At 64.2% G+C, this 55720-nt stretch carries 54 protein-coding genes and 2 pseudogenes (1 of these 56 cut by a window edge); 18 read left to right on the forward strand and 38 right to left on the reverse strand.

Annotated features, from left to right (window positions below):
* Positions 1–369: hypothetical protein (locus BEK68_RS25940; RefSeq protein ID WP_212634774.1), on the forward strand; the 369-nt coding region annotated here is incomplete at its 5' end.
* A gap of 196 nt (positions 370–565) precedes the next feature.
* Here the strand turns inward: BEK68_RS25940 and BEK68_RS26170 are convergent.
* Together BEK68_RS26170 and BEK68_RS13015 are read right to left on the reverse strand one after the other, a co-directional pair.
* Positions 566–1268: pseudogene (locus tag BEK68_RS26170) on the reverse strand (hypothetical protein).
* A 126-nt stretch (positions 1269–1394) separates the two neighbouring features.
* A complete protein-coding gene (locus BEK68_RS13015; RefSeq protein WP_009239743.1) occupies positions 1395–1967 on the reverse strand; it encodes a DUF4337 domain-containing protein in 573 nt (190 codons plus the stop codon).
* Positions 1968–2272: 305 nt separating this feature from the next.
* Here BEK68_RS13015 and BEK68_RS13020 point away from each other — a divergent pair, with 305 nt between their 5' ends.
* Both BEK68_RS13020 and BEK68_RS13025 read left to right on the forward strand, forming a co-directional pair.
* Positions 2273–3478, forward strand: coding sequence for a sterol desaturase family protein (locus BEK68_RS13020; protein ID WP_012430463.1), 1206 nt, complete (start codon positions 2273–2275; stop codon positions 3476–3478).
* A 17-nt stretch (positions 3479–3495) separates the two neighbouring features.
* Positions 3496–4014 carry a cupin domain-containing protein gene (locus tag BEK68_RS13025; protein ID WP_012430464.1) on the forward strand — a complete coding sequence of 173 codons (519 nt, stop codon included), beginning with the start codon at positions 3496–3498 and terminating at the stop codon, positions 4012–4014.
* Here BEK68_RS13025 and BEK68_RS26385 read toward each other — a convergent pair whose 3' ends face one another.
* Complete coding sequence (locus tag BEK68_RS26385) at positions 4015–4137, reverse strand: hypothetical protein (protein ID WP_004634792.1); 123 nt, start codon at positions 4135–4137, stop codon at positions 4015–4017.
* Between the two features lie 302 nt (positions 4138–4439).
* On the opposite strand from BEK68_RS26385, the gene BEK68_RS13030 reads away from it, so the two are divergent.
* Entirely contained in the window at positions 4440–5318 is an 879-nt protein-coding gene (locus tag BEK68_RS13030) for a 2-hydroxy-3-oxopropionate reductase (RefSeq protein WP_012430465.1), read from the forward strand.
* Between the two features lie 68 nt (positions 5319–5386).
* Here the strand turns inward: BEK68_RS13030 and BEK68_RS13035 are convergent, their stop codons facing one another.
* The 16 genes from BEK68_RS13035 to BEK68_RS13110 all read right to left on the reverse strand — a co-directional run bounded on the left by BEK68_RS13035 (position 5387) and on the right by BEK68_RS13110 (position 21009).
* A complete protein-coding gene (locus tag BEK68_RS13035) occupies positions 5387–6790 on the reverse strand; it encodes an MFS transporter (protein WP_012430466.1) in 1404 nt (467 codons plus the stop codon).
* A gap of 71 nt (positions 6791–6861) precedes the next feature.
* A complete protein-coding gene (locus BEK68_RS13040; RefSeq protein WP_012430467.1) occupies positions 6862–7962 on the reverse strand; it encodes a porin in 1101 nt (366 codons plus the stop codon).
* Between the two features lie 176 nt (positions 7963–8138).
* Positions 8139–9089: a PDR/VanB family oxidoreductase gene (locus BEK68_RS13045; RefSeq protein ID WP_012430468.1), complete on the reverse strand. Its 951-nt coding sequence runs from the start codon at positions 9087–9089 to the stop codon at positions 8139–8141.
* A 21-nt stretch (positions 9090–9110) separates the two neighbouring features.
* Positions 9111–10073, reverse strand: coding sequence for a VOC family protein (locus tag BEK68_RS13050; protein WP_012430469.1), 963 nt, complete (start codon positions 10071–10073; stop codon positions 9111–9113).
* A gap of 36 nt (positions 10074–10109) precedes the next feature.
* On the reverse strand, positions 10110–11612 hold the full coding sequence (locus BEK68_RS13055) for an aldehyde dehydrogenase (protein WP_012430470.1): 1503 nt from the start codon (positions 11610–11612) through the stop codon (positions 10110–10112).
* A 16-nt stretch (positions 11613–11628) separates the two neighbouring features.
* Positions 11629–12432: an aspartate dehydrogenase gene (locus tag BEK68_RS13060; protein ID WP_012430471.1), complete on the reverse strand. Its 804-nt coding sequence runs from the start codon at positions 12430–12432 to the stop codon at positions 11629–11631.
* Between the two features lie 32 nt (positions 12433–12464).
* Complete coding sequence (locus tag BEK68_RS13065) at positions 12465–14204, reverse strand: thiamine pyrophosphate-binding protein (protein WP_012430472.1); 1740 nt, start codon at positions 14202–14204, stop codon at positions 12465–12467.
* Positions 14197–15000: an SDR family oxidoreductase gene (locus tag BEK68_RS13070; RefSeq protein ID WP_024542540.1), complete on the reverse strand. Its 804-nt coding sequence runs from the start codon at positions 14998–15000 to the stop codon at positions 14197–14199. Before BEK68_RS13070 ends, BEK68_RS13065 begins: the two co-directional genes overlap by 8 nt.
* A gap of 2 nt (positions 15001–15002) precedes the next feature.
* On the reverse strand, positions 15003–15830 hold the full coding sequence (locus BEK68_RS13075; protein WP_004634814.1) for an IclR family transcriptional regulator: 828 nt from the start codon (positions 15828–15830) through the stop codon (positions 15003–15005).
* A 12-nt stretch (positions 15831–15842) separates the two neighbouring features.
* Positions 15843–16745: an alpha/beta fold hydrolase gene (locus BEK68_RS13080; protein WP_012430474.1), complete on the reverse strand. Its 903-nt coding sequence runs from the start codon at positions 16743–16745 to the stop codon at positions 15843–15845.
* Positions 16746–16749: 4 nt separating this feature from the next.
* Positions 16750–17286 (reverse strand): cupin domain-containing protein, encoded by a 537-nt coding sequence (locus BEK68_RS13085; protein WP_004634817.1) that lies wholly within the window; start codon positions 17284–17286, stop codon positions 16750–16752.
* Positions 17287–17318: 32 nt separating this feature from the next.
* The gene (locus BEK68_RS13090) at positions 17319–18092 is read right to left on the reverse strand and encodes an SDR family oxidoreductase (protein WP_009239758.1); all 774 of its coding nucleotides are present in this window, start codon (positions 18090–18092) and stop codon (positions 17319–17321) included.
* Positions 18085–19152 carry an aromatic ring-hydroxylating oxygenase subunit alpha gene (locus BEK68_RS13095; protein WP_012430475.1) on the reverse strand — a complete coding sequence of 356 codons (1068 nt, stop codon included), beginning with the start codon at positions 19150–19152 and terminating at the stop codon, positions 18085–18087. The genes BEK68_RS13090 and BEK68_RS13095 overlap by 8 nt, the downstream gene beginning before the upstream one ends.
* An 80-nt stretch (positions 19153–19232) precedes the next feature.
* Positions 19233–19538, reverse strand: a complete 306-nt coding sequence (locus BEK68_RS13100; RefSeq protein ID WP_004634823.1) for a recombinase-like helix-turn-helix domain-containing protein — start codon at positions 19536–19538, stop codon at positions 19233–19235.
* A gap of 271 nt (positions 19539–19809) precedes the next feature.
* Positions 19810–20277, reverse strand: a complete 468-nt coding sequence (locus BEK68_RS13105; RefSeq protein WP_004634826.1) for a GNAT family N-acetyltransferase — start codon at positions 20275–20277, stop codon at positions 19810–19812.
* A 480-nt stretch (positions 20278–20757) separates the two neighbouring features.
* Entirely contained in the window at positions 20758–21009 is a 252-nt protein-coding gene (locus tag BEK68_RS13110) for a DUF2798 domain-containing protein (protein ID WP_024542542.1), read from the reverse strand.
* 106 nt (positions 21010–21115) lie between these two features.
* Here BEK68_RS13110 and BEK68_RS13115 point away from each other — a divergent pair, with 106 nt between their 5' ends.
* From BEK68_RS13115 to BEK68_RS13125, 3 genes are all read left to right on the forward strand, one after another.
* Entirely contained in the window at positions 21116–22036 is a 921-nt protein-coding gene (locus tag BEK68_RS13115; RefSeq protein ID WP_024542543.1) for a LysR family transcriptional regulator, read from the forward strand.
* 88 nt (positions 22037–22124) lie between these two features.
* Complete coding sequence (locus tag BEK68_RS13120; RefSeq protein WP_024542544.1) at positions 22125–23075, forward strand: alpha/beta fold hydrolase; 951 nt, start codon at positions 22125–22127, stop codon at positions 23073–23075.
* Positions 23076–23246: 171 nt separating this feature from the next.
* Positions 23247–23471 carry a hypothetical protein gene (locus tag BEK68_RS13125; protein ID WP_024542545.1) on the forward strand — a complete coding sequence of 75 codons (225 nt, stop codon included), beginning with the start codon at positions 23247–23249 and terminating at the stop codon, positions 23469–23471.
* Between the two features lie 48 nt (positions 23472–23519).
* On the opposite strand, the gene BEK68_RS13130 is transcribed toward BEK68_RS13125, so the two are convergent.
* Both BEK68_RS13130 and BEK68_RS13135 read right to left on the reverse strand, forming a co-directional pair.
* Positions 23520–24074: a surface-adhesin E family protein gene (locus BEK68_RS13130; protein ID WP_004634835.1), complete on the reverse strand. Its 555-nt coding sequence runs from the start codon at positions 24072–24074 to the stop codon at positions 23520–23522.
* A gap of 66 nt (positions 24075–24140) precedes the next feature.
* Positions 24141–25013 carry a D-amino-acid transaminase gene (locus BEK68_RS13135; RefSeq protein WP_004634837.1) on the reverse strand — a complete coding sequence of 291 codons (873 nt, stop codon included), beginning with the start codon at positions 25011–25013 and terminating at the stop codon, positions 24141–24143.
* A gap of 162 nt (positions 25014–25175) precedes the next feature.
* Between BEK68_RS13135 and BEK68_RS13140 the strand changes: the two genes are divergently transcribed.
* Entirely contained in the window at positions 25176–25685 is a 510-nt protein-coding gene (locus BEK68_RS13140) for a GNAT family N-acetyltransferase (protein ID WP_004634839.1), read from the forward strand.
* Positions 25686–25789: 104 nt separating this feature from the next.
* Entirely contained in the window at positions 25790–26113 is a 324-nt protein-coding gene (locus BEK68_RS13145; protein WP_024542548.1) for a hypothetical protein, read from the forward strand.
* Positions 26114–26131: 18 nt separating this feature from the next.
* Here BEK68_RS13145 and BEK68_RS13150 read toward each other — a convergent pair whose 3' ends face one another.
* The 4 genes from BEK68_RS13150 to BEK68_RS13165 form a co-directional block, all read right to left on the reverse strand.
* Positions 26132–26875, reverse strand: a complete 744-nt coding sequence (locus BEK68_RS13150; protein WP_024542549.1) for an ABC transporter ATP-binding protein — start codon at positions 26873–26875, stop codon at positions 26132–26134.
* 11 nt (positions 26876–26886) lie between these two features.
* The gene (locus BEK68_RS13155; protein ID WP_024542550.1) at positions 26887–28713 is read right to left on the reverse strand and encodes a branched-chain amino acid ABC transporter ATP-binding protein/permease; all 1827 of its coding nucleotides are present in this window, start codon (positions 28711–28713) and stop codon (positions 26887–26889) included.
* Between the two features lie 4 nt (positions 28714–28717).
* Positions 28718–29770, reverse strand: coding sequence for a branched-chain amino acid ABC transporter permease (locus BEK68_RS13160; RefSeq protein ID WP_024542551.1), 1053 nt, complete (start codon positions 29768–29770; stop codon positions 28718–28720).
* 114 nt (positions 29771–29884) lie between these two features.
* Positions 29885–30769, reverse strand: coding sequence for an IclR family transcriptional regulator (locus BEK68_RS13165; RefSeq protein WP_024542552.1), 885 nt, complete (start codon positions 30767–30769; stop codon positions 29885–29887).
* Between the two features lie 275 nt (positions 30770–31044).
* Here BEK68_RS13165 and BEK68_RS13170 point away from each other — a divergent pair, with 275 nt between their 5' ends.
* The 4 genes from BEK68_RS13170 (at position 31045) to BEK68_RS24940 (ending at position 34201) form a co-directional block, all read left to right on the forward strand.
* Positions 31045–32004, forward strand: coding sequence for an MBL fold metallo-hydrolase (locus tag BEK68_RS13170; protein WP_004634853.1), 960 nt, complete (start codon positions 31045–31047; stop codon positions 32002–32004).
* 2 nt (positions 32005–32006) lie between these two features.
* Entirely contained in the window at positions 32007–33686 is a 1680-nt protein-coding gene (locus BEK68_RS13175; RefSeq protein WP_024542553.1) for an FAD-dependent oxidoreductase, read from the forward strand.
* A gap of 17 nt (positions 33687–33703) precedes the next feature.
* The gene (locus BEK68_RS13180) at positions 33704–33913 is read left to right on the forward strand and encodes a DUF2783 domain-containing protein (protein ID WP_024542554.1); all 210 of its coding nucleotides are present in this window, start codon (positions 33704–33706) and stop codon (positions 33911–33913) included.
* Positions 33914–34054: 141 nt separating this feature from the next.
* Positions 34055–34201, forward strand: coding sequence for a hypothetical protein (locus BEK68_RS24940; RefSeq protein ID WP_249262921.1), 147 nt, complete (start codon positions 34055–34057; stop codon positions 34199–34201).
* Here the strand turns inward: BEK68_RS24940 and BEK68_RS13185 are convergent.
* The 3 genes and pseudogenes from BEK68_RS13185 to BEK68_RS13190 form a co-directional block, all read right to left on the reverse strand.
* On the reverse strand, positions 34198–35250 hold the full coding sequence (locus BEK68_RS13185; RefSeq protein ID WP_024542556.1) for an aldo/keto reductase: 1053 nt from the start codon (positions 35248–35250) through the stop codon (positions 34198–34200). The two genes, BEK68_RS24940 and BEK68_RS13185, sit on opposite strands and share 4 nt — an antisense overlap.
* A gap of 102 nt (positions 35251–35352) precedes the next feature.
* Positions 35353–35556 (reverse strand): annotated as a pseudogene (locus BEK68_RS26175) (IclR family transcriptional regulator domain-containing protein); the annotation flags it as partial.
* A 47-nt stretch (positions 35557–35603) separates the two neighbouring features.
* Complete coding sequence (locus BEK68_RS13190; protein ID WP_024542557.1) at positions 35604–36521, reverse strand: LysR family transcriptional regulator; 918 nt, start codon at positions 36519–36521, stop codon at positions 35604–35606.
* 133 nt (positions 36522–36654) lie between these two features.
* On the opposite strand from BEK68_RS13190, the gene BEK68_RS13195 reads away from it, so the two are divergent.
* The 3 genes from BEK68_RS13195 (at position 36655) to fahA (ending at position 41052) form a co-directional block, all read left to right on the forward strand.
* Positions 36655–38064, forward strand: coding sequence for an MFS transporter (locus BEK68_RS13195; RefSeq protein ID WP_024542558.1), 1410 nt, complete (start codon positions 36655–36657; stop codon positions 38062–38064).
* A gap of 63 nt (positions 38065–38127) precedes the next feature.
* On the forward strand, positions 38128–39474 hold the full coding sequence (hmgA, locus tag BEK68_RS13200) for a homogentisate 1,2-dioxygenase (RefSeq protein WP_024542559.1): 1347 nt from the start codon (positions 38128–38130) through the stop codon (positions 39472–39474).
* Positions 39475–39780: 306 nt separating this feature from the next.
* Positions 39781–41052: a fumarylacetoacetase gene (fahA, locus tag BEK68_RS13205; RefSeq protein WP_024541898.1), complete on the forward strand. Its 1272-nt coding sequence runs from the start codon at positions 39781–39783 to the stop codon at positions 41050–41052.
* 42 nt (positions 41053–41094) lie between these two features.
* Here the strand turns inward: fahA and BEK68_RS13210 are convergent, their stop codons facing one another.
* Both BEK68_RS13210 and BEK68_RS13215 read right to left on the reverse strand, forming a co-directional pair.
* Positions 41095–41733: an FMN-binding negative transcriptional regulator gene (locus BEK68_RS13210; RefSeq protein ID WP_024541897.1), complete on the reverse strand. Its 639-nt coding sequence runs from the start codon at positions 41731–41733 to the stop codon at positions 41095–41097.
* A gap of 103 nt (positions 41734–41836) precedes the next feature.
* Positions 41837–42994, reverse strand: coding sequence for an acyl-CoA dehydrogenase family protein (locus BEK68_RS13215; protein WP_024541896.1), 1158 nt, complete (start codon positions 42992–42994; stop codon positions 41837–41839).
* 113 nt (positions 42995–43107) lie between these two features.
* Here BEK68_RS13215 and BEK68_RS13220 point away from each other — a divergent pair, with 113 nt between their 5' ends.
* Complete coding sequence (locus tag BEK68_RS13220) at positions 43108–44028, forward strand: LysR family transcriptional regulator (protein WP_024541895.1); 921 nt, start codon at positions 43108–43110, stop codon at positions 44026–44028.
* Here BEK68_RS13220 and BEK68_RS13225 read toward each other — a convergent pair whose 3' ends face one another.
* Positions 44029–44946, reverse strand: coding sequence for a LysR family transcriptional regulator (locus BEK68_RS13225; protein WP_004634874.1), 918 nt, complete (start codon positions 44944–44946; stop codon positions 44029–44031).
* A gap of 124 nt (positions 44947–45070) precedes the next feature.
* Between BEK68_RS13225 and metE the strand changes: the two genes are divergently transcribed.
* Entirely contained in the window at positions 45071–47401 is a 2331-nt protein-coding gene (metE, locus tag BEK68_RS13230) for a 5-methyltetrahydropteroyltriglutamate--homocysteine S-methyltransferase (RefSeq protein ID WP_024541894.1), read from the forward strand.
* A 73-nt stretch (positions 47402–47474) separates the two neighbouring features.
* Here the strand turns inward: metE and BEK68_RS13235 are convergent, their stop codons facing one another.
* The 7 genes from BEK68_RS13235 to BEK68_RS13265 form a co-directional block, all read right to left on the reverse strand.
* On the reverse strand, positions 47475–48137 hold the full coding sequence (locus BEK68_RS13235; protein WP_024541893.1) for a DUF799 domain-containing protein: 663 nt from the start codon (positions 48135–48137) through the stop codon (positions 47475–47477).
* A complete protein-coding gene (locus BEK68_RS13240; protein ID WP_004634880.1) occupies positions 48137–48502 on the reverse strand; it encodes a DUF4810 domain-containing protein in 366 nt (121 codons plus the stop codon). The genes BEK68_RS13235 and BEK68_RS13240 overlap by 1 nt, the downstream gene beginning before the upstream one ends.
* Positions 48503–48551: 49 nt before the next feature.
* Positions 48552–49235, reverse strand: coding sequence for a CsgG/HfaB family protein (locus tag BEK68_RS13245; RefSeq protein WP_004634882.1), 684 nt, complete (start codon positions 49233–49235; stop codon positions 48552–48554).
* 385 nt (positions 49236–49620) lie between these two features.
* Positions 49621–50391 (reverse strand): crotonase/enoyl-CoA hydratase family protein, encoded by a 771-nt coding sequence (locus BEK68_RS13250; RefSeq protein ID WP_024541892.1) that lies wholly within the window; start codon positions 50389–50391, stop codon positions 49621–49623.
* A gap of 48 nt (positions 50392–50439) precedes the next feature.
* Positions 50440–53535 carry an efflux RND transporter permease subunit gene (locus tag BEK68_RS13255; RefSeq protein ID WP_065851745.1) on the reverse strand — a complete coding sequence of 1032 codons (3096 nt, stop codon included), beginning with the start codon at positions 53533–53535 and terminating at the stop codon, positions 50440–50442.
* Entirely contained in the window at positions 53532–54683 is a 1152-nt protein-coding gene (locus BEK68_RS13260) for an efflux RND transporter periplasmic adaptor subunit (protein WP_024541890.1), read from the reverse strand. Before BEK68_RS13260 ends, BEK68_RS13255 begins: the two co-directional genes overlap by 4 nt.
* A protein-coding gene (locus tag BEK68_RS13265) for an efflux transporter outer membrane subunit (protein ID WP_024541889.1) crosses the window boundary here: on the reverse strand, positions 54680–55720 show its 3' portion. 516 nt of this gene lie beyond the right edge of the window; the window shows 1041 of its 1557 coding nt (coding positions 517–1557); its start codon lies off the right edge, out of view; the stop codon is at positions 54680–54682. Before BEK68_RS13265 ends, BEK68_RS13260 begins: the two co-directional genes overlap by 4 nt.

Consider the following 55720-nt stretch of genomic DNA (forward strand, 5'->3'; position numbering starts at 1 on the left):
AACCTTACTTCTGTGCGAGCACTTTATTACTTGTTAGCTAGCGGATCGAAATCCGCCGCACCCAGTATTAAGCGCCCACACTTATCGGCTGTTTGCTTGTTAAAGAACTTCGCGATCAACTTTGTTTATCGCGTCGCTGCGTTTTCTGCAGCAGAGAAACGAGATTATGCAGAGCTTTTTTGTCGCTGTCAACAATTCGTCGAAGATTTTTTATCCACCAACGCGCCGCCAACCACCACCGAATCTCCAGCCAACCGTCAACCACCCAATCGACCGCAAACCCGCTCTACACCTGCTTCTCCACCACTCAACACCACCACCGCCACTTGCGTTTCGGCGCTGTGTTTTGCAGCGAGGGGCGAATACTAATGTGCGGAAGCGCGGCTGGCAAGCACTTTTGTGAGTCACTCGCAAAAATCTTGTTGATCGCCTGCTCGCTTCGCCGTGGGCCGCTTGCGTTATGGCAGGTTGAGAGGCCACCGAACGCCGCGCCCGACCAACCTGCGACACGGATTGGGCCTGGCCATCGCCCGCCGCTTCGTTACTCATAGAGATGCAGTTGGCATCAATGCTTGCCCGGCGCTTGGCGCAGCATCTGGTTGTAGAGAATCGCCTTGCTGGTCGACACGTAATTGTCGGCGTCGCACGGCGGCAGGATCAGCGATGCGTCCCTCTGCGCTGTGATCGCAGTCGTCTCGAACAGCACAGCGAGGCACTGGGCGTTGTCGCCACGATGGTATTCAGTCACGGCCAAGTCGCTGCGAGCCTTGTCGCGCTCGATCCAGTCCATGAAGGGATCGCAATCGGCGAGCAGCGAACGCAGCGTTGTACGTGCTGCGTCGTAATCCTTGGCGGCATATTCCTTGTGGGCGTGGCCGATGCGGGCTTGCCGCTGGCGGTCAGTGCAGGCGGCGGGTGCGCGGCGGTAGTCGCCATCAAACATAGCGCGCATGCCACAGAATTCTCGGCAGGCTTCGGCGGTCGCAGATGAATCCAGCTTGAGCCCATCCTTATTACCTGACACGGCGATGTGGCACTCGCCCTCATCCTTGTCGACGCCAACGCGCCCCCCCAAACGTGCCTTCGATCGCGCACGTGTGGCAGTTGCCGCCAATTGTCGTGATGTTGAAGCTACCGCCCTTGACCGTCATCGTGCCGCTTGCGCTGCCACCCAGAATGTAGACATACTCGCCCGGCTCGACGGCAGGGCCGGGCGCCATGACGCACGCGCTAGCCAACAAGCCGGCCATCATCCATGTGCGCAACATCCCCATTCGAAGTGTCATAGTGTTCATTCCGGATTCCTGGAGGACGGTGCCTCCTGCGCGAGCGCCATTCTGGCTATCCGGCATGTCGGCACGCAACTTATCGGACGAAGAGCGCGCCCGAGGCTGTCAGATGTGAAGCAGCGCCAGCACAGCCACGACACCACCGACAGCGGCCACGCCGTACGACAGCACCTGCATCCAGCGCCGGCGGGAAAGCAACGTGATAGCCGCCAGCGCGATCGACACCTGAATGGCGACCACCGCTTGCGCCCACCGATGATGATGGTGCACGGCGAGCTCGCTGGCGTCGTCGGCCTCTTTGGCCAAGCGCTCCTGGTCTTCAGCCTGGCGACGGATGTCTTCCTTTTCGGCGGCGTAGCGCTGGGCTTCGCGCCTGGCGGCGGCCTGATCGGTGCCGGGCAGTTGGGCGGTCAGCTCGGCAATCGCCTGCTTCTGACCTTTGGCCTGGTAGTAGGCCCAGCGGTTTGCGGCCTCGGTCTTGTGGATGGCGGCTTCATTCTTGGCCAGTAGCGCGGCGTTTTGCGTGGCACCGCCCTGGTAACCGAAGATAGCGCCGGCCGTCGAGAGAATCGCCGTCATGACGGCAATCCGCCCGGCAAAGCTGTCGGCGTGGCCGCTTTCTGCTGCGTGCTCAAGCGCGTGATCGTGCGCGCCGTGCACGTGAAATTCCTCTGACATGGTTGCTCCCCTTTTTATCTGGTCTTGTACCGTCGTGCGCCCGTCAGGCACGGGCCTCACAATGCATGGCCTTGCACGGAAAGGCAACGCCCTGCGGTGCGCCGCCAACGCTGCAGACGCGATTTCCCGACATTGACGCACACGGGAAAAAAGTGCAGCAATCGCAAATCATTTGTACGCAGAAGAATAGCGCCGTTGAATACGCAAAACTGGTCCGTATAATCGCGCAGCAGTGCGAATGAGGGCCAATATTCGATTGGCAATCTCATTGTTAATAAAACAAAACAATACTGCGAGTCAGATCCATGGATGCGTCCCAAAAGCCTTTGGCGCCATTGCCCGAAGAGCATCACCACCCTGCCATCGTTCGCGTGGCCGACGCGACGATCCGCGATGCCAATGCGCTGCTCCATGCCAACGGCGGCCTGAAGTTTGGCCGGGGCATGATCGGAACCATCCTGGCGCTGGTGCTGGGCTTTCTGTGCTTGCTGGGCGTGCTGGCGTTTCACTTCCCGCAGTATCTGACGACGCCGGAATTACGTCGCGCTTATTCGGTGGATGTGATTCGGCAAATCCTGTTTGTCTCGCTGTTGATTTCCGGCGGGTTATCGCTGGCGAATATCGTGCTGGATAACCGCCGTCGCCTGAATGGCATGGCGTTCCTGTTTGTGGTGATTGCCGTGGCACTGGGCGGCTCGCGCGTGCCGGTAGGCGATTTTCCGGATCACACACCGTACATCGGCATGGATTGGTTCATTCTCGACCTGCTCGGTTCGACGGCGATTTTCGTGCTGCTTGAGAAGCTGTTCCCGCTCTACAAGAAGCAGCCGGTGTTCCGCGCCGAATGGCAGACCGACATGGTGCACTTCGCGGTGAACCACTTCATCGTGGGGCTGGTGCTGCTGGTGGTGAATTTCCTGATTCACCGGGTGTTCGGATGGATGGTGCATGCGGATTTCCAGCAGATGGTGCAGCACATCTGGTTCATTCCGCAGTTGCTGCTGTGCATGTTGGTGGCCGACCTGATGGAGTACGTCACGCACCGCGCGTATCACGAGGTGCCGTTCCTCTGGCGCTTCCACGCCGTTCATCACAGCGTGAAGACGATGGACTGGCTGGCAGGTTCGCGTCAGCACATTCTTGAACTGATTGTCACGCGGGTAGCCGTGCTGGGCCCGCTGTTCGTGCTGGGATTCGACAAGGCCGTTGTCGATGTCTACATCATCATCGTGGGCTTCCAGGCGGTGTTCAATCACGCCAACGTGCATTTGCCGTGGGGGCCATTGAAGTACATCTTTGTGACGCCGGATTTTCACCACTGGCACCACTCGTCGGAAGACGAAGCGATCGACAAAAACTACGCCGCGCATTTCGCCTTCATCGATTACCTGTTCGGTACCGCGGTGAAATCGAAAAAGGCCTTCCCCGAGAAGTACGGCGTCGTGGGCGACTACATGCCCGACGGCTTCGTCAACCAGCAACGCTTTCCGTTCCGCCGTCAGCAGAACTGAGTCGAAGGTTTCCCATCATGCCGCTCGCCCTCGCCGCCCAGAACCTCATCGCCCGCCTCGGTCTCGAACCGCACCCGGAAGGCGGCTTCTATCGCGAAACCTATCGCAGTGAGGAACGCATCCAGCGAGGCATCCCGCCCATCGGGCGTGCGGCTGCCACCGCTATCTATTACCTGTTGGCGGATGATGCATATTCCGCCTGGCATCGGATCCAGTCGGACGAGTTGTGGCACTTCCATGCGGGGGACTCACTCAATGTGCATGTGTTGGAGGAAGACGGTACGGTGAGCACGCATCGCCTGGGCCACGCGGCCGACGATGCGATGGCGGTGTACCAGGCGGTGGTCCCGGCTGGCCGCTGGTTTGCAGCCGAGCGCGTGCCGGGTGAACATGGGTATGCGCTGGTCGGCTGCACCGTCGCTCCGGGGTTCGAGTTCAGCGAGTTCGAACTGGCTGACGGCGATGCGCTGCTGGCGAAGTATTCGGCACATGGCGATCTCGTCCGCAGGTTGCTGCCCAAGCCCCACGGCGCTTGATCAGCACCACACCACGCTTTCATAGCCCACCGTGCGGCGGTAGACGCTCATGCCCCGCCATGTGCTGTACTCCATGTAGGCACATGTCAGGACGACGATCCAGTTGGCTGCTGTGGTGGACATATTCCCTCCCATCTCGGCGTGCCCGATCACTTCTTATCGGCACGTTTTCAGTCTATGAGAGGGGGCTTCAAAGTCATTGCACGAGCAATGACGCTTCTTGCCCGCTATTTCGAGACCTCGCTTTCTCAAGGGCATCGCGCGTCGCAAACGCCCGCCGGGCGCCGCTCTCATGCATCCCGAAGCGCACAAGATGGCGAGCCGCCTAGCTTTCATTGATGTTGCTGATCTACGCTTGTGACAAGCGCTGCGGCGTGACGCACCCTCCTCATTCACATCCACCTAGACGCTTGCGGAAGAACATCATGGCAACCATCGGATTCATCGGCCTGGGCATCATGGGCGCCCACATGGCTCGCAACCTGCTCAAGGGCGACCACACCCTGATCGTCAGCGGCAAACATTCCGTGCCGGAAGATCTGCGTTCCCGCGCTACCGTTGTCGCGAATTCGGCGGCGGTTGCGCAAGCAGCAGACATCGTCATCGCCATGGTGCCGGACACGCCGGACGTGGCCAATGTGCTGTTTGGCGAAGACGGTGTCGCGCAGGGCCTGGCTGCAGACAAGCTCTTCATCGACATGAGCTCGATCTCGCCGATTGAAACGCAGGCCTTTGCCAAGCGCGTCGAAGCGCTGGGGGCGGATTACCTCGATGCGCCCGTTTCAGGCGGTGAAGTCGGCGCGCGCGATGCAACGCTCACGATCATGGTCGGCGGCAAGGAAGCGGCATTCGAGCGTGCCAAGCCGCTGTTTGCGCTGATGGGTAAGAACATCACGCACGTGGGCGACTCCGGTGCCGGGCAGACCTGCAAGGTGGCCAACCAGATCATCGTGGCGCTGACCATCGAGGCCGTGGGCGAGGCGCTGCTGTTCGCATCGAAGGCCGGGGCCGATCCGGCACGTGTGCGCCAAGCGTTGATGGGCGGTTTTGCTTCGTCGCGGATTCTCGAAGTGCATGGCGAACGCATGATCAAGCGGACGTTTGACCCGGGCTTCCGCATCGAGCTGCACCAGAAAGATCTGAACCTGGCGTTGGAGGGCGCCCGCAAGCTCGGCATCGCCCTGCCGAACACGGCCGCTGCACAGCAGCTCTTCAATGTGTGTGCGGCCAATGGCGGCAAGGCGTGGGACCACTCCGCCATGGTGCGCGCGCTGGAACTGATGGCGGATCACACGATTGCTTGAAGCAAAACGGGACGGCGCACGCAACTGAGCGCCGCCCCTCCGTTTTACGACCTTCAACCGCCTCCGGCTTACAGCTCAAGCTGCTCCAGCACTTTCCCCTTGGTTTCGATGCCGAGGAAGTGGATAGTGACTGCCGCCAGGATGGGCACCAAAGCCAACAGCAAGAACGCATTGCTGATGTTGCCCGAGCCGATGGTCGATCCGATCAGCATGGGTGAAAAGATGGCCGCAATCTTCAGCCACGCGCCGCCCATGCCGCAGCCGATCGCCCGGATATTGGTCGGGTACAGCTCCGGCGTATAGACATAGGCAGTGATGAAGCCGCACGCCATCAACCCCAGCGCCAACGAGCACAACCCCGCCACCACATAGAGCGACTGCTCGTGCAGCAGCCCAGCCAGCGCCAGCGAGACGCCGCAGAGTACGAACGACACGACCATCACGGGTTTGCGGCCTACCTTGTCGACGATCATCGCGCAGACCAACGAGCCGACCACACCCAGCACCGACGCCAGCGCGGCCAAATTCAGCGCCAGTTGCAGCGGCGCGTGATAGATCGTCTTGTAGACCGTCGGCAGCCACGTCGACAGACCGTACTGGATAAAACCGCACGTCGCCCACAGCATGGCCACGACCACCGTGCGCTTGATGTACACGGGGCCGAACAGATCGCGCATGCCGCGCTTCGGGTGGCGGTGCGACATCTGCTCGAAGGCCGAGGTATCGCCCAGCGGAGGCAGCGGCCCCTTCGCCTTGGCTTCAAAGCGTGCCTGCGCGGCATCGGCCTCGGCCATGCGTCCATTGGTCGCCAGCCAGCGCGGGGACTCCGGCACGGCCTTGGGCAGCGTGAAGAACAGCACGAGCGGAATGCCACCGAGAAAGTACATCACCTCCCAGCCGAAATGCGGTACAAGCCAGGCCCCAAGCGCGTTGGACACCAGCAAACCAATCGGGAACACCACCTCGTAGAGCAGCACGAAGCGCCCGCGGCCATGGGCACGCGTGACTTCGTTGATGTATGTGGCCGCTACGGGCAGCTCGCCACCCAAGCCGATGCCCTGCACGATACGCAGCGCTGCAAACACGGCAAAACTGGGCGCCACGCCGCACAGCAGGCTCATCAAACCGATGATGCCCGCGCTATAGCCGATCATGCGCACGCGGCCGAATCGCTCCGCAAACATCGGGAACACCAGCGCACCGATCAACTGACCGATGCCGGGGGCACCGATCACAAAAGCAATCTGCGCCGGGGTCAGATGCCATTGCGCGATCAGCAGCGGCAGCGTAGCGGCAATGACGATCACGTCAAAGCCGTCGAAGAACGTCGCCAGCCCGATCAGCAGACGCGCACGCACGTGCATGCCGTTGCTCTTGAGCCGCTCGATGCGGGCAACGATCTTGCCCAGGCTCATCGCGCCCAGCGACGCATCGTGGTCAATTCCGCTATCAATCAAAACACCTGGCTTCATGTGAAGCTCCTTCCGGAGGAAGTTGATGCGCCACTGGGTCGCTGCCCAGCGGCGCGCGTTGGGTCAGGACGTCAGAACGAGTGGTGCACCCCGGTGCTGACAACCATCTGGTTGCGCTGCGCCGCCACACCTACGCCGTTGATGGCAGCAGACTGCGCATCGCCGGACGCACGCTGATACGTACCTTGCACGTACACCTGCGTGCGCTTGGAAAACGCGTACACGTTGCCGAGGCTGAACTGGTTCCAGCGGGCGCCCTCGTACTTGCTGAAGGTATAGCCCACGTTGAGCGTATTGGCGGCGCTGTAATGCCACGCGGTGCCGAGGTCGACGTTTTGCGCGCGGGCGTTGGCGCCACTCAGCGTGATGCGGGTCTGCGTATAGACCGCGTTGATCTGGACCGGCAGGTTGCTGAACTGATACAGCGTGCCGGCACCGAACGACTTGACCGAACTCATCGGCGTCATCACGCCGGGCACGAGCGTCGTGCCGAGCGTGTTCGTGATACCCAGGCGACCGGCGATGTCCAGCGCGCGGTCATTGGACGCGGTATAAGCCGCGGCTGCACGGAACCCGCCGTTGGTGTAGTACGCACCGAGGCTGTAACTGCGGCTTTTCGACGGCGAACCGGGTACCTCGCCAAAGCCGTACATGCCGCCCAGTTGCAGGCCGCCGAAGATGGGCGAGACGTAGCGCACGGCGTTGTCGATCTGGAACTGGTTGGCCAGGTTGTCGAAGTTGCCGGGGTGGAACAGGTAGAAATTGGTGAGCTGGAACCCGTTGCTCAGGCGGCCGAGGTAGTCGAACATGAAGTCCGCTTGGTGGCCAAGCTGGATATTGCCCAAGCGATCGTTCGTCAGGCCCACCCACGCCGTGCGGTTGAACAGCTTGCCGGCGACCACGCTGCTGCCGGTGTCGCCCAGAAACCCCGATTCCAACTGGAAGATGGCCTGCGTACCGCCGCCGAGATCTTCCGAGCCGCGCAGGCCGAAACGGTCCGGCTGCATGGTGCCGGGGTCCATGCGCAGCGCCGAGCCGCTAGACGCGCTGCTCTTGAGGCTGTTGATGTAGGCCACGCCTTCATCAATGCTGCCGTACAGCGTCACGTTGCTCTGGGCCGCAGCGGTGCCAGCCAGGCTCATCGCCGCAATGGCGAACAAGGTTGTCTTCATTTGCAGTTTCCTCCACTGGACAAGGTGTCCGCCCCGCCAGTTGTTATCGCCGTCTTGGTGGACGAGCTGGTTGTGGTTCTTGCTTTGTTTCGTATGCGAAACGTCGTTTAAAAGAAAAACAGGGCGCAAAAAAAGACGGCGCGGCTGGTCAGGCCGGCGCCTAAACCATCCTGCGCTTACAGATCGATCACCAGGCGCTTGCCCTTACAGCCGGATACGCAAACCATCATCGTCTGGTTGGATGCACGCTCGCTCTTGGAAAGCACGCTGTCACGGTGGTCGGGCTCGCCTTCGAGCACGCGCGTTTCGCACGAGCCGCACACGCCTTCCTTGCAGCTGTGTTCCACCTCGACGCCAATCTCCAACAGCGCGTCGAGCAGCGACTTGCCCGCCGGTACACACAACTCGGCACCGTTGCGCGCGAGCTTGACCTGGTATTCGCCCTCCTGCACCGATTCCACACCGGGGTCGGCCGCAAAGCGTTCAATATGGACGTTGGTGTAGCCCAGCGCCTCACAGGCCGCCTCGAATGCCCGCAGCATCGGGCCGGGGCCGCAGCAATAGAAATGCGTATCGGCCGGATGCCCTGCAAGCAGCGCTTTCAGATCGGGGGCGCCACCGGCTTCTGCGTCCAGGTGAAAACGCACCGCTTCGCCATGGGCGGCAAGCTCATCGGCAAAGGCCGCTTCGGCACGCGAGCGGGCGCAATACAGCATCGAGAACGCCTTGCCTTGCTCGGCCAGGCGACGCGCCATGCAGACGATGGGCGTCACGCCGATGCCACCTGCAACCAGCACGGTACGCGGCGCGGTTTCGTCCAGCTCGAAGTGATTGCGCGGGCCGCCGATCTTGAGCGTCGAACCGACGCGCAATTGCTCGTGCACATAGCGCGATCCGCCGCGGCTGTTGCGGTCGAGCAGCACGCCGACCACATAACGGTCACGCACCTCTGGCGCGCCGCACAGCGAATAGCTGCGCACCAGCCCGTTGCCGAGATGCAGTTCGATATGCGCGCCGGGTGCGTACTCGGGCAGCGTTTTGCCGTCGACATCGCGCAGCTCCACGCTCACGATGCCTTGGGCTTCGTAGCGCATGGCGTGCACGCGCAGGTTGAGGGGGGAATTCATAGCACGTCTCTCTGCAACGTTTCAGCGCTTTTCCGTGAGGAACTTGCCTTCCGGGCCGGCGACGTTTTTCTGCCGGCGTGTGTTGCCGTCAATGCCGCCGTCGATGGCCCATTCGGCGAACACGGTCGGGCCGGGCTCGAAATCGCGCGGCTGCCAGTCGGCGTCAAGCTGGTCTTCATCGGCGTAGTACTCGATCAAGCCACCGGCAGGGTTCTTGAAGTACCAGAAGTACGCCGACGAAATCGGGTGACGACCCGGGCCTAGTTGCGTTTCCCAGCCGCAGCGCGACACATGCATGCCACCGCCGAACACTTCGTGGATGTCGCGCACGGTGAAGGCGACGTGGTTGAGCCCGCTCTTCGCCTGCGGCGTTTGCAGCAGGAACAGATCGTGATGGCCGCCTTCCGGCTCACAGCGCAGGAACGCCCCGCGGCCCGGGTAGTGGTCGGACGGCACAAAGCCGAGCTTGTCGATGTAAAAGCGCTCCGTGGCCGCCACGTCCTTCACGAAGAAGACCACGTGGCCCACTTCGATGGGCGTGGCACGCGCGTAGATCGGGCTCGGTTGATTGCGGCGCGGTTTGTCCGTCCATGTGTTCATGGCTGCGCATTGCACGTCGACATCGCGCTTGGTGGTCAGTTGCACGCGCACTGCCAGGCCGTTCGGGTCGGTGCAGCCGACGCGGCCGTCGGCGTGCACATAACCGGGCTGGTCAGCCAGTTTGTCGACCAGGCGATCGAGCACAGCCTGCGAATCGGTGCCCCAGATCACCTCGCACAGCGTCGGGCCGGCTTCCATGGCGGCCGGCAGCGTGGCATCGTCCCTGCGCTTGACGCGCACGCGGCAGCCGTTGAGCGTTTCGAACAGCAGGCCGCTGGCGTCTTCCGATTGCAGGGCAAGGCCCCAATCCAGGAAGAACTGCTTGCAGGCGGCGAGGTCGTCGGCACCGTAGACGATTTCGTCGATGCCTCGAATCGTGTTCATCTTGATCTCCTGTGGTCTGGGTGTTTTGTTTCAGCTTCAGTTGGCGTTGGCCCAGGCCAGCGGCTGTTCATTCAAGCCCCAGTAAAGGCTCTTCTGCTCCATGTATTGCAGGATGCCGAGTCGGCCCTTCTCGCGGCCGAGGCCGCTGTCGCGCCAGCCGCCAAACGGCGTCGAGATCGAGAACTGCTTGTATGTGTTGATCCACACGTTGCCGGCCTGCACCGCGCGGCCGATGCGCCATGCGCGCTTGTAGTCGCGCGTCCAGATCCCGGCGGCCAATGCGTAGACGCTGTCGTTGGCCTGTTCGATCAATTCGTCTTCATCGTCGAACGGCATGGCGACGAGCACCGGGCCAAAGATTTCTTCCTGGCAAATGCGCGCGCTGTTGGTGAGCCCTTCGATGATGGTCGGCGTGTAGAAGTAACCCGACTCACAGCCCACGATTGCTGGGCGCAAGCCGCCCGTGCGCAGGTGGCCGCCCTCTCCCACGCCCATCGCAACGTACGACTCGATGGTCTCGCGGTGACGATCGGTGATCAGCGGGCCCATCTGCGTCGATTCATCGGCCGGATTGCCGACACGCAGGCGTGCCGCGGCAGCGGCCAGACGATCCATGAACGGCTCGTAGAGCGAGCGCGCCACAAACAGGCGCGAACCTGCGATGCACGATTCGCCCGATGAACTGAAGATGCCGTACAGCACGCCATTCACGGCGTGGTCGAGGTCGGCATCTTCAAACACCATCGTCGGCGATTTACCGCCGAGTTCGAGCGACACCGGCATCATCTTGTCGGCCGCAATGTGCGCGATATGGCGGCCCGTGTTCGTGCCTCCCGTGAACGACACGCGACGCACCAGCGGATGCTTGGTGATCGCATCGCCAATCACGGAGCCCTTGCCGGGCAGCACGCTGATCATGCCCTTCGGCACGCCCGCCTCTTCACAGATGGCGGCAAGTTCCAGTGCCATCAGCGGTGTGACTTCAGCCGGTTTGACGACGACGGCGTTGCCCGCGGCCAGCGCAGGCGCCATCTTTTGCGCTTCGCTGGCAATCGGCGAATTCCATGGCGTGATGGCCGCCACCACGCCCATGGGCTCATGCACGCTCATCGTCAGGCAATCGCCGCGCATGGGCGTGAGCGACTCTTCCAGTGTCTCGCATGCGGCGCCGAAGAACTGGAACGTGGCCGCAGCGCTTGCCACCAGGGCGCGCGTTTCGTTGATCGGCTTGCCGTTATCCAGCCGCTGGCGTTGCGCAAGTGCTTCGCTGCGCGAGCGGATCAGCTCGGCGATGCGGTACAGGACGGCGGCGCGTTCGTGCGGCTTGCGCTGCGCCCAGCCGCTGGAGAGGAAGGCGCGATAGGCACCGGCCACAGCTTCTTCCACGTCGGCGACGCTGGCAGCGTTGAGTTCCGCCACCACTTCGCCCGTGGCGGGGTAGCGCGTGACATAGCGCTCGCCGGTGCCGAGGCGCCATTCGCCTGCGATGCAGATCGGCAGCAACGAGGTCGCAGTTGCGTTCAGGGTAGAGACAGTCATGGCGCAATGGCCTCGCTTAAATCGAAACGGCGTGTGCGCGGTTGCCCAGCGCACGCACCACGCTGAACACCGTCAGCGCAGAAGTCTTGGGATTGGCCGCCAGCGGCTTGCCGCGCATCGTCAGTTCGAAACCGCCAAAGGCCCCGCGTGCCTCGACGTGATGGATGTTCTCGTCCACCGTCGGATCGGCCAGCAGCTTGACGTGCGTGTGCTCAAGCCCCAGGCCCGCCAATGACAGCGTGGCGGCCACATTGGCGTTCTTCGGGAATAGACGCGCAGCTTCGCGGGCGTTGCCTTCGAAGATCACGGTCGGCTCGCGCAGCGCATCGAGGTCGAACTGCTGTTCGGCCGGCGTGTCCTTCCAGGCGCGCGGTGGCTTGCGGCCCGTGTAGATCACAGCGTCGAGCCCGCCGACGCGCGCAGCGGCCAGTGCGTCGATGGCGCCGATGGCGCCCGACAGCAGCTGCACCTGCGCGTTGCCACGGCGGGCCGCTGCCTCCAGCCGCTCGGCCACGCCGGGTTGAGACAGCGCACCGACCGATACCACGAGGCAATCAATGCCCTGCTCCAACGCCGGCAACACATGTTCTTCAAGCGCGTCATGGCCAGCGCACTCGACCAGCAGATCCGTATGCGCGTCGGCCGACAGATGCGTCGTGACACGCGCATTTGGTGCGAACGGGGCGATGGCCTCGCGCGCCTTGTCCATCGCGTGCTCGGGCACGATTACGGCATCAAAGCACACATCCGGATCGCTCTTGAGCAGTTCCAGTACGCCCTGCCCGATCGCTCCGCACCCGACCATCGATACATGCAGCATGTCCGGCTCCTTCAGTTGGCTCGGTTGCAGGTTCACGCCACCACCGTCGTGCCGTCCGTGGCGCATGCAGCAGCGCGCTCGCCCTGACCGTCCTTGGCCTGCTGGTTGACCGGCGGGCCTGCAAAGATCGTCTTGAAGCTGCCGATGGAGAGCATGTCGATCTCCATCAGGAACGGGCCTTCGCCGCTGGTGGCTTCCTTCAACACGCTGCCCACATCGGCCAGATCCGACACGCGGCGATGGCGCAACTGCAGCGACTGCGCAAGCGCCGCGTAGTCCGGCGTGTGCAGATCCACGTAATGGCGGCGGCCGCCGTACTGCGCGTCCTGAATGTTCTTGATGACGCCGTAGCCCTTGTCGTTCATCAGCACGATGACGAGGTTGGCGCGCTCCTGCACCGCAGTCGCCAATTCGCCGAGGTTCAGGATGAAGCCGCCGTCGCCGGCCAGGCAGAACGTCGTCTTGCCGGATTCGATCGCGGCCGCACCGATGGCCGCACCAATGCCCATCGCCAAACCTTGGCCGATACCGCCACCCAGCGCATGCACGCCGGCGCGCGAATCAAAGATACGGAGCTGGCGATTGCCCCACGTGCTGTTCGACACGGTCACGTCGCGCACCCAGTTGAACTCACGTCCCACGGCGGCTTGCAACGCCTCCACAAGCTTTGCGTACGGGCCGAGGCCATCGATCAGTCCGCGCACGGCCGCATCGTGTGCAGCGCGCAGGTCGGCGGCGAATGTCGCGTCGATCTGCATCTTCTTTTCCAGCCGATCCGCCAAGCCTTCCAGCGCGAGGGCCGAATCGCCGCACACGAAATAGTCGCTGGCGTAGCAACGGCCTTCCGCCGAGGCATCCGCATCGACGCGGTACAGCGGACGCGGCAGTTTCAGTTCGTACTTGAGCGTTTCATTGCCACGCAGGCGCGAGCCGACCACGACCATCGCGTCGCACGTCTGGTAGAACGCCTCGACCGGCTTGTGCAGGTTGAATGCGCCCAGCGAGCGCGGATCATCTTCCGGCACGATGCCGCGGCCCTGCGTGCTGGTGACCACGCCAAAGCCAAGGTCCATCAGGCGCTTGACCTGCTTCGCGGCGTGGCGGGCACCACCGCCCAGCCACAGCATCGGACGGCGCGCGCGCGACAGGCGTTCAGCCAGTTCGTCCAGCGCGTGGGCCGACGGCACATGCTGAGGCACCTGCAGCGGGCGCAGGTCATCCGGCATCGGGATCAGCGCGGCCTGGATGTCGATGGGAATCTCCACGCTCACCGGGCCGGCCGGTGCCGTCAGCGCAGTCTGCACCGCCAGCTTCATCGTGCTGATCGCCGTGTCGGCACTGCGCACGCGGAAGGCAGCCTTGGAGACGGCCTTGAGCATCGTGAGCTGGTCCGGCGCTTCGTGGATGTAGGCAAGGCTCTGGTCCAGGTACGGCGTTTCGATCTGGCCCGTGATGTGCAGCAGCGGCGTGCCGGCGGTCAGGGCTTCGACCATTGCGCCCGCCGCATTCCCGGCAGCGGTGCCGGTGCTGGTCAGGCACACACCGAGGCCGCCCGTGGTCCGGGCATAGGCGTCGGCCATGTTGGCGCCGCCGGCTTCACCGCGCGCCATGACGAAGCGGATCTTGCCGCGCTCGCCCATCGCATCGAGGATGGGCATGTTGTGGATCGAGATGACGCCAAAGGCGGCCTTGACCTCGCAGGCCTCCAGGAAGGCTGCAATCGCGTGGCCCACCGTGACCAGCTGTTGTTCCTGTTGTTGTCTGTTAAGCATGACGGGAGTGTCCTCCGGAGATATCGATGTGGCTGCCCGTGGTGTACGAAGACAACGGCGAGGCAAGGAACAGAATGGCGCGGGCAGCCTCTTCGGGCAGGCCCAGGCGTCCAAGGGGAATATGTTTTTGCGTGGCCAGGCGGCGCGTCCATGCGGCCCAGTCGAGATGGCGGTCTTCTTCAGGTCGTGCCTCGAAGCGGCGGCGCCATTGGCCGGACTCCACCAGGCCGATCAGGATGCCGTTGACGCGCACGCCCTTCGGTGCAAATTCGGTCGCCATCGAACGCACAAGATTGAGCACACCCGCACGCGCAGCCGAGGTGGCGACCATGTGCGGCTCGGGCTGCTGCGCGAGCAGCGAATTCACGCAGACGATCGCGCCGTGCTCCGAGCGCTCGAGTTGCGGCAGGAAAGCGCGCGTGGGATGGATCACGGAGAAGAACTTGAGATGCAGCTCCTGCGTCCACGCGGCATCGTCGGTATCGGCAAACGTCGAGACACGGCCTTGGCCCGCGTTGTTGACCAGCATGTCGACGGGGCCGAGGGCTTGCTCCACGGCGTCGGCAAACGCTGCCATCTGCGCGGCGTCGAGCACGTCGCACGTTGCGGCAAACAGCCGGGCGTTTGGGAAGCGGCTGCGCAGACCTTGTTCGGCTTGCGCGAGGCGTTCGGCATTGCGCCCGCACAGCGCCACGACAGCGCCGGCTTCCAGCAGCAGTTCAACGGTGGCCAGGCCGATGCCGGAGGAGCCACCCGTCACGACAGCCGTCTTGCCAGTCAGGTCGATCATCGGCATGGTCATTCGCGGAACAGGTTGACGACCTTGCCGCCTGCGGGGCGGTAGTCCAGCAGGTAAGACAGCTCGCCGGCAGCGGCGCGCACCTTGTCGATCATCAGATCGAGCTGTGCGGCTTCAATGCGCGGCGACGGAATCGTCGTGCCGAGGGCTGCTACCACCTTGCCGGCGCGGTCGAGCACCGGCGCAGCAATCGTCGAGATGTTGGCTTCGAAGAAACCTTCCTGCAGCACGTAGCCGTGTTCGCGGTCGCGCTGGACCATCTCGAACAGCTCTTCGACCGTGCGCGGGGTATTGGCGGAAAACACTTCCAGCTGCGGCTCCGGATAGAGCTGGCGCAGCTCAGCCAGCGACAGATCGGCCAGCAGCACACGACCCAGCACCGTGGCGTGCGCCGGCAGGCGCGTGCCGACATTCACCGAGCTGGTGAACGGCGTGGGCGCCACGGATTTCGCCACGTAGACGATCGAGCGGCCATCGCGCACGACGAGGTTGCACGGATAGTGAATCTCGTCGCGCAGACGATCGAGCAGCGGGCGGCCCAGCTCGGTCAATTCCAGCGACGCGAGATATTCAAAGCCCAGGCGCAGCACCGCCATGCCGAGGCGAAAATCGCGGCCGCCGTCGACGCGTTCGATAAAACCCATCACTTCAAGTGTGGTCAGCAGGCGGAACACCGTGGAGCGCGGCACCTTCAGGCGGCGCGCCAGTTCCGGCGCCGACAGCACACGGTCTTTGTGGCTGAACTCGCACAGCAGGCGCAGGCCGCGTTCGAGCCCCGGCACGATGTACTTTTCTTGCACGTCTTCTGGGATGAGGTCGTTGCTCATACGTCTTGGCGCTTAGGCGTTTTGGGATTGGGAGAGAACAGCGTGTTCGATCCAGCCTGCAACAGCGTCAGGCGCATCGATATAAGAGGCATGCCCGGCCGACGGCACAAGCGCAAACGGCAGATCAAACATCTTTGCCAGCGCTTCGCAACCTTCCGGTGGTGTAATGCCGTCGACATCGCCGCAAGCGATCTGCGCTAGCGTCGATTCGGGGCGTTTTTTCAGATAGGCGCCGATGTCGTCGCCGCTGAGCATCGCCACAGCCTGGCGATAACCACCGTCGTTGAGGCGCTTCATGTTCCAGCGCACCCAGGCGCGTTCTTCGTCGGTGGCATCTGGGCGCAGCAGGTGTGCGTGGTGCGACTCCGCCATGCCGTCGATGCCAAGCTGGTCGAGCGTTGCAAGCCGCTGGGCCTGCACGCTGCGGGACTTGTCCTCCTGCCCCGCTTGGCCGTAGCCCTGCGCGGGGTTCAGAAGCAGCAGGCACTTCGGCTGCATCGCGGCTGGCGCGGCGGCCACATACGCCGATGCCATCAGCGCGCCCAGCGAATGACCGACGATCGCATCGGGCGTCACATCCAACGCGGCAACCCATGCCTGCAACCGCACCGCGTAATCGGCAGCGCGCGGTGCACCCTCTGCAAGCGGCGTGGAATTGCCGTAGCCCGGCGCATCCCATGCCAGCACGCGCATGTTGTGCGAAAGAACCTGCGCGCAAGGCAGCCATGACGCGGCGCTGGAGCTGATGCCGTGCAACAGCACCACCACCGGCCCGCGCTCGCCCCATTGCCGATAGCCGATGCGATCGCCGTGCGCGTTGATGGCGACGGTGCGTTCGGCAAACCCGGCGCCCAGCGCGGCAAGCGCGTCGGCAACACGGAACGGGTGGGAAGACATGACAGCCTGCACGCTCATGGCATCAACGCTTGATTTTGGCGAGCGGATGCTCGGGCGGATACGTCGGCGTGATCGGTTTTTTGGCGCCGAGCATCACGCACATCAGCGCGTCTTCATCGCCGATGTTGATTTCTTCGCGGTACACGCCGGGCGGCACCGAGACGAGATCGCGATCGGTCAGGATGGTTTCGTAGCGCTCGCCGTCCTTCTCCAGCACCAGCTTGAGCTTGCCGCGAATGATGAAGAACACCTCTTCCACATCGGTGTGCAGATGCGACGGGCCTTCGTGGCCGGCCGGAATGACCATCGTCGAAAACGTGAAGTGCTCCGCCGGCACCGTGTTGGTGTCTGCGGCCACGCCCGTGCCGCCCGTGCCGAGGTAGCGCATTTGCGCACGGCGGTATTTCGGGTCGAAGTCGGCCTGGAACTTGAGGGCGTCCCAGTCGTAGCGGCGGGTGGAGAAACGCGCCACGCGGCTGTTCATCCAGTCTTCAAACGACGCGCCTTCCGGGCGGTCCCACGTGCGTTGCACTTGCTGTTGTTCGGAGAGATCGCTCATTGAATACCTCTTCTGAATGGTGTGTGGATGCATTACTGCATGACAAAACCGCCGTTGACGGCCAGCGTCTGGCCCGTCACGAATCGGGAAAGGTCGGACAGCGCGAACAGCACGGCGCCGCACACGTCGTCCGGCAGTTGATCGCGCGAAATGGCGCGCTGGTCGCGGTACAGCGCATGGCGGTGCGCCGGCACGTATTCGGTGGCTTCCACCAGCGTCAGGCCCGGCGCGATGGCGTTGACGGTGATGCCGTCTGCGCCGCATTCGCGCGCCAGAGACTTCGTCATGCCGATGACAGCGCTCTTGCTGGCCACGTAAGCCAACAGGTTCGGCGCGCCCCACAGCGGTGTGTCCGACGACAAATTGACGATGGCGCCGCGGCCCGATGCCTTGAGTGCCGGCAGGCAAGCCGTCGTCATCAACCATGTGCCGCGCACGTTGACGTTCATCACGCGGTCCCAGGTCTCGATGTCGATCGACGATGCGTCGCGCCCGCCCGAGTTGGTAATGGCCGCGTTGTTGACAAGACCGTCGAGCCCGCCCAATGCCTGCGCCGCTGCCGCAGCGCACGCCTGAATCGAAGCCGGATCGCCAAGATCAAGCGTGAAGCCATGCGCATCGAAACCTGCCGCACGCAGCGCCGCCGCCTCTTCCTGCACGCGCTCGCCAAGAATGTCGGCCAGCGCGACAGCGCCACCGGCTTCGGCGATCGACTTGGCAAAGGCCAGCCCCAGACCGCGCGCGGCGCCCGTCACGAGCACCTTGCGGCCAGCCAGCAGCCCGGCGGTTGAATTGCGCTCAGGCATGTTGGGCTTCCGTGGGAACGGGCTTGATCATGGCAACCGGCGCATCGGCCAACTCAGCGGCGGCGCGGCGTGCAAGCACACGGCGGATACGCGTGATGCCGATGTCGTGCTGATACAGCGTCTCGTGCTCGCGCGCCTCGGGTGCCATCGACTCCAGCACCACACGGTCCTGCTCGAGCACATCCCAGTGCAGGCCTTCCAGGCGGTTGCGATACAGGAATCGCCACACATCGCGCTGCCAGCCTTGCACGTGGCGCGTGCGCCAGAAGTAGACGATGCAGTGCTCTTCATCCACTGGCGTCACGATGCCGATGATCGTGAACGGGCCGCCGGGGCCGACCTTCGGCTGATACGGAATCGAGAGGCGCAGCCACATCGTGCCGGTCTCGCCAAACTCGGTCCAATCGAAGTTCACGCCGCGCTGGCCGGTCTTCTGGAACATGATCCCGTGGTCGGTTTCAACCACTTCCATCACGGCCTTTTTCTCGCCGCTGGCCATCGAGTGCGACACGGCGTGCAGGTAGGCGCCGTGCATGGGGTCCATGACGTTGTCGATGGCATAGCGGTAGTTGACGTTCCAATGCGCGAAGCAGAGGAAGTGGCTGTGCTCGTCACTGGTCAGTTCTTCGGGCAGGCGCAGCGTGCCGACCGCGTCGTCGAACTCTGACGGGGCCTTGTCGCCAAACCACAGGAAGATGGCACCGGCACGCTCCTGCACCGGGTAGCTGCGCACGCAGGTCTTGCCCTCCATGGGGCAAGCGTCGACCGCCGGCACGCTCGTTACCGTACCCTGGCCGTTCACTTCAACGCCGTGGTACCAGCAGGCCACGTGGTCGCCCAGGTTCCAGCCCATCGACAGGCGCGCACCGCGATGCGGGCAGCGGTCTTCCAGCGCATGCACCTGGCCGGCAGTGTCACGCCACAGCACGATGTTCTGGCTCAAACGCGTGATGCCCACCGGCGCGTTTTTCACATTCCACGACGCCGCCACCGGATACCAGTAGTTGCGCAGACCGGTGTTGATGCGCGCTTCCTTCTGCGCTTCCTTGTTGCCTTCCATTGCTTGCCTCTTCTGATGGGGTTGAGCCGTGCGCCTCTGCGGGCGATGCGGCGTCGAATCGTGTTGGATCCAGCCGGCGCTCAGGCGCCCAAGCGGCGCATCTCGGCCAGGAACGTGTCTTCCGTCCAGGTCTCGCCGCCGGCGGCGTTGCGCGGGCCGCGCTCGTTCAGTACGGCCACGATGTCGGCCGGCGTTTGCGCGCCACCCAGGAATGCCGCTTCCAGCGAATCGGCCAATTGATTCTCATAGGCTGTCGGCTCGGTCGCGCGCGTTTGCCACACCAGATTGGCGGCGTAACCCGGGCGCTCGACCCGGCCCTTGCCAGCGACGTTGTTTGGAGAAATCGGCTCCCACGGAGCGAGGTCGGGGTTGTATTGCGGTTGCATATCTGTCGACTCCATCACGTTTCGCTTGTTTTACCTATGAAACGTCTGTTAATATCTGGAACACAGGTGCAACTATAGACCGCGTCTTCGAAATCGCAGATGCGGGATTACCCTATGGTTTGCGGGAAATTGCGTCCACCGTGGGCGACCCGTCCGCCGGATCGCGCAATGGACAAAGGTCTTGGCACCGCGCTAGCGGTACGGAGCCGAAGGCGGTAGCGATTGGAAGCACTTCGACGTGCCGAAACTCGATTGTTGAGGCCAGAACGGCTCAGAACAATTTGCGATACACCACGAAGCCCGACTTGTCCGCCAGCGTGTCATACAACCGCATGGCGGTCGCGTTGGTTTCGTGTGTCTGCCAATAGACGCGCGGCAAGCCGTCGGCCTGCGCGCGACGGTAGACCGCTTCGATCAAGGCCCGCCCCACGCCCTGCCCGCGCGCGGCCTGCGCAGTGAACAGATCCTGCAAATAGCAGCTCATGCCGATTTGCGTGGTGCTGCGGTGGTAGAGGAAATGCACGATGCCGAGCAGCTCGCCTCCACGCTCGGCCACCAGCGCGTGCACCGGCTCCGTTTCGTCGAAGAAGCGCTGCCATGTCGTCTGCGTGACGATGTCGGGCAAGCCCGTCTCGCCCGCACGGCCGTAAAAGGCGTTGTAGTCATCCCAGAGCGGTTTCCACGCAGCGAAGTCGTCTTGGTGAACAGAGCGGATGTGGAGGTCGGCAGGTGCGGACATGGTGGGCTGGACGGGTGGCAACGCTCCGGCATTCTGCCAGCCGGCCGCCCTGCATGCAGCCGGCTTTCCTACCGATGGCTTAGCCCCTTAGCGTTGAGAATCGGACCTGCCCAACAGCACGGCGCGTTGATGTTGACTACGCCTACTCGTGCTGCTTCGCCCCGGCAGCGGCCATGTGCCGCGCACGACATCGGCAACGCCCGTGCCATGCCCGAACCTAGGGATTGTCCGTAGAAGGCCGGCCGACGGAAGAAAGTTTGCTGAAAGCATCGGCGCTCTACAGTGCGCTCCATGGCCCGGTCATGACCCGATATCGGGCCGTGCGATCTCCACGCACATCAGCGTCACTACGATAAGGGTCGGGTGTTGTACCAGCCATATCGCCGGACCCAACGGGATGTCGGTCCGGCGTCCGCTTCAATCGGTCTTTCCTGCTGTCAACCTTGCGGCCCACCGTCCTCCCGGTGGGCTGTTTTCTTTTCAGGGCTGCATCGGACTGGGCACCACGAGGCGCTGTGTCAGCCGCTGCACCAGCGGCGCCGCAATCAGCACGATGGTGAAGGCGGCCGGCCACGCCAGTACGAAGGCATGCGCCCAGCGGGCGAGAAAGTCGGAGCTGATACCGGCGTTGACCCAGCCGATCCAGCCCGTCATCAACAACGACATCAGGCCCGACATCATCCAGGCAAAGATGATGCGAAGACGTGTGGCGGTGGAAACGGGCATCGACATGGCGGTTCTCCTTGCAAGCCATCAAATGTGATTGACGGCATGCTAGACAACCGCGTTTATAGAAACTATAGACGTTTACTGAAACTTAAATTCCGAAAATGGAATCATGCTCGACGATCTGGCTCTCTTTGTTTCCATCGTGGACCACGGCAGCCTGCAGGCAGCGGCCCGTCACGCCAACCTGCCGCCCGCCACGCTGACGCGGCGCCTGCAGAAGCTCGAGACCTCGCTCGGCTGCCAGCTTCTGCTGCGCAGCGCCCGCAGCCTGAAACCGACGCCGGAGGGCCAGCTGTACTACGAGCAATGCCGCCCGCTGTTGACCGCGCTTGCGCAAACCACGGCCACGCTCGACGACGATCTCAATCAGGTGAAGGGCACCCTGCGTGTTCTTGCGCCGTTGAACCTGTCGCGCGGGCTCCTCGCACCCGCGTATGCGAGCTTCATGGCGACGTGGCCGGAGATCCGCCTCGAGCTATCGCTCAGCAACCGCAATGAAGACGTGTGGCGGCATGGCGCCGATCTTGCCATCCGCGTCGGCCAGCAGGACGACCCGAAGCTGCGGCAGCGGCGGCTCGGTGTCATCGGGATGGTGCTGGTGGCGTCGCCTGCGTACGTGGCCGAGCAGGGCGCGCCGACCCATCCACATGAATTGCAAGCGCATCGGCTGTTGGTGTCATCGCCGCTCTCGACATGGCGCTTCACCTCACCCGATGGCGAGGAGACCATCGAACTGCAGCCTCATGGACGCTGCGACCTGAACGACATCGAACTGGGCGTGACGTTGGCGGAAACGGGCCTCGGCCTGCTGTACTGCCCTCGCACGCTCTGCCATCAAGCGCTGGAGGCTGGCCGGCTGGTGCGCCTGCTGCCCGATTGGCGTACGCCGCAGCGACCCATCTACGCGGTGTGGCCGCAACAACAGTTGCCGCGCAAAGTGCGTACGTTGCTGGAGCATCTGGCAGCTTTCACCGCAGCCACGCCGTTGTTGCAGGCAGACCCTCCAGCGAGTGCGTCAGGCACTGCTTGAAACGGGTAAAAACACGCGTTGTCGCATCGCCCCGTTACTTCGTAGGCTGCAGAGATTGCACCGCATCCCTTTTCCAGGAGTCCTCTCGATGCACAGCAGCCACGTGGTGCGCTCCGGCGACATTCGCCTGCATGCCCGCATGACACAGCCCGCCGACCATTCCGCGCGGGAGCGCCCTGCCATCGTTCTCGTGCATGGCTATCCGGACGACAGCTCCGTCTGGGACGGCGTGCGCGACACGCTGGCGCACGAGCGCCGTGTGCTCACCTTCGACGTGCGGGGTGCCGGCCTGTCAGACGCCCCCGCAGATACCACCGGTTACCGCATCCCCCAGTTTGTCGACGACCTTGCCGCCGTGGCCGACGCGTTGCTGCCCGGCGAGCGCTTCCATCTGGTCGGTCACGACTGGGGCTCCATCCATAGCTGGGAATCGGTGACGACCGACCGGTTGCGTGGGCGCATCGCGTCTTACACGTCGATCTCGGGGCCGTGCCTGGACCACGTCGGCCACTGGATGCGCACGCAGCTCGACGCCGGCACATGGGCCGCCAAACGAGCGGTGTGGAAGCAGCGGCTGCAATCGTGGTACGTCGGCTATTTCAACCTGCCGCTGGTGCCCGAATGGTCGTGGCGACTGTGGGTGGCAGGTGCTTGGCCGTGGTGGCTGCGCAAGACGGAGGGCATTCGCATCGAAGCGCAGCGGCCGACGCTTGTGCGCGATGCTTGCAACGGCGTGCGAATGTATCGCGCAAATTTTCGTGAGCGCCTCGCGCGCCCCCAGGCACGCGCACCGCATGCACCCGTGCAACTGGTCGTGCCAACGCGCGACCGCTACGTCAGCCCCGCGGTTACGCGCGCTGTGGAAGCTTGGGTGTCGCACTACTGGCGCCATGAGGTGGACGCGGGTCACTGGCTGCCCCTGCGCCGCCCTGACTGGGTGGCAGACTGCATCCGCTGCTTTGCCGACTACGTCGACTCAGGGAACGAGCCCCCCGAACTGCGGCAGGCGCGCGTAGCAGGCACGCTGGCACCGGCCTGACGCCACTAGAGCATTGCGCCCAACGCAAACGTTGACGCGCGTGTAACTCACTGTAATCATCGTCCGCCACAAAGCTGACGGCGCGCCATGACCTGGCGCCCGGACGGCCCGAGCCGCCGCTGCGCGCAAACCGCGTTGTCGGCCATCGATACAAGAAACAGGGACAAGACGATGAAAAGCAAGGTCGTGGTGTACGGCCCGCTCTACGGGAAGTGGTACGCAATCCTGGTCAACGACGGTGTGGCCGCCGAATCCAACCAGTTCGGCTCGTACGAAGCCGCCATGGGCTTCGCCTCACGCCGTTATCCAGAGCTTGAACAGGAACGGCAGCCTTACGCGCGCGGCCGAGAAGACAGCGAGAGCGGAAGCGACAGCCGGGAAGCCGCGCCCATCTGAACGGGAACGCGCCGGGCGGCATTTATGCCGCCCATGCCGCCCCCAGCGTTAGTGGCCCGCGCCGCAAAAGCGCCCGGCGATCCATTCGAACACGCTGCCTTCGCGCAGCGAGCGGCTTTGCGCCTCGTCGCCGTAATGGATCTGGTAAAGCGGCTTGCCGGTGGCGTTGCGCGCGCGATAGAGCGTTTGCGCAATTACCGTATAGCTATGTCGCGCGCAGTCCAGCACGACCTGCTTGACCGACGAACGGATCGGCTGCCCATCTGCTGTCTTGATCGTGAAGTCGGGCAGCACGTTGCGCAGCAACCTGAAATGCACGGTGTGCGTGTCGGCGCCTGCCTCGGCGCTTGGCTGGGGCTTGACCGATTGCCGGTCGATATACGACACGATGCCGTTGATGCTCTCGAACCGGCGCCAGCGGGAATCGGCGCCGGCTGATTCGAGGGCGGGTGTCGCATCGGCCGAAACGGCTTGCGCGGCCCCCGTCGGCACAGTAGCCGACGCAGAGATGGTTTGTGCGGATACGGGCATCGCTGCGCACTGCGCGGCAACCAGAGCGGTCACCGCGATGGCGCTTTGCCAGCGCCAGCCTCCTGTTTTCATGGGATGTCTCGCCTTGCTGCAAAAAACTCAGCGGGCGATTCTACCGCGCAGGCGCAACCGCTTGCGTCACATCTGGTCGACGGGCTCGGCAACGTCCACGCCGGCAAAACGCAGATACAGCGTGCGAAGTGCCTGGGTGAGCGGACCGGGCTGGCCGTTGCCAATTTGCACGCCGTCGATGGACACCACCGGCATCACGAACGTCGACGCGCTGGTGTAGAACGCCTCGGCGGCTTGCTGGGCTTCGGCCACGGTAAAGGTGCGTTCTTCCAGCGTCAGGCCATGTTCACGCGCCAGCGCCAGGATCGACACACGCGTGATGCCCGGCAGCACAGCGTTCGACAGCGGACGCGTGATCAGGCGCCTATCGGGGGTGATGATGAACGCGGTGGAAGACGCGCCTTCGGTCACACGGTCACCGTCGGTCATCCAGGCTTCATGCGCGCCGGCGCGCGCGGCGATCTGCTTGGCCATCACCTGCGGCAGCAAGCCGACGCTCTTGATGTCGCAACGCTTCCAGCGCAGGTCGGGCACCGTCACCACGGTTGCGCCCTTCTTGGCCAGCGGGCTGTTGACGATGGACTTGACCTGCGTGAACGCCACGGCCGTCGGCGTGATGTCGGCCGGGATGCCGAAATCGCGCTCGGCGACGCCGCGTGTGACCTGCATGTAGACCACGCCTTCTTCCAGCCCGTTGCGCGCCACCAGCTCTTCGCACACACGCGTCCATTCGGCAGCGGTGTACGGGTTGTCGATGCCGATCTCGGACAGCGACCGCGTCAAGCGGGCGAGGTGCGCGTCGTTGTCGACGAGCTTGCCGCGCGCCACGGCGGTCACTTCATAGATGCCATCGGCAAAGGTGAAGCCACGGTCCATGACGGAGACGGTGGCGTCGGCGGCCGGCACGTATTGGCCGTTGAGGAAGATGATTCGCGACATGCTGAGAGAGGGATTCAAGTGCGGGCGGGACTGCCCTGCCAATGAATCTACAGGATACGGGCACCATGCCGCGAATACCGATGCGTGCCCACGTTATGCGAAAACAGCATGATGCAGACAACCCCTCCGGTAGACTCCCCCGTTTTCGGCCAAACGCACCTCATGTCCGAACTCACCATCCGCCCGATCGCTGCAAACGACTTGCCCGGCATCCTGGCCGTGCAACAGGCGTGCTACGGCGACGGCTTTCTGGAACCGGGCGACGCGCTTGCCAGCCGCTGGGCGCGCAGTCCGGCCATGTGCCTGGTTGCCGTGCGCTGCGGCGAGGTGGTCGGCTACCTGCTTTCGCATGCGTGGCATGCATGGACACCGCCCAAATTGCACGTGCCGCTACCCATTGCGGATGCAGCCAATGTGCTCTGGTTCGTGCACGACATGGCCATCGCTCCTGCCGGCCGCGGGCAGCGTTTGGGCGAGCAGCTTTACGCCATGGCATCCGCCAGCGCCCATGCGCAGGGGCTGCGCCAATCCCGGTTGGTAGCGGTGCAAGGCGCGGATGTGTTCTGGCGGCGCCTTGGTTATCAGCCCGCCGACGTGGATGGTGCCGCGTTGGCCGCTCTGCGCGCGGTGTACGGAGAGGACGCAGAACTGATGGAGCGCGCGTTGCCGTGAGCGGCCATGGCGTCACTCCGTTACAATTTGTAACACCCGTATCGCTTCTGTAAGACTGCGCGCGCCCGCTTCTACTACAGTGCAGCGTCTTGAGGAATTCCCACATGCATAAGAACTTCGCGCTGTACGTGCTGGCAGCCGCTGCAGCGCTGTCGTCGCAGGCGGCCCTGGCCCGTGTCAATGTCGATATTGGAATCGGTGTGCCCGTCGCACCGGTTTATGTCGAGCCCGCGCCGGTGTACGCCGCGCCTCCGCCGCCGGCCTACTATGCGCCGGCCCCCGTCTATGTCGCGCCGCAGCCGGTCATCGTTGCCCCCGGCTACTACGACGATGGGCGCGGCCGCGAATGGCAGGAACGCCAATGGCGCGAACAACGCTGGCGTGAGCGTGAATGGCGCCGGCACCATCGTCATGACGACGACGATTGATCCGGCTCCCCGCAGCGCTCAGGCGGCCTTCTTCGCCAAGCCCAGGTAGGTTTCGATCACGCGGGGGTTGACGGCCAATTCCTGCGCCGGGCCTTCGAGCGTCATATCGCCCGTTTCCAATACGTAGCCGTAGTCGGCGACCTGCAGCGCGGCGCGTGCGTTCTGTTCGATCAGCAGCGTTGCCACGCCGGTTTTGCGCAGGTCGCTGATGATGTGGAAGATCTCTTTGACGATGAGCGGCGCAAGGCCGAGGCTCGGCTCATCCAGCATCAGTAACTGGGGCTTGGCCATCAACGCGCGGCCCACGGCGAGCATCTGGCGCTCGCCGCCCGAGAGCGTGCCGGCTTCCTGCACGCGACGCTCTTTCAGTCGCGGAAACAAGTCGTACACCACCTCCATCTGGTCGAGGTAGCTGCGTTCACCCGCCCGCTTGCGGCGGTACGCGCCGAGCACGAGGTTGTCTTCCACGCTCATGGTGGCAAACAGCTCGCGCTTTTCCGGCACGAGGCACATGCCGCGTGCCACGCGCTTTTCCACGGGCAGACCGGTCAGGTTGTGGCCGAGATACGAGACCACGCCGTTGGCCGAACCGGTGGTTGGCAGCGCGCCCATGATGGCGCCAAGCATGGTCGATTTACCGGCGCCGTTCGGGCCGATGACGGTCACGATCTGGCCCGCCCCCACCTTCAGGTTGGCGCCATGCAGCGCTTCCACCTTGCCATAGCGGACGTGCAGGTCCTTCACTTCCAGGATGACTGACATGCGCGTTCTCCTTATTCCACGCCGCCCAGGTAGGCTTCCAGCACCGCCGGGTTCTGCTGCACTTCCTGCGGCAGCCCCTCGGCGATCTTGGTGCCGAATTCCATGACGACCAGCCGATCGGTGAGGTTCATGACGAAGTCCATGTCGTGCTCCACCAGCAGCACGCTCATGCCTTCGGCTTTGAGCTTGGTAAGCAGCGCAGCCAGCGCCTGCTTTTCCTTGTAGCGCAGGCCAGCGGCGGGTTCATCGAGCAGCAGCAGCGCCGGGTCGCAGCACAGCGCGCGGGCGATTTCCAGAATGCGTTGCTGGCCCAGCGCGAGGCTGCCGGCTTCCAGATACATGCAATCGGCCAGGCCTACGCGCTCCAGTTGGCGGCGCGCTTCGAACAGCAGCTTCTGCTCTTCGGCCTGGTTCATGCGCACCACGCTGGCGAGCACGCCGCCCTGCGCCGCAAAATCGCCGCGCAGGTGGGCGCCAAGCGCCACGTTCTCCAAAACGGTCATGCCCGACAGCAATTGCACATGCTGGAAGGTGCGGCCGATGCCGCGCTTGACGATCTCGCGCGAAGGCTTGCCGCTGATGTGCTCGCCACGGTAGAGCACCTCGCCACGCGTGACCGGCAGCACGCCCGTCACTAGGTTGAAGGTGGTGGACTTGCCCGCGCCATTGGGGCCGATCAGGCCGATGATCTCGCCGGCCTTCACCTGGAAGCTGACGTCGTTCACGGCAACCAGGCCGCCAAACTCCTTGCGTGCGGCGCGTACATCTAGGATCAGCTCACCGGCTTGGGGCTTCTCGCGCTGCTTGAGAGCCGGTGCATCGTCGGGCGCGCGAGCCGTCGGTGCCGGTGGAAACAGCTTGCGGATGAACGGCCATACGCCATCGCGCGCGTACTGCAGCAACAGCACGAGCAGCACGCCGAACACGATGATTTCGAAGTTGCCGTTGGAGCCGAGCAGCTTCGGCAGAATGCTTTGCAGGCTGTCTTTCAGGATGGTCAGCAGACCCGCGCCAAGCACCGCGCCCCACACGTGGCCCACGCCACCGACCACCGCCATGAACAGGTATTCGATACCGTAGTTCAGGCCGAACGGCGTCGGGTTCACCGCGCGCTGCAGATGCGCATAGAGAAAGCCCGAAATACACGCCAGCACCGCCGCAAACACGAAGATCACCACCTTCATCCACGCGGTGTTCACCCCCATCGCCTCGGCCATGGTGCCGCCGCCCTTGAGTGCGCGGATGGCGCGGCCTGGGCGCGAGTTCAGCAGGTTCTGCACCGCCAGCACCGCCACCACAACGACAGCCCAGATCAGGTAGAACATCTCGCGGCCGGTCTGCAGCGATTTACCGAGTACGTTCAGCACCGGAATGCCGTTCAGCCCGTCGTACTTGCCCAGGAATTCCAGGTTGCCGAACAGGAAGAACAACGACAGGCCCCACGCAATCGTCGCCAGCGGCAGGTAGTGGCCCGACATGCGCATCGTGATCAGGCCGATCACGTAGGCGCTGATAACCGTGATCACCAGCCCGGCCAGCAGGCCGATCCACGGCGAGACCCCGTACTGCGTTGTCAGATAGGCGGTGCTGTATGCACCGAGGCCAACGAACGCCGCTTGCCCGAACGAGGTCAGTCCGCCCACCCCCGTGAGCAGCACCAGCCCAAGCGCGACGAGGCTATAGAGCCCGATGTAGTTGAGCAGCGTGATCCAGAATTCGGGCGTTGGCACGATGGGGATCAACGCAAGCACAACCACGAACAACGCAATCAGCACGCGGTTGCGCGAAACCCAGCTGCGCTGCGCAGTGCCGGCGGAAGATTTGGTCAGCGTGTTCATCGGCTTACTCCTCTTCCTCGACATGCTTGGTGGTGAGCGATCGCCACAGCAGCACGGGAATGATGAGCGTGAACACGATCACCTCCTTGAACGCCGACGCCCAGAACGATGAATACGACTCCAGCAGCCCCACGAGCAGCGCACCCAGTGCCGCCACCGGATAGCTCACGAGCCCGCCCACGATGGCCCCAACGAACCCCTTCAGGCCGATCAGGAAGCCGGACTCGTAGTAGACCGTGGTGAGCGGCGCAATCAGGACGCCGCACAGCGCGCCAAGCGCCGCTGCCAGCGTAAAAGCCAGCCGCCCCGCCTGCGTGGTGCCGATGCCGACCAGCCGCGCACCCAGCCGGTTCACTGCCGTCGCGCGCAGCGCCTTGCCCGACACCGTGCGGCCAAAATAGAAGTACAGCGCCACGATCATCAGCACCGACACGGCCACCACCCACAGGCTCTGGCCAGACACGCTGAGCGCGCCCAGATCAAAGCGCGCATCGGAAAATGCATCCGTGCGCGAGCCTTCCGCGCCGAACATCACGAGGCCGAGACCCACCAGCGCAAAGTGCACGCCCACCGAGACGATCAGCAGCACCAGCGTGCTGGCTTCGGCCAACGGCTCGTAGGCCAGGCGGTAGATCATTGGCCCCATGGGAATGACGATCAGCAATGTCAACGCGACCTGCGCAAGCATCGGCAGCGTCATCGGAGTGAACATTCGGGCCGCCAGGTAGACGGCCACCGGAAAGAGCAGGTATTTGCCGGCATAGATGGCGCCTGTGCGAAGCGCATGCAGGCGCAGTTCAGGTTGCAGCAGCGTGCGGCCCATCTCAACGAGAAACGTCAGCACGCCCAGCACAACGAGCATGCTGGCAGAGAGCGGCGCCTTGTTGGCCTGGATGGCCGCCAGCGTGAGCGCGCCATACGCCACGAATTCGCCCTGCGGGATGAAGATCACGCGCGTGACGGAGAACACCAGCACGAGCGCCAGTGCCAGCAGCGCGTAGATCGCGCCCGATGTCACGCCGTCTTGCGCCAGGATGGCGGCAATCGACAAGTCCATGAAGCTCCTCGTTCTTGTAGTCGTGGAGTTCGCGCCGGCTGTGGACCGGGCAAGGGGGCGCCACGAGTTACGAGATAGTAAATTTCTTACGACAGGATGAAATTGGCGACAACCCTAACGCGCCGCCCTGCTTCGCCGCGCGCCGGCCTTTGCAGGGCGTTCCGCGGGTGCCTGCAGCATGGCAGACAGGCGCATCACGAACGTGCGCAGCGTGTGCTCCAGCTCGCCGCCGCGCTGCGCGTGAAACAGCGGTTGCACGTTCAGCGCGATCAGCACCAGCACAAGTTGCCCGCGCGCACCGAACACCGGCAGCGACAACGCATTCACGCCCGGCAGCAAGCTACCCGTGACCCACGACGCGCCTTCGGTGCGGACGTCTTCGCACAGACGGTAATAGTCGGTCAGCGAACGCGGCAGGCCGGGGAGATCGTCGCTGGCACGCTCGTGCAGTTCGCGCTCCACCAGAGGCAGCGTCTGTTCCATCGGCTGATAGGCACCGAACAGGCGGCCGGTGGCGGAATTGAGCATTGGCAGGACGTCGCCGATGCGCAGGTTCACGCCGGGCGCGCCACCGGCCTTTTCCCAATGCACGACGGTCGGGCCACGATCGCTCCACACCGCAATGCCGATGGTATGGCCGGTCTGATCTCGCAGCCCTGCAAGCAACGGCCGCGTGCGGACAATGGCATCGGAGCGATTGAGGCTGGCAAGCCCCAGGCGCAGTGCAAAGGGCCCAAGTTCGTAACGGCCGGTCAGCGGGTCTTGTGACACCGCGCCCACGCGCTGCAAGCTCACCAGATAGCGGTGCGCCTTGGACGGATGCATGCGCGCCGCGCGTGCCAGGTCGCCGAGCGCCATCGCCCGCATGGCACGCGTGAGCGCCACGAGTAATTGAGAGCCAACTTCGATGGATTGGATGCCCGAACGGTCGCGGCTGGCGCGCGCGTCTTCTGCATCGCCATCGGGTGGCGGGTCGTCTTCGACTTCCGTGGTCTCCATGTCTCGGGGCGTATTGGCTGGGCGGGGCCGACAAAGTGCTGCGAGCGTAGCACGCGGCTACGCGTAGACGGCCGATTTTGATTTTTATGCATTGTATAAACAATGCTTCTAACCATAATCAACGTATACCCTAGGCGCGTCTCCCGACCGTGCGGTCTATGATTGCCAGCGTTCGGCATGGCTTGCCCTCAGCCCAACCCAACGCAGGTTTCCCGAGCCATGCATGTTGAAAAGAAATTCCCCCAACCGTAATCCACTACACCAGGAGTGACAGAATGGCCAAAGCCTTCGCCTCGCAAGCCGACCTCGAGGCCAAACAAGTCACCTTCACGCAGCTCTCCCCCAACGCTTACGCCTACACCGCCGAGGGCGACCCAAACTCCGGCGTCATCATCGGCGACGACTCGGTGCTGATCGTCGACACCACCGCCACGCCGGCGATGGCGCAAGACCTGATCGCACGCATCCGGGCCATCACCGACAAGCCGATCAAGCACGTGGTGCTGTCGCACTATCACGCGGTGCGCGTGCTGGGTGCATCGGCCTACTTTGCCGAGGGCGCGCAGAACATCATTGCCAGCCGCGGCACGTACGAAATGATCGTCGAGCGCGGCGAGGCCGATATGAAGTCCGAAATCGAGCGCTTCCCGCGCCTGTTTGCCGGCGTGGAAACCGTGCCGGGCCTGACGTGGCCGACGCTGGTGTTCGAGCGCGAGCTGACACTGTTTCTGGGCAAGTTGGAAGTGAAGATCCTGCACCTCGGCCCCGGCCACACGAAGGGCGATACGGTGGTGTGGATTCCGTCGCAGAAGGTGCTCTTCTCCGGTGACCTCGTCGAATACGACGCCGCCTGCTACTGCGGCGACGCCCAACTCGAAGAATGGCCCGCCACGCTCGATGCGTTGCGCGCGCTCGGCGCCGACAAGCTCGTGCCAGGTCGCGGCCCCGCGTTGCTCAATCCGGCCGAGGTCGACAAGGGTCTCGCCTATACGCGGGATTTCGTGTCCACGCTGCTGCAACGTGGCAAGGAAGCCGTCGCGCAGAAGATGGACCTGAAGGCCGCCATGGCGCACACCCGCGCGGCCATGGACCCGAAATTCGGCAGCGTCTTCATCTACGAGCACTGCCTGCCGTTTGACGTGACGCGCGCCTTTGACGAGGCCAGCGGCATCAAGCACCCGCGCATCTGGACCGCCGAGCGCGACAAGGAAATGTGGGCCGCCCTGCAAGGCTGAACATGAACCCCGACTTCCAGAACCGCGTCTTCGCGTATGCGCCGTGCGCCGAGCAGCAGCGCGGCGCCGCACCTGCGGCCCGCCCCGTCGTCATCGTCGGCGCGGGGCCGGTGGGGTTGGCCACGGCCATCGATCTGGCGCAGCAAGGTGTGGCCGTGGTCGTCGTCGACGATGATTGCACGCTGTCGACCGGCTCGCGCGCGATCTGCTTCTCCAAGCGGTCATTGGAGATTTTCGATCGGCTCGGCTGCGGCGACTGCATGGTCGACAAGGGCGTGAGCTGGAACGTCGGCAAGGTCTACCTGAAGAACGAACTGCTCTACAGCTTTGACCTGCTGCCCGAAACCGGCCACCGCCGGCCAGCGTTCATCAACCTGCAGCAGTATTACGTAGAAGGCTTTCTCGTTGAACGCGCGCAAGCCTTGCCGAACATCGAGCTGCGCTGGAAGAACAAGGTGACGGCCCTCATACAGGATGCCGATGGTGTAACGCTCAACATCGAGACGCCCGACGGCACGTACGAGCAGCGCGCGCAATACGTGGTCGCCGCCGACGGCTCGCGCAGCCCGGTCCGCAACATGATGGGCCTCGAAGCCCACGGCCAGACGTTCAAAGACCGCTTCCTGATCGCCGACGTGCGTATGGATGCGCCCTTCCCGAGCGAACGCTGGTTCTGGTTTGATCCGCCGTTCCACCCGAATCAATCGGTGCTGCTGCACCACCAGCCCGACAACGTCTGGCGCATCGATTTCCAGCTTGGCTGGGACGCCGACCCCGTCGCCGAGAAGCAACCCGAGCGCGTCATTCCACGCGTGCGCGCGCTGCTGGGGGAAAACGTCGATTTCGAGCTGGAATGGGTCAGCGTCTATACGTTTTCGTGCGAACGCATGGACCGCTTCCGCCACGGCCGCGTGCTCTTCATCGGTGATGCAGCGCATCGGGTGTCGCCGTTCGGCGCGCGCGGCGCCAACAGCGGCTTGCAGGATGCCGAGAACCTCGCGTGGAAGTTGCGCATGGTGCTTGCCGGCGATGCGCCCGACGCGCTGCTCGACACGTACGCGAGCGAGCGCGAGTTTGCCGCCGACGACAACATCCGCCACTCCACCCGCTCGACGGATTTCATCACGCCCAAGAGCGCGGTCAGTCGGATCTTTCGCGATGCCACACTGCGCTTGGCCAAGCACTATCCGTTTGCGCGGACGCTGGTCAACAGCGGTCGGCTCTCGATGCCAACGGTGCTTGAAGGTTCTCCGTTGCAGACAGCGGATGAAGCGCCTTTCGCCTGCACGCTCGTGCCCGGCGCTGTCGCACTTGATGCGCCGGTACGCCATGCCGATGGCCGCGCCGACTGGCTGCTCAGCCATCTGCGCGACAGCTTCACCGTGCTGCGCTTCTGCGGTGCGGGAGAACACGTCGATGCGCTGCCGTTGCCGACGCTAGCGATCTTTCCGGCCGGCGGCATGGGCACAGTCTCAGCCAACGTGACGGCGCTGGAAGACATCGACGGGCTGGTCGCGCAACGCTATGACGCGCGCCCCGGCACGACTTACCTGATCCGCCCCGATCAGCACGTCTGCGCACGCTGGCGCGCACTCGATCCTGCCAAGCTGGCCGCCGCGTTGCTTCGTGCCACCGGCCAGACCGCGCCTGCCGCGACCTCGCGCGCTACCGTGTCCGCCTGAGCTGAATACCGATCACCATGCCGCTGAACACACAAGCGAACCTGCCGCGTCCGGATGATTTCTACGAGGCGCTGATCGACGCGCACCGCAACCTTAGCGACGAGCACAGTGCGATGCTCAACGCGCAGCTCATCCTGCTGCTCGCGAACCATATCGGCGACACGGCGGTATTGCGTGAAGCGCTGGCGGCGGCGCGGCTGGCATTGCCGGCAGCAACTGCAACCTGAGCGCCATCCCGTTTCAACAATCCAACACTTACGCTTGATCGCACTTGCGACTGGGGTTGGCGCGATGTGCAGCGCGCTCCCCCAAAACGCTACCGTTCGTCCGGGCCCGGTGGCCCGCATGTCAACAAGACGGGAGCGGCCGTGCTGCTGCTCGCAGACAAGCTGGCGGACCACGACGCGGCAGCCGACGCGGCGGAGCGTGCGCAGCGGCGGCCGCACCATCATCGGGTGGAGCGCGACAACCCGCGCCGCGTGTTCAAAGGCGAACGATTTGAGCCGGCAGACTAACGCCCGGCCAGCCGCGTTCCGGCAAGCTGGCCCCGTCGGTATTCGCCTTGCCGCTCGAGCATCCAGCCCGGGTACTCGGCCGGGAGTTTGCTCAGTTCGTCGAGCTGCGCCAGTTCCTGCGCCGTCAGCTCGACCTTGGTAGCAGCGATGTTGTCGTCGAGCTGCTCAATCTTCTTGGCACCAACAATCACGGTGGTCACTGCCTGCTGATGCAGCAGCCACGCGAGCGCAATCTGCGCGACCGACACGCTGCGCGCATTGGCCATGACGCGCATGGCATCCACACACGTGTAGGCACGCGCGCGGTCCACCGGCGGGAAATCGAACTTGTTGCGGCGGCTGTCGTGCTCGCCGTGCTGCTCGCGCGTGTATTTTCCGCTGAGCAGCCCGCCAGCCAGCGGGCTCCATACCATCAGGCCCAGGCCTTCGCTCTTGAGCATCGGCACCAGCTCGCGCTCCAAGTCACGGCCGGCAACTGTGTAATACGCCTGCAGGCTTTCGAAGCGTGCGCAGCCCAGCCGCTCGGCAATTCCCAACGCCTTGACGATCTGCCACGCCGCCCAGTTCGATACACCCACATAGCGAACGTGGCCATGCTGGACCAGCGTGTCGAGCGCACGCACGGTTTCTTCGATCGGCGTGGCGGGATCGAAACCATGGATCTGATAAAGATCGATATGGTCGAGCTGCATGCGCTTCAGGCTCGCCTTGATGCCGTCCATGATGTGGAACCGCGAGGCGCCGCGCGCATTCACGCTGTCGCCGGTCTGCCCGAACACCTTGGTGGCGACGACCACGCTGTCGCGCGACACCTTCAGGTTCTTGAGCGCCTGCCCCGTCATCTGTTCAGCGACGCCGTTGGCGTATACATCGGCCGTGTCGATGAAGTTGATCCCGGCGTCGAGCGCGCGCCCGATCAGGCGCTCGGCATCGGCCTGCTGCAAATCGCCGATATGCTGCCAGATGCCGTCGTTGCCGCCGAAGGTCATCGTGCCCAGGCACAGCTCCGATACGAACAGGCCCGTCCGGCCCAGCTGGTTGTAACGCATGTGATCGACTCCAATACGGTGGAAATGGAATGCTGAGCGCACAGGCTCAGATGCGAGAGACAACGCAGAGGATAAGACGGACTGGCTGATCCTGCAGAGCGCTCAGTCGGATGCAGGGTGATGCCCACGCCGCGACGAGATAGCCGCCCCCGCCTGCTGCAGCAGCGCAACGTAGAGCGCCTTGGTATCGGCGCCGTAACGCATGGTCGGCAACGCGATCGACAGCCCCGCAATCACGCGGTCAAAGCGGCCGAATACCGGTACGGCAATACACAGCAACCCGTCTTCGTGCTTTTCGTTGTCTTGTCGGCTTGCACGAACAATTGCAGCGCACGGTCTCGGCCGGCTGACGCCTAGCCTTCCAGTTCGGCAAAGCGCTGCGCGACGAGGTTGCGCAGCCACTGGTTGCCGGCGTCCTGATGGAAACGCCGGTGCCAGAACACATTCGTCTGCAACGCCGGCAGCTTGAGCGGCGGCGCCACGAATTCCAGCCCGAACGGTGGCGCCGCACGCTCGGCCAGCTTGCGCGGCACCGTCACCACCAGGTCGGTCGTGCTGACGATGTACGGCACCGCCACGAAGTGCGGCACCGAAAAGCGCGCCGACTGCGTGATCCCCGCCTTGTCGAGCAGCGGCCCGATGGCGTTGTAGGGGCTGGCCGAACTTGCCACCACGAGGTGCGACGCTGCGCGAAAGCGCTCCAGCGTCAGCTTGCCCTCCGACAGCGCATGGCCGCGCCGGAACATCGTCACGTAATCCTGCTGAAACAGGCGGCGCTGGAAGAGGCTCTCGCCGGAAAGATCATCGAACGCGCCAATGGCAAGGTCGATGGCACCGGCCTCCATTTCGGCCTTCATGTCGAACCCGCCCGCACGCAGCGTGTCGAGCCGCACGCCTGGCGCCTGCTCGGCACATAACTGCGCCAGCACCGGCATGAAATACACCTCGCCGACGTCGCTCATGGCAATCGTGAAGGTGCGCGTGGAAGTGGCCGCATCAAAATGCGTGCGCTGGCCGAAGGCGCGTTGCAGCGTGTCAAGCGCCATCGCCACCGGTTCGGCCAATTGCTCGGCAAGTGCGGTCGGCATCATGCCGCGCGGGGTGCGAACAAAGAGTTCGTCGTCAAAGGTCTGGCGCAGGCGCGACAACGCGTTGCTTACCGCAGGCTGCGACAGGCCCAGCCGCTCGGCCACGACGGAGATGCGCTTTTCGCGCAGGATTTCCTGAAACAGCACCAGCAGGTTCAGGTCCACATCCCGCAGATTCAGCATGGCGACGCCTCAACATTCACAATATCAATAGCATGCATTCTCGCATTGATATTTCAAATTCTCATCCGATCCGGACAATACGCGCATACCAAGAATCCAGAACAGAGCGGCAACGCCGCCACCGGAGACCACCATGCGCCCTGCCCCCGCCGCTCATGAAGCGCCATCCACGCCCATCGACCTCGCCCGCCTGATCGACCAGGGCAAGGTTGGCGGCTTCCAGATCCTGTTGCTCGCCATCTGCGGGCTGTGCCTGATCATCGACGGCTTTGACGTGCAGGCCATGGGCTATGTGGCGCCCGCCATCATCAAGGACTGGAATATCACCAAGGCAAGCCTCGGGCCGGTATTTGGCGCGGGGTTGTTCGGCATGCTGGTCGGCTCGCTGGTGTTTGGCGTGCTGGGCGACCGCTTCGGGCGGCGGCCGGTGCTGATCGTCGCCACGTTCTTCTTTGCAGCGTGCATGCTGGCCACCACGCAGGTCGAAACGGTGAGCGCCCTGCTTATCCTGCGCTTTGTCACGGGCCTGGGGCTGGGCTGCATCATGCCCAACGCGATGGCGCTAGCCGGCGAGTTCAGCCCTGCACGCACGCGCGTGACCTGGATGATGCTGGTGTCGTGCGGCTTTACCGTGGGCGCGGCGCTTGGCGGCTTTGTGAGCGCAGCGCTGCTGTCGCGCTTTGGGTGGCATGCGGTCTTTCTGGTGGGCGGCCTGGTGCCTCTTGTCATTGGCGTGATGATGGTGCTGTGGCTGCCGGAATCCCTGCAATACCTGGTGCTCAAGGGTCATGGGCAAATGCGGCAGACGCGCCATCAGCGTCTGGCTCGCTGGCTGGGCAAGCTCGCGCCGCAACTGCAGGTGAACGCGCAGACGCAATTCGTGGTGCCCGAGGCGCCCGCGGGTGGCATGCCGGTCTCCGCGCTCTTCACGGAAGGCCGCGCCAAGGTCACGCTCGTGCTGTGGGTCATCAACTTCATGAACCTGATCGACCTGTACTTCCTGTCGAACTGGCTGCCGACGCTGATTCGCGATGCCGGATATCCGACGGATACCGCTGTGCTGGTCGCCACCGCGCTGCAGGTGGGCGGTGTGATCGGCACGCTCACGCTGGGCCGGTTGATCGATCGCCTCGGCTTTGTGCGGGTGCTGGCCGTGTGCTTCCTGATCGCCTGCGTCACCGTTGGGCTGATCGGCCATGTGGCGGCTGCGCTGCCCGTGCTGGTGGCGGTGGTGTTCGTGGCCGGCTTCTGCATCGTCGGCGGACAGCCTGCGGTGAATGCACTGGCCGCCACGTATTACCCCACCACGCTGCGCGCCACCGGCATCGGCTGGAGCCTTGGCGTGGGCCGCATCGGCTCCGTCATCGGCCCGGTGATCGGCGGGCAACTGATTGCCCTGCAGTGGAGCGGCCCGGCGTTGTTCTCGGCCGCGGCGGTGCCGGCGATGGTGTCGTTCGGCATGGTGCTGGTGCTTACGCTGGCCGCCAGTGGCGCGGACGCCGCACGCTTTGCCTCCGGCCGCACAACCGGCAAGCCCGCCTGATGGTCTGGTAACGACTACGCTTTCCCTGAAGACGCTCCTGATTTTTTCTCCAAGGACTTCACCATGAACATGCTCGCCCCGACGGCCAAGAACGCATTCACCCCCGCGTCGCTGGACCGGCCCGCTTACCAAAGCGGCTTCGGCAACGAGTTCGCCACCGAAGCACTGCCCGGCGCGCTGCCCCACGGCCAGAACTCGCCGCAGAAGGCGCCGTATGGCTTGTATGCGGAACAGATTTCCGGCACGGCATTCACCGCCCCGCGTGCGCACAACCGCCGCTCGTGGCTGTATCGCATTCGCCCGGGTGCGGTGCATCTGCCGTTCGAGGCCATGGCGCAAGGCCGCTTCCACAGCAACTTCAACGAGGTGCCGCCCTCGCCCAACCAGCTGCGTTGGGACCCGCTGCCCGCACCGGCGGCCGGCACCGATTTCATCGACGGCATCGTCACCTTCGCCGGCAACGGCGGGCCGGACGCGCAAACGGGCTGCGGCATCCACCTGTACGCCGCCAACGCGTCAATGACGGAGCGCTTCTTCTACAACGCCGACGGCGAGCTGCTGATCGTCCCGCAGCAAGGCCGCCTGCGCCTGCTGACGGAGATGGGCGTGGTCGATGTCGAACCGCTGGAGATTGTGGTCGTCCCGCGCGGCGTGCGCTTCCGCGTCGAGCTGCCGGACGGTGACGCACGCGGCTACATCTGCGAGAACTTCGGCGCGCTCTTCCGCTTGCCGGACCTGGGTGTGATCGGCTCGAACGGCCTGGCCAACCCGCGCGACTTCCTCACCCCGCACGCGTGGTACGAAGACCGCGAGGGCAACTTCGAACTCGTCGCAAAATTCCAAGGCAGCCTGTGGACCGCGAAGATCGGCCACTCGCCGCTGGACGTCGTTGCCTGGCACGGCAACCTCGCGCCGTACAAATACGACCTGCGCCTGTTCAACACCATCGGCTCGATCAGCTACGACCATCCGGACCCGTCGATCTTCCTGGTGCTGCAAAGCCCCTCCGACACGCCGGGCGTGGACACCATCGACTTCGTGATCTTCCCGCCGCGCTGGCTCGCCGCTGAAAACACATTCCGCCCGCCCTGGTTCCACCGCAACGTCGCAAGCGAATTCATGGGCCTGATCCAGGGCGTGTACGACGCCAAGGCCGAAGGCTTCGTGCCGGGCGGTGCCAGCCTGCACAACTGCATGAGCGGTCACGGCCCCGATGCCGACACGTTCGAGAAAGCCAGCAACGGCGACACCACCAAGCCGCATAAAGTCGACGCAACGATGGCCTTCATGTTCGAGACGCCAGCAGTCATTCGCCCGACGCGCTTCGCGGCGGAATCGGCGCAACTGCAAGCCAAGTACTTCGAATGCTGGCAAGGCCTGAAGAAGCATTTCGACCCGACCAAGCCCTAAGAACACCGCCTTGGCGCCAAGGCGAGCATCCAGAAGGTGTGGCCGTACCCTGCCCTAGATGGCGCCTTGAATTTCTGTTGCAGGGAGGAAAAAGGAAGGGAAACTGTCTGAGCGAAGCGAGTTTTTCCCTTCCCCTCCCTGCGACATAAATTCAAGGGGAAGTCGCCATCTCGGGCGCGCCGTTCTTTGCTGACTTTCTTTGGCAAGACAAAGAAAGTGAGTCGCCCCCGGCAGGGGGTGAAACACCAGATGCACCGGCAGCGTCAAGAAACGAAATAACCGCCCCAAATAAATCACCGCCCCATCATGACCACCCGACAACTAAGCTGGCTGGAATCCGCCAACACCCCCGACACCCACTTCCCCCTGGAAAACCTGCCCTTCGGCATCTTCTCCACCAAGGAAAACCCGTCGCCACGCGCAGGCGTGGCCCTGGGCGATCAGGTCATCGATCTCGGCGTGCTGGATGACGCCGGGCTGCTGCCCGCAGCAACACGCGGCACGTTCCGCACCGGCAAACTCAACACCTTCATCGCCCTCGGCAAGCCCATCTGGGCGGAAACGCGCAAGAAGCTGCAAGCGCTGTTCAGCGTGGCCGACACGCACGTACGCGACAACGCCACGCTGCACGCTCGCGCGCTGGTGCCGCAGGCACATGCCGTGATGCACCTGCCGATCGACATCCCCGGCTACACGGATTTCTATTCATCGAAAGAACACGCCACCAACGTCGGCCGCATGTTCCGAGATCCCGAGAACGCGCTGCTGCCCAACTGGCTGGAAATCCCGATCGGCTACAACGGCCGCGCAAGCTCCGTGGTGGTGAGCGGCACACCGCTGCATCGCCCGATGGGCCAGATCAAGCTGCCCGACCAGCCGCGCCCGATCTTCACGGCCTGCCGCAAGCTGGACTACGAGCTGGAGATGGCCTTTGTGGTCGGCAAGCCCAGTGCGCTGGGTGAGCCGGTTTCCGTGGACGCAGCGCCGGACCACATGTTCGGCGTCGTGCTGCTCAACGACTGGAGCGCGCGCGACATCCAGCAATGGGAATACGTGCCGCTCGGCCCGTTCAACTCGAAGGGCTTTGGTACATCGATCTCGCCGTGGATCGTGACGATGGAGGCGCTGGAGCCGTTCCGCGTGGCCAACCCGGCGCAGTCGCCCGAGCCGCTGGAGTACCTGCGCCAGAGCCGGCCGAACGCTTACGACATCGCCCTCGAAACCGCGCTGCGCCCACACGGCGGCGCGCGCACGACGATCGCTCGCACGAATTTCCGCGCGATGTACTGGACGATGGCGCAGCAGCTTGCGCACCACACCGTGTCCGGCTGCAACGTGCGCGTGGGTGACCTGATGGGCTCGGGCACCATTAGCGGAACGACGCCGGATTCTTACGGCAGCCTGCTGGAGCTGACCGTCAACGGCAAGCAGCCGCTGGACCTCGGCAATGGCACCACGCGCACCTTCCTGGAAGACGGCGACGAAGTCACCCTGACCGGCTGGTGCCAGGGCGATGGCTATCGCGTGGGCTTCGGGGAAGTGCGCGGCGAGATTCTGCCGGCACGCAGTGTGAAGTAAGGCAGTGCGGAGCGACGGATTAACAGTCCGTCGCTCCGCCTTTTATTCTGTCTTGGCAGCAGCGCAGGCCAGCATCGCGTGGCTGATCACACGCTCGCCGCTAGCCCTGAGCGCCTCACCGGCGCCAACGATATCTCGCGTCTCTTTGTTCTGACTCAGCTTGAGCTTGCCTTCGATGCGCGTGATCTCGATCTCGATGCCGACGATCATCTTGAGCAGCGCGTCGGTGTAGTCCGTTGGGGCGTCGGACATCTTCCACGGCGCAGGTTGTGATGCCTCATGCGTGCGCGTCAGGCGTGCCACCACGCCGCGCACAAAACGCTCGTCGTCACGCACGGTGATCCGGCCATGCGCATGCGCGACGCGGTAGTTCCATGTCGGCACCTGCCGGTGGGCTTCGTGCTTGCTCGGATACCACGTCGGTGAAATGTACGCATCGCCCGCGCGGAAGATGACGAGCACCTCATCGCCGTTCGCCACGTCTTTCCAGACCGGGTTGGCACGCGCCACATGGGCATGCAGCACGCCAAGCTTTCCCTCTTCCGGCAGCAGCAAGAACGGGATGTGGTTCGCATCCAACCCATGCTCGCCATGCGTGACAAGCGTCCCGAACGGATTCTGCGCGATCAGGTCGTGCAGCGCGTCAGGGCGCGATTCTTCAAAGTGGGCGGGAATGTACATGGCGACTCCGGCAGCAACCGTGCAATCTGACAGGAAGCACCTATTCTGAACCCGAACGTGGCTCCAACATAGAGCCAGATTCCGGCGGATTATTAGAGCCAGCCTAATCGCGCAGCAGGTTCTTGGCGATGATGAGCTGCTGGATCTGCGTGGTGCCTTCGTACAAACGCAACAGGCGCACATCGCGATAGAAGCGCTCGGCCTTGTATTCGGCGATGTAACCTGCGCCACCGTGAATCTGCACCGCGCGATCCGCCACGCGACCGACCATCTCGGTGCAGAACATCTTGGTGCACGAGGCCAGCATGCTGACTTCGTGATCCTGTTTGCCGACGGGCTTTGCGTCGTAGCGGCGCGCACAATCCCGCACCATCGACATGCCGGCGTACAGCTCTGCCTGGCTATCGGCGAGCATGGCCTGAATCAACTGAAAGTCTGCGATGGGCTGACCGAACTGTTTGCGCTCCTTGGCGTAGGCCACCGCGTCGGTGATGAGCCGATGCGCCATGCCGCAGGCCAGCGCCGAGATATGCAGACGGCCCCGATCCAGCACCTTCATCGCCGTCTTGAAACCCTGCCCCGCCACGCCGCCGATGATGTTGGCGGCGGGCACCCGCACGTTGTCGAGCATCACATCGCACGTCTTGGTGCCCCGCTGGCCCATCTTCTTGTCAGGCTTGCCCAACGTGATGCCCGGCGTGTCGGCCGGCACGATGAAGGCGGAGATGCCGCCCGCGCCTTCGCCGCCTGTGCGCGCCATCAGCGTGAATGCCCCGGCGCGCGGCGCGTTGGTGATGTAGCGCTTGCTGCCGTTGATGACGTAGTGATCGCCATCCAGCGTGGCGCGCGTCTGCAGCGACGCCGCATCCGACCCGGCATTCGGCTCCGTCAGCGCAAACGAGATGATCAGTTCGCCGCTGGCAATGCGTGGCAAGTAGTCAGCTTTCTGCGCATCGGTACCGTCCATCAGGATGCCCTGTGAGCCGATGCCGACGTTGGTGCCGAACACCGAGCGAAACGCCAGCGCCGTGTGCCCGAGGTCGTACGCCACCTCGCATTCCTGCACCATCGCCAGGCCAATGCCACCGTACTCTTCCGGAATCGACAGGCCGAAGAGGCCCATCTCTTTCATGTCGGCAACGATGTCGGCGGGCACGTCGTCCTCTTCCTCGAGGATGTTCTCCGCCGGCACGAGCCGTTCCTGGATGAAGCGCTGCACCGATTGCTGCAGCAAGCCGAAGGATTCGTCGTCGAGCGCCATGTCACCTGCTCCTATGGGATATGCCGGGGGATCTTACCGGGTTGGCACACTTTGACAATCCGCGCCGGCATCAACAGAATGTCGAATTCGATTCACCAATCTGACGGGCGGTCATGGATCTCAATGCGCTCAAGCTGTTCGTGGAAATTGTCGATGCGGGCAACCTGTCGGCGGCGGCGCGCCGGCTGCAAACCACACGTTCCAACGTGAGCCACCGCTTGAAGGCGTTCGAGCGCGCACTGGGCGTGCAACTGCTGCGCCGGACCACGCGCCGCGTGGAGCCTACGGAGGTCGGCGCCGGCATCTATGTACACGGCCGAAGCATCCTGCGCGAAATGGCGGCCGCCGACGCGCTGGTCTCGTCGCTCGGCAAATCGCTGCAAGGCAGCGTGCGGCTGTCGGTGCCGACGGGGCTGGGGCATCTGCTGGTGTCGCCGCTGCTGGTGGCCTTCAAGCGCGCGTATCCGGATATCCGCCTGGATGTGCGGTTCGACAACCGCGTGTCCGACCTGATTGGCGAGGATGTAGACGTGGCACTGCGCATTGTCTCGAAACCGCCGGAAACGCTGGTCGCCACGCTGCTTGATGAAGTGGACTGGGTGCTGTGCGCCGCGCCGGACTACCTGGCCGTGCATGGCGTGCCGAAAACGCTCGACGCGCTCGCAGCCCACACCATCGTCAGCGCGCCGGCCGTCGGACAACCGTTGCGGCTGTCGGCGCAACTGGGCGATGAGCGGACACTCGTGACGCTGGACCCGGGCGTCTCTTCCGACAACTACCTGTTCCTGCAAGCCGCCGTGCGTTCGGGCAATGGCCTCGGAATCCTGCCCTATTACGCCGCAGCCGATGATCTGCACGAGGGTCACGTCAAACGCGTGCTGCCCGGATATCGGTTCAGCGTGTTTGGCAGCCGCCTTTACATGCTGGCGATGCCGAGTCGATACCGGACGCTCGCGACGCGACACTTGCTGGACTTCCTCAAGGACGGGCTGCAAGGCAAGCTGCCGCGCCTGCCGCAGAAGGAACGCGCCTGATCACGCCTCCAGCGGCATCAGCCCAGGCAGCTGCGCAAAGCAAATCGACTTGGCCGTCTCGATAAAGTCCTGGGCAAAAGGTGCCTGCGCATAGTCGCGCGTCATGGCGGCGTAGAGATCGCTCCAAAGGCCCTCCTTGCCGACACGCTTGGCCACCACGTATTCGTAATCGACGTAATTCTTGATGCCCCAGCTCGGCAGCGCGGCCAGCCCGCGGCGGCTGGCAACGAGTTGCAGCACGGCAATGGTCAGCTCTGCCGTGCGGCGGTTGAATGCGATTCCGGCCGGTGTCAGCACCTGGCGGATCAGATCGATGCGCTCTTCGGGTACGGGGTAGGTGATGAGCGTCTGGTCCGTAAAGTCCTTCGCTTCCAGCCACTTCTTGTTGCGCAGCGCGTGGTCGACCGGCAGCACGGCGAGGATCTCGAAGCGGAACAGCGGCGCGAACACCACGCCCCGCCGCACCTTGGCGTCGGAGCCGATGATGACGTCGGCGCGGCCGTCCTTAAGCAGCGCGAGCGGATCCGTGTGGAAACCCGACACGAGGTCCATTTCGACTTCGGGCCAGCGCTGGCGGAAGGCGTCCATCACGGGCATCAGCCAGTCAAAGCAGGTATGGCATTCCAGCGCGATGCGCAGCGTGCCCGCCGCGCGGCCCTTGATGCGTTCAAGGTCGCGCTCGGCGGTCTGGATGTCGGCGACGACCTTTTGCGCGAGTTCCAGCATGCGCTCCCCGGCTTCGGTCAATTCCACCGTCTGCCCCTTGCGGCGCACGACGGCCAGCCCGTAATGCGACTCCAGTGCGCGCAGTTGATGCGACAGCGCCGATTGCGTCAGGTGCAGCCGCTCGGCGGCGCGCGACACGGAGCCGCCGTCGGCCAGGGCAATCAGCGTGCGTAGATGGCGGATTTCAAGCATGGTCCTGCGATATCCAATATATGAATCTCATTCAACATTATCGAAAATAATATCATTTGATTCATGACAACGGGTCGCAGATCATCGCTGGACTGAAAAACGAATCGCTTGTCCTGCGAAGACTATGACGACCATCCACACCCTCGGCTACCCGCGCATCGGCGCGCAACGCGAGCTGAAGTTCGCGCTCGAATCATTCTGGAAGGGCGCCTCGTCCGAAGACGACCTGCGCGCCACCGGTCGTGCCCTGCGCGAGCGCCACTGGACTGCCCAGCGCGAGGCCGGCCTCGACTTCGTGACCGTGGGCGATTTCGCCTGGTACGACCAGGTGTTGCAGACTGCCGCCCTGCTCGGCGCCATTCCCACGCGCTACGGCTTTGACGCCGCGCAGCTGACGCTGGCGCAATCGTTCGTCCTTGCGCGCGGCAATGCCGACCACGCCGCCATGGAAATGACGAAGTGGTTCGACACGAATTACCACTACCTCGTGCCTGAACTCACGCCGGACCTCCTCGATCGGCAATGGGGCCCCGGCACCGAATGGCTGTTCGACGAAGTGCGCGAGGCACAGGCCTCGGGGCACCGCGTGAAGGTGGCGCTCATCGGGCCGGTGACGTTCCTGCATCTGGCCAAGGCGCGCAACGGCTTGACCGACAAGCTCGCGCTGCTGCCGCAAGTGCTTCAGGCTTACGCGGCTGTGCTGCAACGCCTGGCCGCGCTGAATGTGGAATGGGTGCAGATCGACGAACCGGCGCTGGTGCTGGATCTGCCGCAAGCCTGGGTGGACGCATTCGGCCCCGCTTTCCAGGCGCTGGCCGCTGCCAACGGCCCGAAGCTGCTGCTGGCGACGTACTTCGAAGCCGCGTCCCACCACGCTGCACTGATCAAATCCCTGCCGGTCGATGGCGTGCACCTGGATCTCGTGCGTGCGCCGGAACAGCTTGGCGCCTTCGCGCCGTGGCCCGCAGACAAGGTGCTCTCCGCTGGCGTGGTCGACGGCCGCAACATCTGGCGCTCCGATCTCGCGCGCGTGCTGGAGCGCGTGGCGCCGCTGGCCGACGCCTTTGGCGATCGCCTGTGGGTGGCGCCGAGCTGCTCGCTGCTGCATGTGCCGGTTGACCTGTCCGCAGAGACAAAGCTCGACGACGAACTGAAGGGGTGGCTCGCCTTCGCGCGCCAGAAGCTGGACGAACTGGCGATCCTCAAGCTCGCGCTGGTCGAAGGTCCCGCTGCCGTGCAGCAGGCGCTCGATGACAACCGCGCCGCCATCGCCTCGCGTGCCGAATCGCGCCGCGTGCACAACGCGAGCGTCAAGAAGCGCGTGGCCGCGATCCGCGCAGAAGATGCCGAGCGCGCCGCGCCCTACGTTGCCCGGGCTGAAGCGCAGCAAGCCCGCCTGAACCTGCCGTTGCTGCCGACCACCACCATCGGTTCGTTCCCGCAAACAGCGGAAATTCGTCAGGCGCGCGCACAGCACAAGCGCGGCGAACTGCCCGCATTGGATTACCTGCAACGCATGCGCGCCGAGATTACGGACGTCGTGCGCCGTCAGGAAGCCCTCGGCCTCGACATGCTCGTGCACGGAGAAGCCGAGCGCAACGACATGGTCGAATACTTCGGCGAGTTGCTGTGGGGCTACGCCTTCACCGCCAACGGCTGGGTGCAGAGCTACGGCTCGCGCTGCGTAAAGCCGCCCGTGATCTACGGCGACGTGTACCGCCCGGAAGCGATGACGGTCGAGTGGTCCAAGTACGCACAAAGCCTGACCGCCAAGCCGATGAAGGGCATGCTGACCGGCCCCGTGACGATGTTGCAATGGTCGTTCGTGCGCGACGACCAGCCGCGCGAGCAGACCGCGCTGCAGATCGCCCTGGCCCTGCGTGACGAAGTGTGCGATCTGGAAGCCGCCGGCATTGCCGCCATCCAGATCGACGAGCCGGCTTTCCGCGAAGGCCTGCCGTTGCGCGCATCCGATGTGCCGGGCTACCTGGAGTGGGCGGCGCGTGCGTTCCGCGTGTCGGCCTCCGGCGTGCGTAACGACACGCAGATCCACACTCACATGTGCTATTCGGAGTTCAACGACATCCTGCCGGCCATCGCATCGATGGATGCCGACGTGATCACCATCGAGACCTCGCGTTCGAACATGGAACTGCTGGACGCGTTTGGGGAGTTTGCATACCCGAACGAGATTGGGCCGGGCGTGTACGACATCCATTCGCCGCGAGTGCCACGTGTGGAAGAGATGGAAGCGTTGCTCGACAAGGCCGCCCAGGTTCTGCCGGTGCAACGCCTGTGGGTCAACCCCGACTGCGGCCTGAAGACGCGCGGCTGGCCGGAAGTGGAAGCGGCACTGCAAGGCATGGTGGAAGCCACGCGCCGCTTGCGCGCCAAGCATGCCAATGCGCTGCATGCGGGAAGCAAGGCGACGCAGGACGAAGGTGCGACGGCTTAAAAGTCGATAGCACCAAAGAAAAACGCCAACCGGCTTGCGCTGGTTGGCGTTTTTTCTTGCGGCAGACGGCAGCTTAGTCCGTGCCGTACTTCGGCGAGCGCGGACCATACAGCAACCCGCCCGGTTGCCCGGCCGACAGCAGGCGCGCGCTGGTCGTACCGGCCACCTTGTAGCCCTGGTCGGTCACGTTGGCGATGATCTGGTTGACGGCCGCCGACACCAGCATGCCGATCAGGCCGCCGCCCGAGTTGTTTCCGCCTTCGTTGTTGGACGCGCTGGCGCGGCCCGTCCAGAGCGTCTGCCCGCTCTTCAGGTCGACCAGCTTGGCATCGGCCGACACAACGGTGGAGCTGCTCACCACCATGTACTTGCTGCCGTACTGCGTGACCGTGATGTACAGCGCCGCATCTGCACCGAAGATGTCATGCAGTTTGGCCACCGGCACGCCGTGGATGTCGCCTGCGGTGTTCAGGCCGTTCTGGCGGAAGGTTTCATCCACCAGCGCGACAGGCAGTACGTAATAACCCGCCTCTGCCAGCGGCACCGTCACTTGCGACAGCATGCCGTAGGTGGCGCCCACGTCGGGCGATTCATTCAGCGGCGGCAGCACCACGATCGAACGCGGCTTGCTGGCCTTGAAGGCTGCATAGTCGACGTTCTTGGTCGGCACAGCACAACCCGCCATCTGGGTCACCACGCCGGCCGCGGCAAACAGTTTCAGAAAGCGCTTGGCCATCAGTTGGTCCCCTTCTTCACGTTCTTCATCAAGAAATCGATGTACGTTGCCGACTCCGGAAACAGTGCCTTCTCGGTATTGAACTCCTGGACCATCTGGTCGTCCTTGCCGAGGCCCGAATACAGCATGCCCAGTTGGGCGTGATAGCCCGGCGGCACGGCGCCATTCGTCGCCTTGATCTTCTCCAGGCCGCGCTCCAGCTCAGCCACCTGGGCTTCCTTCGCTTCACCCTTGAAGTACTGATACACCTGCGGTTGGTAGCCTTCCCATTGGTACAGCGGCTTCGGACCAGCGCAACCGGCCAGCATTGCACTCCCGACGGCCACACCGGCCGCCACGCGCCACATCGCAAACACCTTGCTCATGACTGTTGTTACCCCTTATTTCGTGTTTTTGTTTTGACTGCGTCTGCGCTTATTGCGCGCCCGGCTTCCAGGCACCGCTTTCGATGCCGTTGACCAGGTTGTTCACCGCTTCGCGCATGGCCAGGTCCAGCACCTTGCCGTTGAGCGTCGAGTCGTAGCTGGCTGTTCCGCCAAAGCCGATCACTTCACGGTTCGACAGCTTGTACTCACCCGCGCCGCCCACCGAATACACGACTTCCGACGTCGAGATGTTCACCACGTTCAGCGCGACCTTGGCGTAGGCCACCTGCTCCTTGCCGCGGCCGAGGATGCCGAACAGTTGCTGATCGCCGGTTTCCTTGCGGCCGAACTCGGTCACGTCGCCGGTGATGACGTAGTCAGCGCCCTTGAGTTTCTGTGCGGTGTTCTTGATGGCGGCTTCCTGCTTGATCTCGGCCATGTTGTCGCGGTCGAGCACCGAGAAACGGTTCGTCTGCTGCAGATGCGTGATCAGGATGGTCTTGGCCTGGCCGCCCAAGCGGTCCACGCCATCCGAGAACACGCCGCGCATGTACGCCGAGCGGTTATCGAATTTGCCCACCGCAATCGGGGCCCGCACGCCGGCGTATGGACGGCTTGCGCTTTCCACCTTGGCAACCGGCAGCGCCTGCGACGATTCGGTCGCGCAGCCGCCGAGCATGCCGAGTGCCACCGCGGCGGCGCCGGCAATCATCAATTTCGAGGTTTGCTTCATTCGACTTCTCCCTTAAAAATACTTAAATCTGATTTTCTAAAATGTTATTTCGAGCACTCACGCAAAGCGCCCGGGCACTATCGGCACGGGATGACCCGCGCTTGATTGAAAACAGAGGAAATTTTGGATCGGCCCGCAACGCTCCGCGCGAGAGGCAAAACCGTCGCGGATGCACGCGCCGACAGCGTTGGCAACGCTGTATGTCGCGACGAAACTCCCACACCACCCTTACATTATCTGGACGTCATTGCGTCCATTATTTTCAGGAAAGCGAGAATTTTAACGGCTGATGCCATTGATGAAAGCAGCAATCGGTCAACTCAAAGCCCCCTCGGATTTCGGGTTGACTTTTTAGAGGCAAAAACCCGCTCGGCGCGCAATTCGGTTATTCGCCATGCCGCCCGGCGCCGCCCACGAATCGCGCGGCGCCTTCCACCCCCTCGGCAAACACGATCGGCGTACCTCGAGCGCCCTCCTGCTGCAGCGCTGCCGCCAATGGCAAATCCCACTGTGCATACGCCGATGCCCGATCGGCCAGCATGCATTGCTGCGGAAAAGCGGCGATGTCTCGGGCAAGCTTCTGTGCCGCGGCCAGCGCTTCGCCGGTGCCGACCACGCGATTGGCAAGCCCCATGTCGAGCGCCTCGTCAGCTGGCACGGCACGGCCGGTCAGGATCATGTCCAGTGCGCGACCCATGCCGATGATGCGCGGCAAGCGCACCGTACCGCCGTCGATAAGCGGCACGCCCCAGCGGCGGCAGAACACGCCGAACACGGCATCGCGCTCCATCACGCGCAGGTCGGCCAACAGCGCAAGTTCCAGCCCGCCCGCCACGGCATAGCCGCTGACCGCAGCGATGAGCGGCTTGGAGAGCGCCATGCGGGATGGGCCCATCGGGCCAGGCATACCGCCATCGGGATCGAGATGATTGCGTCTGGAAGGATCGCCCACGGCCGTCAGATCGGCGCCGGCACAGAAGTGGCCGCCGGTGCCGCCCAGCACGGCAACGCGTAGCGCGCTATCGGCTTCGAAACGCTCGAACGCGTTGAGCAGCGCCGCGGCGGTCGGCCCGTCCACCGCATTGCGGCACTCGGGCCGATTGAGCAGGATGGTGCAGACCGGGCCATCGGACTGGAACAGCACGGCATCGGGCATGGGCGGTCTCCACAGCGCGGTACGTTGACGGTCCGCCCGATGCTACACCTAGCGCAGGCCGTGCTCCGACGCGGCTTCTGCCCGATGCCCGTGATGGCGCGCACCGCGGAACTTGCGTAGCGCCCACTCCTTGAAGTCGTCGACCTTCTCGAACACCACCGGCACCACGAGCAGGCTCAGCAGCGTGGAAGTCAGCAGACCGCCGATCACCGCCACCGCCATCGGCGCGCGGAAACCTGCATCGCCCTCCAGGCCGAGCGCCATCGGCACCATGCCGGCAGTCATGGCTACCGTGGTCATGACGATGGGGCGGGCGCGCTTGTGGCAGGCATCGATGATGGCCTCGGTGCGCGACATGCCGAGATCGCGTCGCGCAACGATGGCGTATTCGACCAGCAGGATCGAGTTCTTGGTGACGATGCCCATCAGCATCAGCAAGCCAATCAACGCCGGCAGCGACAAGCTGAAGCCGAACAGCGCCAAGAGCCCGAACGCGCCACCCACCGACAGCGGCAGCGCCGCCAGAATCGTCACCGGCTGCGTGAAGTCGTGGAACAGCAGCACGAGCACTGCGTACACGCACAGCACGCCAGCAAACATGGCGAGGAAGAAGCTACTGAACAGCTCCTGCATGCCCTCCACATCGCCCGAGGCAATGCGGCGAACACCTTGCGGCAGGTTCTTGATGGACGGCAGCGCCTCCACGGCCATGTTGGTATCGCCCAGCGCGCGCCCCTCCAGCCCGACGCTGATGGTGACGTTGCGGCTGCGGTCATACCGGTCGATCTGCGCGGGGCCGCTGCCGATGGAAATATCGGCGATGTTTTCCAGCGGCACCGCCCCGTTGCGGCCCGGCACGCGCAACTGCCGGATCGTGTCGATCTGGTTACGTGCCTTTGGATCGAGTTCAACGCGGATGTACACCTGCCGCTCGGGCAGGTTCAGCTTGGGTAGGTTGACGTCGTAGTCGCCGGCGGTGGCCACGCGCACGGCCTGGCCGATGGCGGCAGCGGTTACGCCTTGCTGCGCCGCGCGCGCAAAGTCCGGGCGGATGACGATTTCGGGCCGCAGCAGACTCGCTGACGACGTGACCGCACCTAGCCCCGGCACGGTACGCAGGTCCCGCATCACATCGCGCGCGGCCTGCTGAAGCGTGGCGGGGTCGTCGCCGGCAAGCACCACCTGGAGTTGCTCGCCGGAGCCCACCGCGCCAAACGAGATCCGCACGCCCGGCACGCCTTCCAGCATTTCGCGCAACTGCCGTTGAACGCCCTGCTGCTTGATGTGACGGTCATGCCGGTCGGTGAGCGAGATCGTGAGCGTGCCGGTGCGCACCTCTCCCCCGCTGGAGCCCGGCACACCGGCCATCACGCCCGAGCCGATGGCCGTATAGACGTGACGGACTTCCTTGTGCTGCATCACGATCTTGCGCACGCGCTCGGTGTTGTCACGCGTTTGCGCGATCGTGCTGCCGGGCGGGCTTTCCACCGTCATCTGCAACTGCGCCCAGTCTTCGGGTGGCAGGAACGTTGCAGGAATCAGCCCGATGATGCCAACCGACACGACGAAGAACGCTGCGGCCATGCCGCCTGTCTTCCACGGATGCTCGAGACACCAGCGTGCCGCCTGCAGATAGCGCGTCATGACCCAGCCGTCACGGTTGGGCTCGTCCTGCGGCTTCAGCATATATGCCGCCATCATTGGCGTGAGCAGCCGCGCCACCAGCAGCGAGGCCAGCACCGCCAGCGAGGCTGTCCATCCGAACTGTTTGAAGAACTTGCCCGAGATACCGCCCATGAACGCCGTCGGCAGAAACACCGCCACCAGCGTGAGCGATGTCGCCACCACGGCCAGACCAATTTCCTGCGCCGCTTCCATCGCCGCCTCCAGCGGCTTCTTGCCGTTGCGCAGGTGGCGCACGATGTTCTCGACCTCCACGATCGCGTCGTCGACCAGAATCCCGACCACCAGCGTGAGCGCCAGCAGTGTGATCCCGTTGAGCGTGAAGTCGAGCAACTGCATGGCCGCGAACGTCGGGATGATCGACAGCGGCAATGCCACGGCGGACACGAACGTGGCACGCCAATCGCGCAGGAACAGCCACACCACGATCACGGCGAGGATGGCGCCTTCGTACAGCGCGTGCATCGACGCGGTGTACGCGTCCGACACCGGCTTGACCATGTTGTAGACCTCGGTCACATGCACGTTGGGCCGCTCGGCCTGCAGCGCGGCCAGCGCTTCGCGTACGCCCTTGGCCACCGAGATTTCGCTTGCGCCGCGCGAGCGGAACACCTGGAAGCTCACGACAGCCTTGCCGTCGAACAGCGCCATCTGGCGTGGCTCAGCCGCGGTATCGCGCACGTCGGCCACATCCGACAGGCGAATGCGCCGGCCATCGGACAACGGGATGTCCATCTGCGCCAGTTCGCGCGCGCTCTTCACCGTGCCGAGCGTGCGCACGGCCTGCTCCTGCCCGCCGATATTGCCGCGCCCACCCGGCGCTTCCTGCTGCATGCCGCGCACTTGCGCGCTGATGTCCGCCGCCGACACGTTCAACGCCTGCAGGCGCACGGGGTCAAGCTGCACGCGCACTTCGCGGTCCACACCGCCCTGGCGCGTCACCTTGGCCACGCCATGCACCGACAGCAGCCGCTTGTTGACCGTGTTATCGACGAACCAGGAGAGATCCTCCGCATCCATGTCGGACGCTTCCACGGCGTACGTCAGCACGGGCATGCTCGCGAACGTCACACGCGAGATGACGGGTTCCTGCACGTCGGACGGCAGCTGCGCGCGGATGCGGCTGACGGCATCGCGCACGTCGTTCACGGCTTCCTGCACATCCTTCTCGAGCTGGAACTCGACCATCGTCGTCGAGCTGCCGTCGTTGATGGTGGACGTGATGTGCTTGATCGCGCCGATGCTCGCTATGCTGTCTTCGATCTTGCGCGTGACTTCGGTTTCCATCTGCGTGGGCGTGGCGCCCGGCAGGCTGGCCGTCACGGAAACCGCCGGAAAGTCGATGTCCGGAAAATTCTGGATCGACAGCATCTTGAACGACACCAACCCCGCCACCGTGATCAGGATGAACAGCAGGATCGACGGAATCGGCTTGCGGATCGCCCAGGAGGAGAAGTTCATGGCTTGGCTCCGGCTGCGGGCGCCGACGCAGCGGGCATGGAGGCTGCACCGAGGGCCGCCACACGCACCACATCGCCATCGGTCAGGAAGGCGGCGCCTGCAGCCACAATGCCGTCCTTCGCGCCAATGCCCTGCACGATTTCGACTTGCCCATCCCGGCGGCGGCCAACCGTCACTTTGGTCTGCCGCACGCGGCCCTGCTCGCCAATCACCATCACGTAGTCGTAACCATCGCGCGAGAACACGGCGGTCTCCGGCAACGTCGCGGCCGGCGCATCGCCCAGCAGCACATCGCCCGAGAGATACATGCCTGCCTTCACGCCGGACGTTGCAGCTTCCGGCGGCAGATCAACGTAGACGAGACCATTGCGCGTGTTGGCGTCGACCGTGGGAGCGACCTGGCGCACACGGCCGTTCACCACGCCGCCATCCATGCGGCGCAGGCGTGCGGCCTGACCGAGCTGAATGCGGGGCAGGACGTCGCCGTGCATTTCGGCGCGCCATTCCAGGCGGTTCTTCCGGATGAGTTTGAAGAGTTCGGTGCCTGAGGACACCACGGCGCCCACGGTGGCCGTGCGGGCGCTGATGACGCCGTCGTCGGGTGCGACCACACGCGTGTAGCGCAAGCGCAATTGCTGGCTCTCGAACTGCGCGCGTGCTGCGGCCAGCTTGGCAGCCGCTGTCTTGGCCTGCGTGTCGTACTGGATCAGATCCTGTTGGCTGATCGCACCGCTCTTGTCGAGTTCGTGCGCGCGGTGCGCCTCGCCGGCGGCTTGCGCGGCCGATGCCTCGGCTTCGGCCTGGCTGGCGCGTTGCGCAGCCACATCGGCGCGCACGGTTTCATCCGACAGACGGGCAAGCAGTTGGCCTTGCTTGACCACATCGCCCACGTTGACGAGCACTTCCGCCAGCTTCAGCCCGCTCACCTCGGCGCCGATGCTGGCTTCCTGCCACGGCTGCACGGCACCGCTGGCCGTGGCGATGCGCGGCCACACATGCTGCGCCAGGTGCGCGACGTTGACGGCCAGCGCCGGCTTGGCTGGCAGCTGCTCCTTTTTCTTGTTCTCGGGCGCAGATTTGCCGCACGCCGCCAGCGCGCCGGCAAGCAACACCGCCAGCACGGCCATCCAAACGCGTTGTCCTGTCATGAAGCGTTTCCGGTATGCGCCCCGCCCTGTGCGGTCGGCGCAGTAATCTTGGTATCGGGATCAGGGTTGGGGGCATCGTCGCGCCAGCCGCCGCCCACGGCCTTGTAGAGCGCAACCCAGGCCTGCGCGCGTTCGAGCTTGACTGCCGCCAGGGACTGCGAAGCCTGCAACGCTGTGCGCCGCACATCCTCGAGCTGCAGCAGGCTGCCGGCACCGAGGCGGTAGCGCGCATTCGACGCTTCCAGCACCTTCGCATATTGCGCATCGGCCATCGTGGCAGCATCGACGCGACGATCGGAAGCATCCAGCCGCACCAGCGCGTCTTCCACTTCCTGCACGGCCTGGCGCACTTTGCCGCGATAGCTGGCCAGCGCTTGGTCGTAACGCGCACGCGCTGTTTCCACGCGCGCCGCGCCCGTGCCGCCGTCAAAGATCGGCAACGACACCGACGGCCCGAACGACCAGGATTTGCTCGTCAACGATTGGCCGCCAAGGCGGTACGAATTGATGCCGATGGAGCCCGCCAGCGTGATCGATGGCAAGCGGCTTGCCACCGCCACACCGATATCCGCGCTGGCACCCGCCACCGCGCGCTCGGCCGACGACACATCCGGCCGTTGCGACAGCACCTGCGCCGGCACATCGGGCACGCCGGCATCGGGTGGCGCCGGAATCTGCGCGCTGTCCTTGGACAGCAGCCCGTTCAGCGCATCCTGGTCGATGCCGGTGAGCGTGACGAGCTTGTCGATGCCCTGCGCACATTGCGCACGCTGGCCTTCCAGCGCATTGACGGCATCGCCCACCGTGGCTTGCGCTTGCGCAAAATCAGCCGGCGCGACAAAGCCCGCGTGGAATTTACGCTCGGTCAGTTGCAGCGTTTCTTGCCGGGACGACAGCGTTGCCGCGCCGATATTCACCAGCGCCTCGCACTCGCGTTGCTGCAAGTAGGTGTTGGCGACCTCGGCGGCGAGCGATACGCGCGCGTCGTGCCAATCGGCTTCGCTGGCCGTCAGCCGCGCATCGGCGCCTTCCAGGCT

Source organism: Ralstonia pickettii (genome assembly GCF_001699815.1).
GTDB lineage: Bacteria > Pseudomonadota > Gammaproteobacteria > Burkholderiales > Burkholderiaceae > Ralstonia > Ralstonia thomasii.

Excerpts from the sequence above, each read along its gene's own strand:
- BEK68_RS13085 (WP_004634817.1), bottom strand. The coding sequence starts at position 17,286 with ATGAGCGATCTCTCCGAACAACAGCAAGTGCAACGCACGTGGGACCGC.
- BEK68_RS13100 (WP_004634823.1), bottom strand. The coding sequence starts at position 19,538 with ATGCAACCGCAATACAACCCCGACCTCGCTCCGTGGGAGCCGATTTCT.
- BEK68_RS13025 (WP_012430464.1), top strand. The coding sequence starts at position 3,496 with ATGCCGCTCGCCCTCGCCGCCCAGAACCTCATCGCCCGCCTCGGTCTC.
- BEK68_RS13120 (WP_024542544.1), top strand. The coding sequence starts at position 22,125 with ATGCACAGCAGCCACGTGGTGCGCTCCGGCGACATTCGCCTGCATGCC.
- BEK68_RS13190 (WP_024542557.1), bottom strand. The coding sequence starts at position 36,521 with ATGCTGAATCTGCGGGATGTGGACCTGAACCTGCTGGTGCTGTTTCAG.
- BEK68_RS13070 (WP_024542540.1), bottom strand. The coding sequence starts at position 15,000 with ATGCCGATGATCGACCTGACTGGCAAGACGGCTGTCGTGACGGGTGGC.
- BEK68_RS13035 (WP_012430466.1), bottom strand. The coding sequence starts at position 6,790 with ATGAAGCCAGGTGTTTTGATTGATAGCGGAATTGACCACGATGCGTCG.
- BEK68_RS13225 (WP_004634874.1), bottom strand. The coding sequence starts at position 44,946 with ATGCTTGAAATCCGCCATCTACGCACGCTGATTGCCCTGGCCGACGGC.
- BEK68_RS13195 (WP_024542558.1), top strand. The coding sequence starts at position 36,655 with ATGCGCCCTGCCCCCGCCGCTCATGAAGCGCCATCCACGCCCATCGAC.
- BEK68_RS13030 (WP_012430465.1), top strand. The coding sequence starts at position 4,440 with ATGGCAACCATCGGATTCATCGGCCTGGGCATCATGGGCGCCCACATG.
- BEK68_RS13175 (WP_024542553.1), top strand. The coding sequence starts at position 32,007 with ATGAACCCCGACTTCCAGAACCGCGTCTTCGCGTATGCGCCGTGCGCC.
- BEK68_RS13135 (WP_004634837.1), bottom strand. The coding sequence starts at position 25,013 with ATGTCGCGAATCATCTTCCTCAACGGCCAATACGTGCCGGCCGCCGAC.
- BEK68_RS13150 (WP_024542549.1), bottom strand. The coding sequence starts at position 26,875 with ATGTCAGTCATCCTGGAAGTGAAGGACCTGCACGTCCGCTATGGCAAG.
- BEK68_RS13180 (WP_024542554.1), top strand. The coding sequence starts at position 33,704 with ATGCCGCTGAACACACAAGCGAACCTGCCGCGTCCGGATGATTTCTAC.
- BEK68_RS13040 (WP_012430467.1), bottom strand. The coding sequence starts at position 7,962 with ATGAAGACAACCTTGTTCGCCATTGCGGCGATGAGCCTGGCTGGCACC.
- BEK68_RS13255 (WP_065851745.1), bottom strand. The coding sequence starts at position 53,535 with ATGAACTTCTCCTCCTGGGCGATCCGCAAGCCGATTCCGTCGATCCTG.
- BEK68_RS13155 (WP_024542550.1), bottom strand. The coding sequence starts at position 28,713 with ATGAACACGCTGACCAAATCTTCCGCCGGCACTGCGCAGCGCAGCTGG.
- BEK68_RS13215 (WP_024541896.1), bottom strand. The coding sequence starts at position 42,994 with ATGGCGCTCGACGACGAATCCTTCGGCTTGCTGCAGCAATCGGTGCAG.
- BEK68_RS13170 (WP_004634853.1), top strand. The coding sequence starts at position 31,045 with ATGGCCAAAGCCTTCGCCTCGCAAGCCGACCTCGAGGCCAAACAAGTC.
- BEK68_RS13210 (WP_024541897.1), bottom strand. The coding sequence starts at position 41,733 with ATGTACATTCCCGCCCACTTTGAAGAATCGCGCCCTGACGCGCTGCAC.
- BEK68_RS13055 (WP_012430470.1), bottom strand. The coding sequence starts at position 11,612 with ATGACTGTCTCTACCCTGAACGCAACTGCGACCTCGTTGCTGCCGATC.
- BEK68_RS13185 (WP_024542556.1), bottom strand. The coding sequence starts at position 35,250 with ATGCGTTACAACCAGCTGGGCCGGACGGGCCTGTTCGTATCGGAGCTG.
- BEK68_RS13015 (WP_009239743.1), bottom strand. The coding sequence starts at position 1,967 with ATGTCAGAGGAATTTCACGTGCACGGCGCGCACGATCACGCGCTTGAG.
- BEK68_RS13235 (WP_024541893.1), bottom strand. The coding sequence starts at position 48,137 with ATGGCCAAGCGCTTTCTGAAACTGTTTGCCGCGGCCGGCGTGGTGACC.
- BEK68_RS13105 (WP_004634826.1), bottom strand. The coding sequence starts at position 20,277 with ATGTCCGCACCTGCCGACCTCCACATCCGCTCTGTTCACCAAGACGAC.
- BEK68_RS13145 (WP_024542548.1), top strand. The coding sequence starts at position 25,790 with ATGCATAAGAACTTCGCGCTGTACGTGCTGGCAGCCGCTGCAGCGCTG.
- BEK68_RS13020 (WP_012430463.1), top strand. The coding sequence starts at position 2,273 with ATGGATGCGTCCCAAAAGCCTTTGGCGCCATTGCCCGAAGAGCATCAC.
- BEK68_RS13240 (WP_004634880.1), bottom strand. The coding sequence starts at position 48,502 with ATGAGCAAGGTGTTTGCGATGTGGCGCGTGGCGGCCGGTGTGGCCGTC.
- BEK68_RS13080 (WP_012430474.1), bottom strand. The coding sequence starts at position 16,745 with ATGAGCGTGCAGGCTGTCATGTCTTCCCACCCGTTCCGTGTTGCCGAC.
- BEK68_RS13140 (WP_004634839.1), top strand. The coding sequence starts at position 25,176 with ATGTCCGAACTCACCATCCGCCCGATCGCTGCAAACGACTTGCCCGGC.
- BEK68_RS13160 (WP_024542551.1), bottom strand. The coding sequence starts at position 29,770 with ATGGACTTGTCGATTGCCGCCATCCTGGCGCAAGACGGCGTGACATCG.
- BEK68_RS13065 (WP_012430472.1), bottom strand. The coding sequence starts at position 14,204 with ATGCTTAACAGACAACAACAGGAACAACAGCTGGTCACGGTGGGCCAC.
- BEK68_RS26385 (WP_004634792.1), bottom strand. The coding sequence starts at position 4,137 with ATGTCCACCACAGCAGCCAACTGGATCGTCGTCCTGACATGTGCCTAC.
- BEK68_RS13115 (WP_024542543.1), top strand. The coding sequence starts at position 21,116 with ATGCTCGACGATCTGGCTCTCTTTGTTTCCATCGTGGACCACGGCAGC.
- BEK68_RS13060 (WP_012430471.1), bottom strand. The coding sequence starts at position 12,432 with ATGCTGCATGTATCGATGGTCGGGTGCGGAGCGATCGGGCAGGGCGTA.
- hmgA (WP_024542559.1), top strand. The coding sequence starts at position 38,128 with ATGAACATGCTCGCCCCGACGGCCAAGAACGCATTCACCCCCGCGTCG.
- BEK68_RS13090 (WP_009239758.1), bottom strand. The coding sequence starts at position 18,092 with ATGCCTGAGCGCAATTCAACCGCCGGGCTGCTGGCTGGCCGCAAGGTG.
- BEK68_RS13045 (WP_012430468.1), bottom strand. The coding sequence starts at position 9,089 with ATGAATTCCCCCCTCAACCTGCGCGTGCACGCCATGCGCTACGAAGCC.
- BEK68_RS13250 (WP_024541892.1), bottom strand. The coding sequence starts at position 50,391 with ATGCCCGATGCCGTGCTGTTCCAGTCCGATGGCCCGGTCTGCACCATC.
- BEK68_RS13220 (WP_024541895.1), top strand. The coding sequence starts at position 43,108 with ATGGATCTCAATGCGCTCAAGCTGTTCGTGGAAATTGTCGATGCGGGC.
- BEK68_RS13125 (WP_024542545.1), top strand. The coding sequence starts at position 23,247 with ATGAAAAGCAAGGTCGTGGTGTACGGCCCGCTCTACGGGAAGTGGTAC.
- BEK68_RS13095 (WP_012430475.1), bottom strand. The coding sequence starts at position 19,152 with ATGGAAGGCAACAAGGAAGCGCAGAAGGAAGCGCGCATCAACACCGGT.
- BEK68_RS13130 (WP_004634835.1), bottom strand. The coding sequence starts at position 24,074 with ATGAAAACAGGAGGCTGGCGCTGGCAAAGCGCCATCGCGGTGACCGCT.
- BEK68_RS13260 (WP_024541890.1), bottom strand. The coding sequence starts at position 54,683 with ATGACAGGACAACGCGTTTGGATGGCCGTGCTGGCGGTGTTGCTTGCC.
- BEK68_RS13165 (WP_024542552.1), bottom strand. The coding sequence starts at position 30,769 with ATGGAGACCACGGAAGTCGAAGACGACCCGCCACCCGATGGCGATGCA.
- metE (WP_024541894.1), top strand. The coding sequence starts at position 45,071 with ATGACGACCATCCACACCCTCGGCTACCCGCGCATCGGCGCGCAACGC.
- BEK68_RS13050 (WP_012430469.1), bottom strand. The coding sequence starts at position 10,073 with ATGAACACGATTCGAGGCATCGACGAAATCGTCTACGGTGCCGACGAC.
- fahA (WP_024541898.1), top strand. The coding sequence starts at position 39,781 with ATGACCACCCGACAACTAAGCTGGCTGGAATCCGCCAACACCCCCGAC.
- BEK68_RS13075 (WP_004634814.1), bottom strand. The coding sequence starts at position 15,830 with ATGAGCAACGACCTCATCCCAGAAGACGTGCAAGAAAAGTACATCGTG.
- BEK68_RS13110 (WP_024542542.1), bottom strand. The coding sequence starts at position 21,009 with ATGTCGATGCCCGTTTCCACCGCCACACGTCTTCGCATCATCTTTGCC.
- BEK68_RS13245 (WP_004634882.1), bottom strand. The coding sequence starts at position 49,235 with ATGAAGCAAACCTCGAAATTGATGATTGCCGGCGCCGCCGCGGTGGCA.